This is a genomic window from Pseudomonas sp. UBA6753, from assembly GCF_002453565.1.
Lineage (GTDB): Bacteria > Pseudomonadota > Gammaproteobacteria > Pseudomonadales > Pseudomonadaceae > Aquipseudomonas > Aquipseudomonas putida_Z.
On sequence record NZ_DKHD01000024.1, the window covers coordinates 1 to 43863 of the forward strand.

The window sequence follows — 43863 nt, forward strand, 5'->3', positions numbered from 1 at the left end:
AGTCGCAATCGGCGGCGCCTGAGCTACCGTGCGCTTAGAAGCAAAAGCAAAAGCAACGGCAACGGCAACGGCAACGGCGACGGCAACGCCGATTCCAATCAGCGGTCCTTGAACTGCGCCTCGCGCTTGGCAATGAACGCAGCCATCCCCTCTTTCTGGTCTTCGGTAGCAAACGCCGCATGGAACACCCGCCGCTCGAAGCGTACACCCTCGCTTAGGGTGACTTCGAACGCTCGGTTGACGCTCTCCTTGACCATCATGCTCACCGGAATCGACTTGCTGGCAATGGTCGCGGCCACCTTCAGCGCCTCTTCCACCAGCTCCGCCTGCGGCACGATACGCGCCACCAGGCCAGCACGCTCAGCTTCCTCAGCCCCCATCAGGCGACCGGTCAGGCACAGTTCCATGGCCTTGGCCTTGCCCACCGCACGGGTCAGACGCTGGGTGCCGCCCATGCCCGGCAGCACGCCAAGGTTGATTTCCGGCTGGCCGAACCTGGCATTGTCCGCCGCCAGGATGAAGTCACACATCATCGCCAGCTCGCAGCCGCCGCCCAGGGCAAAACCGGACACCGCGGCAATGATCGGCTTGCGCCGGTTGGCAATGCGGTCGGAATCGCTGAACAGGTCGTCAACGTAGATTTGCGGGTATTGCAGCTCGGCCATTTCCTTGATGTCGGCACCAGCGGCAAAGGCCTTGGCGGAACCGGTCAGCACCACGCAGCCGATGTTCGGATCTCGCTCGAGCTGGTCCAGGGCCTGGTTGATCTCGCCGACGATCTGCGCGTTCAGCGCGTTCAGCGCCTGCGGGCGGTTGAGGGTGATCAGGCCGACCTTGCCGTGGATGTCCAACAGGATGGTTTCGAATGCCATGCAGTCTGCTCCTTCAAAGATTGCGCGCAATGACCATGCGCTGAATGTCGCTGGTGCCTTCGTAGATCTGGCAAACCCGAACGTCGCGGTAGATCCGCTCCAGCGGGAAGTCACTCAGATAGCCATAACCGCCCAGGGTCTGCAAGGCATCCGAACAGACCTTTTCGGCCATTTCCGAGGCAAACAGCTTGGCCATCGACGCTTCCACCAGCGCCGGGCGCCCGGCATCGCGCAGCGCGGCGGCGTGCAGCACCATCTGCCGGGCCACGGCAATCTTCGTCGCCATGTCGGCCAGGCGGAAGGCCACCGCCTGGTGCTCGATCAGCGCCTTGCCGAAGCTCTGCCGCTCGTTGGCGTAGTCGCGCGCCACTTCGAACGCCGCGCGGGCCATGCCCACCGCCTGCGAGGCGATGCCGATGCGGCCGCCTTCGAGGTTGGCCAGGGCGATCTTGTAGCCCTCACCTTCGGCGCCCAGGCGGTTGGCTACCGGCACACGCACATTATCGAAAACGATCTGGCAGGTATCGGAGGCGTGCTGGCCGAGCTTGTCCTCGACCCGCGCCACATGGTAGCCCGGCGAATCGGTGGGCACGATGAAGGCACTGATGCCGCGCTTGCCGGCGTCCGGGTCGGTCACGGCAAACACGATCACCACCCCGGCGTTCTGCCCGGAGGTGATGAACTGCTTGCTGCCATTGAGCACGTAGTGGTCGCCGTCCAGACGTGCACGGGTCTTCAGGCTGCTGGCGTCGGAGCCTGCCTGCGGTTCGGTCAGGGCGAAGGCGCCGAGCATCGCACCGCTGGCCAACGGGGTGAGGAACTGCTCCTTCTGCTGCTCGCTGCCAAAACGCAGGATCGGCACACAGCCCACCGAGTTGTGCACGCTCATGATGGTCGAGCAGGCGCCGTCACCGGCGGCGATTTCCTCCAAGGCCATGGCATAGGCCACGTAGCCGGTGTCGCTGCCGCCCCACTGCTCCGGCACCAGCATGCCGAACAGGCCCAGCTCGGCCATCTCCTCGATGGCCTCCTTGGGGAAGCGGTGTTCCTTGTCCCATTGCTCGGCAAACGGCTTCAGGCGCTCCTGGGCAAAGGCGCGTACCGCGTCGGCGATCTGTTGTTGCTCGTCAGTTACCAGCATGGTTCACCTCAGTACAGGCATTCGACAGCCATGGCCGTGGCCTCGCCACCGCCGATGCAGATGGCCGCCACGCCACGGCGCAGGTTGTTCTGGCGCAGGGCCGACAGCAGGGTCACCAGGATGCGCGCGCCGGAAGCGCCGATCGGGTGGCCGAGGGCACAGGCGCCGCCATGGATATTGACCTTGTCGTGCGGCAGGTCGAGGTGCTTCATCGCCGCCAGGGTGACCACGGCGAAGGCCTCGTTGATCTCGAACAGGTCGACCTCGGCCAGGTTCCAGCCGGTGCGTTTCATCAGCTTGTCGATGGCACCGATCGGCGCGGTCGGGAACAGTGCCGGGGTGTCGGCAAAGGCGGCGTGGCCGTGGATCACCGCCAGCGGCTTGAGGCCGCGCTTGTCGGCTTCGGAGCGGCGCATCAGCACCAGCGCCGCAGCACCGTCGGAAATCGAGCTGGAGTTGGCGGCGGTCACCGTGCCGCCTTCGCGGAAGGCCGGCTTGAGCTGCGGGATCTTGTCCAGGCGCGCCTTGGGCGGTTGTTCGTCGTCCTTGATGACGCGCTTCTCCTTGCCCTCGGTAACCTCGACCGGCACGATCTCGGCAGCAAAGCGACCACTCTTGATAGCGTCCTGGGCGCGGGTCAGCGAGGCGATGGCGAACTGGTCCTGGGCTTCGCGGCTGAAGGCATTGGCCTGGGCGCAGTCTTCGGCAAAGGTGCCCATCAGGCGGCCCTTGTCGTAGGCGTCTTCCAGGCCGTCCATGAACATGTGGTCGATGATCCTGCCGTGGCCCATGCGGTAGCCGCCCCGGGCTTTGTCCAGCAGGTACGGTGCGTTGGTCATGCTTTCCATGCCACCGGCCACCACCACATCGGCGGTGCCGGCCAGCAGCAGGTCATGGGCCATGATCGCCGCCTGCATGCCCGAACCGCACATCTTGTTCAGGGTGGTGCAGGTGGTGTGCTTGTCCAGCCCGGCGCCCAGCGCGGCCTGGCGTGCCGGTGCCTGGCCCTGGCCAGCCGGCAGCACGCAGCCGAACAGCACCTGCTCGACACTGGCAGCATCGATGCCGGCGCGCTCCACGGCACCACGGATGGCGGCGCTGCCCAGCTGCGGCGCGGTCAGGCTCTTGAGGTCGCCCTGCAGGCCGCCCATGGGCGTGCGCACGGCACTGACGATAACGATCGGGTCATTGGCGAGGGTCATGTTCGCTCTCCTTACTTGGCAGCCATGCGCAGTGCACCGTCGAGGCGGATCACCTCGCCGTTGAGCATGCTGTTCTCGATGATGTGGCGGGCCAGCGCGGCGTACTCCTGCGGGCGACCCAGACGCGGTGGGAATGGCACGCCGGCGGCCAGCGAGGCGCGTACTTCCTCGGTCATGCCGGCCATCATCGGCGTTTCGAAGATGCCCGGGGCGATGGTCATCACACGGATGCCGAAGCGCGCCAGTTCGCGGGCAGTCGGCAGGGTCAGGCTGGCGATGGCGCCCTTGGAAGCAGCGTAGGCTGCCTGGCCGATCTGGCCGTCATAGGCGGCGATGGAGGCGGTGTTGATGATCACCCCGCGCTCACCCCCCTCATCGGCAGCCCCTTCGGCCATGGCCGCGGCGGCCAGGCGCAGCAGGTTGAAGCTGCCGATCAGGTTGACGTTGATGACCTTGGCAAAGCTGGCAAGGCCATGCGGGCCCTGCTTGCCCAGCACTTTCTCGGCACCGACGATGCCGGCGCAGTTGACCAGCCCGTGCAGGCTGCCAAAGGCGCTGACGGCCGCATCGACCGCCGCCTGGGCGGCCTGCTCGTCGCTGATGTCGGCCACCGCGAAACGGGCGTTTTCGCCCAGTTCGCGGGCCTTGGCTTCGACGGCCTGGGCATTGAGGTCGACCAGCATGACCTTGGCGCCGGCCTCGACCAGCATCTGCGCGGTGGCAGCACCCAGCCCGGAGGCGGCGCCGCTGACGATGAAGTGTTTGTTGGCTATTTGCATGATCGGTTCCTTTCAGGCGCTGGCAGGGGTGGCCTGTTGCGCTTGTTGTTTGGCGACTTCCTGGTTGCGCAGGATGAAGCGTTGCAGCTTGCCGCTCGGGGTCTTGGGCAGCTCGCTGACGAATTCGATTTCCCTTGGGTAGGCATGGGCGTACAGGCGCTGACGCACGTGCTGGCGCAAAGCCTCTTCAAGCTCGGCGCTGCCCTGGTAACCGCTGGCCAATACCACGAAGGCCTTGATCAGCTCGGTGCGCTCCGGGTCCGGTTTGCCGATCACCGCCGCTTCGATCACCGCCGGGTGCTCGATCAGTGCGCTTTCCACGTCGAACGGGCCGACCCGGTAGCCGGAGGTGGTGATCACATCGTCGCTGCGGCCGACGAAGCTGATGCTGCCGTCCTGGTTCAGCTCGACGGTGTCGCCGCTGAGGTAGTACTTGCCGACGAAGGCTTTGGTCGGCAGGCCGTGGTAGCCCGCGAACCAGCACAGCGGCGACTGCTCGCGGTCGACCGCGAGGATGCCCGGCTGGCCGGCGGGCAGTTCGTTGCCCTGCTCGTCCAGCACCACAATGCGGTGGCCGGGGATGGCAAAGCCGGCCGAGCCGAGGTGTACCGGGTGCTGCAGGCCATGGTGGTTGCACAGCACCATGCCCAGCTCGGTCTGCCCGTAGTGGTCGTGGATGGTCACGCCCAGTTCGTCGGCGAACCAGCGGATCACTTCCGGGTTGAGCGGTTCGCCGGCACTGCTGACCACCCGCAGGCGGCCCTTGATCGGTGCCGAGAAGTCATCCCCGGCGGCAATCAGCAGGCGGTACGCGGTGGGCGAGCCGGCCAGGTTGGTGATGCCCAGCTTGTCGATCACCCGTGCGCAACTTTCAACACTGAACGGGCCATCGTAGAAGGTGGTGGCATGGCCCAGTGACAGCGGGCCGGTGACCGCGTAATACAGGCCATAGGCCCAGCCCGGGTCGGCCAGGTTCCAGAAGTTGTCCTCGGGGCGCAGGTCGATGGCATCGCGCATGTAGCCCTGGAACGCGACGATGGCACGCAGCGGCACTTCCAGCGGTTTGGCCGGGCCGGTGGTGCCGGAGGTGAACATCAGCAGGAACGGGTCGTTGCCCGAGCGCATGACCGGCTCGCATTCGTCTGCGGCATTGTCCAGGCACTGCTGGAAGTCCAGCTCGCCACTGCGGGCATTGACGGTGATGATGGTCGGGCAGGCGTGCACATCGTCCAGCTTGGCGCGGTTGTGGCTGTCGGTGACGACCACGCGGGCGTGGGACTGCTCCAGGCGATGTTCGATCGCCTTGGGGCCGAACGCGGTGAACAGTGGCTGGTACACCGCCCCGAGGCGCCAGGTGGCGAGGATGGTGACCAGCAGTTCGGGGGTGCGCGGCATCAGCCCGGCGACCCGATCACCCGCACCCACGCCTTGCGCTTGGAGCACATTGGCGAAACGGGCAGCCAGTGTTTGCAACTGATCGAAGCTCAACCGCGCACTCTTGCCCTCGCGGTCTTCCCAGACCAGTGCGGTCTTGCCCTCACCGGCATGGCGGTCGCAACATTCGACACAGGCATTGAGGGCTTCGAGGTTGCCATGCAGCGCCGCAGCAGCAGCCTGGCCATGGTCGAACGCACGAGCGGCCTCGGTGTAATCGCGCATCGTCGGACTCCTGGTTTCTTGTTTTTGGAGTTGAACCATCGGTCCGACGATGTTCGCGCCGCGCTGGCGTCGCGGCAATGGCCTAAGTTGTCAAACTGGATGACCGGTTTGGCCGGTGGCCATCAGCCCGGTGCGCGCTCCAGGCTGATCACGTAGTGCTCGGTCAGTTGCAGTTGCAACTCCAGCCGATCGGCCTGCAGCTGCGCATCCAGAGCCTGTTCCTGGTTCAGATACTGTGCTTCACCCAGTTCATCGCGCCTTACCGCCAGTGCCGCCCGCTGCTCCGCAGCGAGTTGCTCAAGGTCATTGAACGGCCGGGCGAAGCGCTGTTGCAAAAAGCGCTGCCAGAATGCGCGCGTGCACAGGTTTGCGACTACATCAACGAGAACGTTCGCCCTTTCCACGGCCGCCTCTGCCGCCTGCAGCCGATGCTCGCTCAACCCTACGGCGGCGGCCCTGAGGCGCATTCTGGCAGGCTGGAACGGCAAACTGAGCCTGGTGCGCAAGCGCACCCTGTAGCGCATTGCCAACGTCGCCAGTACTGCCGGTTCGGCGAAGCCTTCAAGATTTTGCCGCTCGGCCTCGACATACTCGTCAAGGCGGTCCAGACGGTGCAAGGCGCGCCCCAACGCCAGCGACTTCGGACCATGGATCTGAACACCATCGCCTGCCGCGTCGCGCTCGGCATGCAGACGCAGCAGTCGGCTGAACAGTTCGATGGCACCGTTGTCATCCATTACCACATCGTCGGCCGCCAGTTGCACCTGGCGAGCGAATTCGGCGTCTGTCTCCATCATCGACAGGCACTTCCAGCACATGCGCAACAGATAGGCCCTGGGCCAGCTGAAGTCCGCCAGGCCTTGCAGAAGCTCCAGCAGATCGAACAGGCGGGCATTTTCGTCCCGGGTGCTCAGCCGGTCCCAAAGCTCGCCACGCCCTTGGCTGGCGGAGTCGGAACCGACCCACCAGGCGCGGCCGATCTCTTCCTCTGGGTCCTCCAGCAGCGGCTCCAAGGCATAGAGCTTGCCGTAATCGGCCATGCTCAGGCGGTTGCCATCGACCAGGATGCGCTGGCGAAACTCCAGCGGCATGGCCAGCACGCCGTCAGGCACACCCCGCAGGAAATTGTCACGCAGGTCGGCTCGTTGCAGGAAGCCACACAGCTCGAGCCCTCTGGGCCACTCGCTGAGCCCGCAGCGGCGCAAATTCAGCTCGATCAGATGAGGCAGGTGATGGAAGCGCATTTCGTACACCCCCAGCGGGCTGTTGTAGCTCAGGTCGAGGTGGCTGAGCAGCGGCAACCCGTTCAGTGCTTCGATGGCATGGGCATCCAGGCGAATGCGGTTATGCCCCAGGCGCAACCGGCGCAGGTTGGTCAGGTAGCCAAGCCCGCGCGGGCAGCGCAACAGCTGGTTGTGGCTCAGGTCCAGCTCCTGCAGGTAGGTGAATGCCCGCAGAAACTCCTCGTTCACCACCCCGATGGACGTCTCGCTCAGTACCAGGGTGGTGACGTGATAGAAATCGATAGGCGCGGGCATGACCGGCAACGAATCCGTTGGCAGATCATTCAGCACCAGGCGCAGCCCCTGGCGCCTGCCGTCACGGTCGACCACCACATCGTCACCAAGCGCCTGCCAGGCACGCCGTAATCGGTCGGCGAACAGCTGGCGTCGCGCCCGCAAAGTGTCACTCAGCGCAGCCGACACCCAACCATTGAGCGCGCGGTCCAACTGCTCAAAATCGTCCTGCAGCGCCAGGAGCGCATCGGCGACCGACACATTCTGCAGCAGCCAGCGGTCAACTTGCGTTTCCAGCGAATCGCCCAGCCCCGGGAAGAACTGCCTCAGGCCGGCCCGCAGCTGCTCCCTGGGTGTGGTGGGCGGTGATGCGCGCCCACTGAGCAGGTAGCCGACACGGCCATCGGCGAGGCGCTGCCCGGGGTTGAACCAGCGCTCTGTCGATGCCCAGCCCAGCATGCGGGCTATTTCCTCATGGGTACCCAGGTGCGCCATGAGCTTCTCGCGCAAGCCTTCGGCATTGGCGTTCTCGGCCAGGCCCAACCGGCCCAGCAGGTTGCGCGATTCGAGCGCGGCCAGCACAGCCTGGAAGATGCACGAGGAAGCAGGTGGCTGCATCGCGAGTTTTCTGCCCTGCCCGTCATACAGGGCAAAGACCCCTTGCTCACGCACCAGCACCCGCTGCTCGGCCACATCGCCAACCGAACCGATGCGTTGCAACGCCACGGCATCCGCAGCAGCATTGCTCAACGCCAGGCTGAACGCATCAATGGCCTCGACATTCAGCAATGCCAGCACCAACATGCCCGTTTCGTCGCTATATGCACTCGGCAGATAAAACCCTGCCAGCGCCCTGCTCACCTTCGCCTGCGAGCACAACGACCTGGCCTGGGTGGCCAGGCTTTGCGGCAACTTTCCACCACTGACGAACAGCTGGCGAGCCTCGTGACTTGCTCGGTCAGCCAGATCGCGCGCATAGGGCTCAGGCAGCCCCAGCGCCATCAGCGGCTTGAGCAAAGGCTCCGCCGATTCGGGCAGGCGTGTCAGCCGTGCGAACAGCAGGTCGCTCGACCTTGGCCGGTCCGCCAGCACTGCGGCACGCCCTTTTACGCCGCCCGGTCGGGCCTCGCACCAGGCCAGCAGCTGCAAGTCCTCATCGGAGACAATGTCGCGTTCCAGGTTGCGGAAGAACGTGTCGATCCGGGCATCGGCATCGAATGCCCTGAGGGTTTCCCGCAAGGTGGCAGGCGTTCGCCGGTTTTCCACCAGCAGGCCGCGCAGTTCGTCCTCATCGATGCCGGCCATGCGCAAGATCCGCTGCGCCTGCTGGCCATCGAAAGGTTGATCGCGCGGCCAAAGGGTATCGAGCATTTTCGCAGGGTCGCGCCAACACTGCGGCTCATCATGCATCAGGCGCCAGCTGCGTTCGCCATTGTGCAGCACGACCGGGCCGTACGCCTCTTCGCGACCGGGGTGGCGCAGACGCCAGGGGCCATCGGGGTCAGGCCGATGAACTTCGTAGAAGACCCCGTCGGCCTTCATCCAGCGGCGCTCGCCATCGGCATAGGCCCCGTCCGCACCCAAGGTGATCGTTTCAGGGGTCGAGGCAAAGGCTGCCAGATCTCGGGACCACAAACGCCCCGCCCCATTGGCGAGCCTTACCGGCTCCAGCGCCGCGACAAACGCGCTGCGCACGAAGGTGACGCCCACCACCGTCGCGGCGGTACCCGCCAGTATCTCGGCAACCCCCAGCATGTGCTCCAGCGCCTCGTGCTGATGGCCTCGCAACCAGTCCTGCGTGCCCTCGAAAACCTCCGAGAGGGTCTGGGCCACCAGTTGCCCGAGCAGCAAGCCGCCCACCACCGGAATGAACAGCCCAGCGAGGTTGAGCACATCGAGACCGGCGGCCTTCCACGCCTCATGCCGCTCACGCGATGCGGCTTCATCGGCATCGGCAGTTGCCACCAGCAACAGGCGGCCATCCTGCTTCACCCGGTTGGTCTGCTGTGCAGCCAGCGCCTGGAAAATGTCATGCTGTGGCACGCTGCCATCGAGTTCCAGGTCCGGCTGATCATCCTTCAGGCGGGCCTGCAGCTTGTGCATGAACCCGGCACGCTGATCCAGGCCGATCAACTGGCTGAACGCCTGGCGATAGGGTTCATGGCGCAGCTCGGCCACCAGCGCGCTGTTGATCGAGGCATGGCTGTCGAAGTGTCGCAACGCCTGTACCGGGTCGCTGGGCAGGTAGAGCACGCCGCCCTGCGTTTGCCCATGCGTGTCGCGAAGTTGAATCCACACACCATCCGCCACTGGGCAACCGAGGGCTTCGAGCAGGCCCGGGTGGCCCGTGAGGCTGGCGGATCGCCGATCCGCGGGTTTATCCACCAGGGCTTGCAATGCCTCCTTGACCGGCTCGGTGATCTCGCCTTTCAGCGCGGCAACCTCCACGGCCAGACGCAGCCCGGAGCGCTTGTCTTCACACAAGATGCGCTGTGCCGCGGCATCGAATGTGCGGTCCAGCTCCTGCTGGTACAGGCGCCCGGCATCGAGCTTGCGGCACGCCTCGACCAGTTCATCGGTGCCTCGCGAAAGTACCCGTTCCTGCCCCGGCGCGACCAACCCGGTTCCCAGGTAGAAATCGTTGCTGGCGGCAAAGTTGCGCATCAGGCGGAGCAAGCCGTTTTCACGCCGTTGCCCGTAAGTGGGAAATTGCGGCTCTGCGCCGGGCGTGGACGAGAAACGATGGGAAACCTCCAGCCACTCCAGCTGCCAGAACGCTACGTCGCCCGGCAGCGGCTCGCGCAACAAACTGGCGAATTGCCGTTCGGCGAACTGCTGCGGTGACGGCAGCGCCAGGGTGATCCCGCGCAACCGGGCCTGGGTGGCATGATGGGCTTCCAGGCTTTCGCGCAAGGTGCGTATCTGGCTTTGCGTGGCCTGTTTGAGCCAGGCAGGCAACCGGTCACCGATGAAACCGTCGTGCAAGTGGCTGGAAGACGCAGAGGCGGGCTGTGGTGCGTGTGGTTCGCGGGTCATGGCAGGTCCCTGGATGGCTGTCGAAAGCCACGCATGGTGTGCAACCTGCCAGCGCTTGCGCAGAGGGAACCCCTGCGGTAGAAGCAGGGCGGCACACTGCGTGCCGCCCTTGAAGCGCCGTCACTTTGCCTCTGGCACCATGAACGCTTCGTGCGTAAGGCGCTGGGCAAGTCTGGCCAGGGCCTGCTCGCGTTCATCGCGCAGGGCGTCGCCCAGTTTCCGGTACTCGTCACTGGTCAAGGCCTCCCTTTGCTCGTACAGAGTTTCCATCCGCAGGGAGAATTGCGCTTCCAGGGTTTCGAAGTCGTCCGGATGCTCTGCTCGCAGTACCGGCAACCAGAAATCACGCTCGCTGATGAACACGATCCGTTGCTCACCCGCCTCCACCTCCAGCACTTCCTTGAAGGCCTCCTCCAGTTGCAGCGGCGACACGTTGGCCAGCCTGCCAAACTGCATATGACGAGGTTGGCCCAACAGGTCCAGGCGCTGGGCCAAGCCGCTGAGGTAGGCAAGATTGACCTCCACCTCCTCTTCATCATGATTTCCCCGGCTCCAGCGTCCATCCTGGTAGCGGGCGTCCATTTCGCGCCGGGCGATTTTCTCTACCCAGTGCACGCGAAACAGCCGCTTGGCCAACTGCAGGCGTGCCGAGCGGGTCGAGATCGGGTCACCGCCGCGGGTGGCCTGCTCGACATGCATGCGCACCTCGAGGCGGCTGAACACGATGGCAACGCTGTCCACACAGGTGATGGGCTCCGCTGCCAGGTCAAACAGCGCCATGCGCGTGGCGGTATCGGCATGGGCGACATCCAGCATTGCCCATACCCTGAATCCGAGTTCGGCCGGCGCCTTGCTGAATTCGGCCGTGCTCGTCAGTTGTCTGAGCAGCTCGAAGAAAGCCAGGCTGCCGGGCTCGGCATTCAGCGCATCCCATTTTTCTTGCTGCTCCTGCCGCGCTGCTGGGTCCAAGGTCTGCAACCATTGTTCCCGGGCCGGGGCGTTCCGTTGCGGGCGGGGCGTGTCCAGCAGGCGTTCGACGGAATAAAGGCGATCGAGATCCTGCACTGACAGCGCATTGCCCTCCAGGTGCATGGCACGGCGCAACTGCAACGGGGCCTGAAACAAGGCTGCCGGCAACTCGGCTATCTGGTTGTTGCGAAGGTCGGCGAAGACCAACAGGCCACACCACTCCAGGCCCCGGGGCAGCGCCGTCATCTGCACCCGGTTCAAACGCAGGATCCGCAGGCTGGGCAACCGCTCGAACTGTAGCCTGATGTCGCCGAGCGGGTTGTCACTCAGGTCCAGCGAACGCAAGAGCGCCAGGCCGGTCAGCACATTGGCCTGCGGCTCCGAGACACGAATACGGTTGCGCGGCATCAGCAACTGGCGCAAGGCGGTCAACCGCTCCAGCCCCGCAGGTAGCGCGCGCAGGGCATTGTCACTCATGTCCAGGCACAGCAGATCGGGGAAGCAGGCGAGGAACCCCGACGGGATGGCATCCAGACCGAGCGCCGACAGGGTCAATTCCGAAACGTGCGAGAAGTCCGTCCCGACCGGCAACACGGGCAGGCTGCCCACCGGTACGGCGACGATGCTCAGGCTGAGCATTGCATCGTTGCCGATAGCCCCGGCGGCGCGGTCGCTGCGCATCTGCCAGGCACGCCGCAACGAATCTGCGACGCGTCGGCGTGCACGGCTGGCGCTGCCTGCTACCTCTTCAACCCAGGCCAGCAAGCTGTCATCCAGGCGGCGGTATTCCTGCTCGACGCGCAGCAGGTTCTCGAACAGGCCCCCGCGCATGTCCAACAGGCTCTGGACATAGCGATCGACGCCGGCATCCCCGATACCGGGATACAACGCGCGCACCCGCTGCCGCACCACGCGCTCCGGCGAGCCGATGCACGACTGGCAGCCGCCTAATGGATAGCCCGCTCGGCCATCGGCCAAACGCTGCATGGGCGATGCCATGGGCCTTGCCTCCCGCCAACCGAGCAGGCGCAGCAGGGCCTGCCGGTCACCGGGAAGCCAGGCCTGCATCTGCTCGCGGATTCTGGTCGGCGCATCGGCGCCATTCCACCCCTGTCGCACCCGGTATTCCACCGGCAGGCAAGCGGCCAGCACCTCGAACAGCCCCTCGGGGGCGGCGACCTCGGGCTCATCCGGCAAGCCTCTGTCGTTGTAGAGCTGGAAGTGCCCCTCCCGCCTGACCAGCACCACGGCCTGCTCAAGGTCGGTCTCGGCGAACAGCCGCTCCATCGCTGCCCCGGCATACGGGTCACGGCGCAATACCAGGTTGAACCCGGCAGCGCCGGGGCCATGCCGACGCAGCAGGGCAAAGACCAGCGCCACCACTTCCGGCCGATAACTGCCCTGCAGGTACAACGCTTCGCGCATGCGGGTCAGGCGCGCCAGCTGCAGGGCCACCCGCGCCTGTTCAGCCAACGCCAGCGGCAGGCGAGACTCTGCCTGCATGCGCAAGCGCACAGCCTCGGTGGCCTGCTCGAGCACATCGAGGGCATAGGCGTCTGGCAGCGTCGGGAAGTCGCGCTGGATCAAGCCCAGCAGCGGGTCGTCGGCCAGGTAAAGCCTGGAGAAATGCTCGAGCATCGCCTCACGCAACTCGCTTGCCGCGTCACGGATCGACAGCACCTGTTCTTCGACGGTTTCACCCTGCAGTTGCAACCGTTCGATGCACCATTGCCACAGCTCGGTAGCGGTATCAGCCTCCCCCGCTTCCAGCCGGCTGAAAAAGGCCTGCGCGCGTGCGTCCACGGCAAAGCGCTGCAAGGTATCGCGCAGCTGCACCGGCAACCCGCGCCGTTCCACCAGCAGGCCACGCAGGTAGGCCTCGTCGACATCCGCGACCTTCAGCACCTGTTCCACCCGCACGGCGTCCATCGCGGTCGCCGCCGGCCAAAGCCGCCCGAGCAACAGTGCGGCGCCCTGCCATTCCAGTGGCCGCTCGTAAGCCAGCCGCCAGCCACGCGCAGAGCAACGTTCCAGCACCGGCCCGAACGCCGTGTCACCTTCGGCATGCAGCAAGCGCCAAGCGCCATTGGCGGTTTGCCTTACCCGATACAAGGCACCATTCGACCGCCACCAATGGCGCTCACCCTCGGCGAGCAAACCGTTGTCGAGCTCCGTCAGCTGAACGGGTGGAGTAGTGTCCTGGTAAGGCGCCAGCTCATTGCGCCACAGCCGTTGCCGGCCATCTTCGGTGATGACCGGCTCCAGGGTTTCGACGAATGCGCTGCGGGCCAGGTGGGCACCGACAACCACCGCACCGGTGGTTGCCACGCTGAAGGCCACCTGAAGCATATGCATCAAGGCCTCATGCTGATGGCCCAGCTGCCAGTCACGCACGCCCTCGAAAGTTTCGGTCAACAGTTGCCTGGCCAGGTCCGCCACCAGCAAAGCCCCGATGACCGGCACGAACAAGCCCGCCAGGTTGAGCAAGACCAGGCCAGCGCCTTTGAGCTCGTCCAGGCGCTGCTCCGCAGCCGCGTCATCGGCCTGGGCGGTGGGCACCGCAAGGAAACGTGCATCGGCTTTGATTCGCTGCATGTGCCAGGCGGCCATCGACGCAAAACCGTCCCCCGCTTCCAACACCCTGCGGGGTTCCAGGTCAGGTTGTGCATCCTGCAAGCGGGTGGCCAGGGCCTGCTCGCAAGTGGCGCGATCACCCAAGGCAATGCGCCGCACGAATGCCTGCCGATAGTCCTGGTTGCCCATCGCCGTGGCCAGGACGCGGTTCGCCTCATCCCAGTTGGTGAACGCGCGCAGGGGTTGCGCCTGATCGTCAGGGGTATACAGGATCACTCTTTTCAAGCGCCCAGGCACCCCGAAGGGAAACGTGGACTGGTGGCGGGGCTGCTCGATCAACTCAACGGCCAGCGCGCCATCCACCCGGCAGCCAAGGACCTGCAGTGCACCGATCTCCAGCTGCACCGGCCCCTTGATCACGGCGGGTTCAACCTTGCACGCGATACGCAGCACCAGCAGGTCTTCCGGATCCAGCTGCTGCTTGATGGCCGCGATCTCGACCGCCACGGCCAGTTCCAGGCGCCGGTCGGTGGTCAGGGCTTTTTCAAAGTCAGGGGTCAATACCTGCGCCAGGTGCCGCTGGTAGGCGCTGCCGACATCCACCTGGCGGCACAGGCTGACAATCCGCTCGATGTCTTCGCTCACCACCTGCTCGTCCTGATGGGCTCCCGGAAGGGTCAAGGCGGTGCCGAGGAAGAAGGACTCGCTGGCCTTGAAGTTCTGCAACAGCTTTTGCAAGGCCGGCATGCGCACGAAGTACGGTTGATAATCAGGGATCAAGCCGGTTCTCACATCCAGCCGTGCGCGTGTTTCGCGCCACACCAGTTTGTCCAGGTCGACCTGCAGCTTCAGCTGGCTGTCCTGGCGCAAGGCAGGCTCGAACAGTTGCTTGGCGAAACGGTCCAGAGGCTGCAGGCGGTCGGCGAACCCTGCCATCTGCCGCTGGCTCGCCAGATAGGCGTTGAAACGCAATTGCAGCCTCGCAAGCTGCTTGGGCTTGGCCGCCTTCAACCAGGCGGGCAAGCTTTGCGCGATGAAATCTTCGGCGGGGTGAAGCAACTTGGGGTGCAAGGCAGGTTGAGACATCGTCGATTTCCTGGTCAGTGATCGACTTGTCACGATGCTTGTCAGCGGCGCCAGCCGGCAGCGGGAAGGCGTGGTTCCCTAGCTGCCACTGCCGCGCTTGAGGATCAGCGCACGGTAATGCCCAGGGTTGCAGCCGAACCACTTGCGAAATGCCTTGTAGAACGAACTGCTGTCGGCAAAGCCCAGGCGATCGGCGATTTCGCCCATGGCCGCGTCTTCCTGGCTCAGCCAGGCAATTGCAAGCTCACGACGCACGCTGTCCTTCAACCCTTGGTAGTTCTGCCCCTCTTCGGCCAACCGCCGGCGCAGGGTAGAAGGCGACAGGCACAACTGGCGCGCCAGGCTGTCGCCATCGGGCCACTGCCCCGGGTCCAGGCGCAACAGGTCGGTGCGAATGCGCCGCCCGAGGCTGGCCGGGTCACGGTACTTGACCAGGATGTTGCCCGGCGCCTCGGCCAGAAAGCGCTGCAGTTCTTCTTCGCTGCGCCGCAGCGGCAGCTCGAGGCATTCGGCAGCGATGATCATGCGCGTGCGCGGGCGCTCGAACTGCAGGTTTTCCGAAAACATCACCCGGTAGTCATCGCAGAACGGCGGCTCGACACAGCGCAGATCGATGGCCAGGATCGGGATACGCCGCCCGGCCAACCAGCAGGTCACACCGTGCACGATCATCCAGAAGGTGAAATAGGTGAAAGCGCGGCGCGGAGTGTCACGCGGTTCGTTGATGACGATTTCGGCCAGGCCTTGCTGGCGCACCAGGCTTGGCTGCAGGTCTTCAAGCATCAGTGACAGGAACGCCAGCGCGGTTTCCAGGCCGGCGCCCAGGGTTGGCTGGCCCATGCTGGCACGGCACATGAACGCCAGGCTGCCGCTGCGCAGGCCGCGCGGGTCCATGGCGAAGAACTCATCGTTGCAGCGCCGCGCCAGCAGACGCCAGAGCCGGGCATAGGACTCGGCACTGACCCGTGCCGCTGGCAGGTGCAGTTGTTCGACGGCGATACCCGCCCGGGCCAGCAAGCCGGTATCGGGCTCGCCGGCGGGGCAAGTCTGCAACAGCGCTTCGCGCACCAGCTGCATGGAAATGGTGTCTTTCTCGCTCATCGACGGTCCTGTCGGCTCAATGCCGGCCATCTTAGGCCGCCCCGTTGAAAACAGCCATCACAGCCCCGCCGCCAGGCCGAGGAACGCCTGGATCAGGCGCAGCTCACGGCGGCGCTCCAGGCAGCCGATCAGGTGCTGGTTGACCAAGCCGTCACCGGCCAGCGGGCGCGCCACTACCCGCGGGTCATTGGCGACTTCGGTGGACGACACCACGCCAATGCCCAGCTCCGAGGCCACCGCTTCGGTCACCGCCTCGCGGCTATCCAGCTCCAGCAGCACCCGAGGTTGCACGGCGGCCTTGCTGCAGGCCTTGTCGAAGGTGCGCCGGGTGGTGGAGCTGGGTTCGCGCAACACCATGATCTGCTGGTGCAGCTCAGCCAGCGGCAAATCACCCTCGCCGCTGGCCCAGGCATGCCCCGCCGGCAGCAAGGCGCACAACCGCGACTCGCACAGGTTCTGCAAATGCAGGCCTTTGCGCGGCTCGATCTCGGTCAGCACAGCTACGTCGGCATGTTCGCTGAGCAATGCCGCCAGGGTTTCCTGGGCATTGCCCAGGCGCAGGTTGACGGTAATGCCCGGGTAGCGCTCGCGCAGCAGCGCCAGCATCGGCATGACCCGGTGCGGGCCATCGGCCGCCACCTCCAGGCGCCCGGTCAGCAATTGCCGGTTGGCCTCGAGCATGGCCTGCGCCTCTTCGGCCAGGCCGAACATGGCGCGGGTGATGGCCGCCAGGCGGGTGCCCTCTTCGGTCAACTCCACCCGCCGCGCAGTACGCCGCAGCAAGGTGATCTGGTAGTGCTCCTCCAGCGCCTTCACGTGCCCGGTCACCGCCGGCTGGCTGATGAACAGGCGTGCGGCGGCACGGGTGAAGCTGCCCTCACGGGCCACGGCATCGAAGGCACGCAACTGGAACAGGTTCATATTTATCGGCCTGACTTATAGCTCGGATAACAACAAACAATTTGATTGATGACAGCGCCAATTGCAACCTAGGCCCCGTAGTTTCAGCCCACCGCTTGTGAGGAATAACGGAATGAGCAACGCCCCGATTCTGCTGACCCCCGGTCCCCTGACCACATCAATCCGCACCCGCCAAGCCATGCTGGTGGACTGGGGCTCCTGGGACCGCGACTTCAACCAACTGACTGCCAGTGTCTGCGAGCAACTGCTGGCCATCATCGACGGCAGCGCCAGCCACCACTGCGTACCCCTGCAAGGCAGCGGCACCTTCGCCGTGGAAGCGGCCATCGGCACCCTGGTGCCGCGTGACGGCAAGGTCCTGGTGCTGATCAATGGCGCCTATGGCCAGCGCCTGGCGAAGATCTGCAAAGTGCTGGGCCGTGCCTACAGCACCTCCGAAACCGCCGAAGACCAGCCGACCACCGCCGCCGACGTCGACCGCCTGCTGGCCGCCGACCCGGCCATCACCCACGTCGCGCTGATCCACTGCGAAACAAGTACCGGCATCCTCAACCCGCTGCCCGAGATCGCCCAGGTGATCAAAGGCCACGGCAAGCGCCTGATCATCGACGCCATGAGCTCGTTCGGCGCACTGCCGATCGATGCCCGCGCCATCCCCTTCGAGGCACTGATCGCCGCCTCCGGCAAATGCCTGGAAGGCGTACCCGGCATGGGCTTCGTGTTCGCCGAGAAAACCGCCCTGGCCGCTGCCGAAGGCAACGCCCACTCGCTGGCCATGGACCTGCACGACCAGCACACCTACATGGCCAAGACCGGCCAATGGCGCTTCACCCCGCCGACCCACGTGGTCGCTGCCCTGCACGAAGCGCTGCAGCAATACAACGAGGAAGGTGGCCTGCCAGCGCGCCACCAGCGCTACGCCGACAACTGCAAGACCTTGCTCGACGGCATGGCCGCCATCGGCCTGCGCAGCTTCCTGCCTGCCGAGATCCAGGCGCCGATCATTGTCACCTTCCACGCACCGAACGATCCCCGCTACCAGTTCAAGGACTTCTACGAGCGGGTCAAGGCCAAGGGCTTCATCCTCTACCCGGGCAAGCTGACCCAGGTGGAAACCTTCCGTGTCGGCTGCATCGGCGTGGTCGGAGCGGATGGCATGCAGGCCGCCGTGAATGCCGTGGCCGAGGTGCTGCGGGAAATGGAAGTGCTGGACATCTGACCCTTTGCCCACCCAATTTCAGGAACAAGCGCACATGAACTACAGCAACCCTACCCAGCTGCAAGCCGCCATCCTTGACTGGGCCGGCACCGTGGTCGACTTCGGCTCCTTCGCCCCGACCCAGATCTTTGTCGAAGCCTTTGCCGAATTCGATGTGCAGGTGTCCATCGAAGAAGCCCGCGGCCCGATGGGCATGGGCAAGTGGGACCACATCCGTACCCTGTGCGATGTGCCGGAAATTGCCGAGCGCTACCGCAAGGTGTTCGGCCGTACCCCGACCGACGATGATGTCACCGCCATCTACAACCGCTTCATGCCACTGCAGATCGAGAAGATCGCCGTGCACTCGGCGCTGATCCCCGGCGCCCTGGACACCCTCACCGGGCTGCGCCAGGACGGTCTGAAGATCGGCTCTTGCTCGGGCTACCCGAAGGTGGTGATGGACAAGGTGGTGGAGCTGGCCGCGCAGAACGGCTACGTGGCCGACCATGTGGTGGCTACCGACGAAACCCCGAACGGCCGCCCATGGCCGGCCCAGGCCCTGGCCAACGTGATCGCGCTGGGTATCGACGATGTGGCGGCGTGCGTGAAGGTTGACGATACCGTGCCGGGCATTCTCGAAGGCCGCCGTGCCGGCATGTGGACCGTGGCCCTGGTGTGCTCGGGCAATGCCCTGGGGCTGACCTGGGAAGGCTACCGCACGCTGAGCGCCGAGAAGCTGGAAAGCGAGCGCCAGCGCATCCACGCTCTGTTCGCCGGTTCCCGCCCGCACTACCTGATCGACACCATCAACGAACTGCCCGAAGTGATCGCCGACATCAACCGGCGCCTGGCCAAGGGTGAGATGCCGCAAACATCCTGACCCGGCCATGGGGGCCGCGTTGCGGCCCATCGCAGGCAAGCCAGCTCCCACAGGTCCAGCGACAATCTTGAGAGCAACGCTGTACCTGTGGGAGCTGGCTTGCCGGCGATGGGCTGCAAAGCAGCCCTGTCAAAACCTTACTCCGGCAACTGCACCCGGGGTTTGGTTGCCGCGAAGATCGCCCAGCTCGACACGAACAGCGCCGCGATCAATGGCCCGATCACGAAGCCGTTGAGCCCGAACACCGCCAGCCCGCCCAGCGTCGACACCAGAATCAGGTAGTCCGGCATGCGCGTGTCCTTGCCCACCAGGATCGGCCGCAACAAGTTGTCCACCAGGCCGATCACCAGCACGCCGAACGCGGTCAGGATCACCCCCGACAAAATCGCACCGGTCAGCAGGAAATACGCCGCCACCGGCGCCCACACGATCCCCGCCCCCACAGCCGGCAGCAGCGACAGAAACGCCATCAGCACCGCCCACACCAGCGCACTCGGGATATCCAGCACCCAGAAGATGAAACCGCCCAGCGCGCCCTGGGTAATGGCCACCAGCACGTTGCCTTTTACCGTCGCCCGCACCACACGGTTGAACTTCAGCTGCAAACGGCGCTTCTGGTGTTCGGGCAGCGGCACTGCCAGACGCACTTGGCGGGCGACTTCCGCGCCTTCGCGCAGGAAGAAGAACAACAGGTACATCATGATGCCGAAGCTGATCACGAACTCGAACGTGCCCTGCCCAAAGTTGAACGCCTGGCTGGCCAGCACCTGGCTGCCCTGGGTGGCCCACTTGCTGATCTTGTCGCGTAGCCCGTCGAGGTTGCCCATGCCCATGCTGTCCAGGCCCTGCTGGGCAAACGCCGGAAGCATGTCCTTGCCGCGCTCGACATAACCGGCAATATCCAGCTCCCCGTGCTCGATGCGCTGGTACAGGGCGGCTCCCTCCTGCACCAGCAGCGCGCTGGTGATGATCACCGGCAGGATCGCCACCAGCAGGCACACCAGCAAGGTGGCCGCCGCAGCCAGATTGCGCCTTCGGCCGAAACGCAGCAGCAGGTGGCGCTGCAGCGGGGCGAACAGGATGCCGAGTATCACCGCCCAGAAGATCGCACCGTAGTACGGCAGCAGGATCCAGATGAAGGCAATGGTCACCAGCGCCAGCAGTACTGCCAGGGCTTTGTTCTGCAGGGCGGTCTGGTTCATCGCGGGTCCTCGCATGGCTTATGCGTTATTAGTGCGCCGCACCTTGGCAAAAGTGCCGCCATTCCCTTGATGCAAATCAATACGGGCCGTATCTGCCAGCCCTAGCATCCGCGCCTTTTGCTCCGGTGCGCACATGAACCCTATCGCCAAGCCCGAACTGCTGGCCCCCGCCGGCACCCTCAAGACCATGCGCTACGCCTTCGCCTATGGCGCCGACGCGGTCTACGCCGGCCAGCCACGCTACAGCTTGCGGGTGCGCAACAACGAGTTCGACCATGCCAACCTGGCCCTGGGCATCCAGGAGGCGCATGCCCTGGGCAAGCGCTTCTACGTGGTGGTCAACATTGCCCCGCACAATGCCAAGCTCAAGACCTTCCTCAAGGACCTGGCGCCGGTGATCGAGATGGCACCGGACGCGCTGATCATGTCCGACCCAGGCCTGATCATGCTGGTACGCCAGCACTTCCCGCAGATGCCGGTGCACCTGTCGGTGCAGGCCAACACGGTCAACTGGGCCAGCGTGCAGTTCTGGCAGCAACTGGGCCTGAGCCGGGTGATCCTGTCGCGCGAGCTGTCGCTCGAAGAGATCGAGGAAATCCGCCAGCAGGTGCCGGAAATGGAGCTGGAGGTGTTCGTCCACGGTGCCCTGTGCATGGCCTACTCCGGCCGTTGCCTGCTGTCGGGCTACCTCAACAAGCGCGATGCCAACCAGGGCAGCTGCACCAACGCTTGCCGCTGGAAGTACGACGCCACCCCGGCCACCGAAAACGCCACCGGCGACATCGTGCGCGAAGTGCAGCCGACGCTGGGCCTGGGTGCACCGACCGAGCAGGTATTCCTGCTGCAGGAAAGCAACCGCCCCGGCACCGAAATGCCGGCGTTCGAAGACGAGCACGGCACCTACATCATGAATGCCAAGGACCTGCGCGCCATCCAGCATGTCGGGCGCCTGGCCGCCATGGGCGTGCACTCGCTGAAGATCGAAGGCCGCACCAAGTCGCACTTCTACTGCGCCCGCGCCGTGCAGTCGTACCGCCAGGCGATCGACGACGCGGTGGCCGGGCGGCCATTCGACCGTTCCCTGATGGACAACCTCGAATCCCTGGCCCAGCGTGGTTACACCGAAGGCTTCCTGCGCCGCCACGTGCACGACGAGTACCAGAACTACCAGCGCGGCAACTCGGTGTCCGAGCGCCAGCAGTTCGTTGGCGAACTGACCGGGGTGCGCGTCGACGGCCTGGCCGAGGTCAAGGTGAAGAACCGCTTCGCCGTGGGCGACCATCTGGAACTGATGACCCCACGCGGCAACTACCACTTCGATCTCGAGCACATGAGCAATGGCCAGCAGCAACCGCTGCAGGTCGCCCCGGGCGATGGCCACACCATCTACCTTCCTGTTCCCGAGCAGGTGCCATTGGCATACGGCCTGCTGATGCGTGACCTGCCAGCTTGAGCGAGGTGGCTAGAGTTCGATCCTGGTGATGGCGCCAAGCCGCCGGTCGCCCAATTCCTTACGAATCTGCTGGCGAAAAGCGGCGAAACGTTCCAGGTCAAAACGGTAAACAGTGCCGGTGTTCCACACGACGATGTCACGCTGGGCCTCGCTCCAGAATCCGAAGTCGCGCATTTCCACCGTGGCATTGAAGCGAAACGAGTAGACCGCCAGATGGATCTGGCCCTCCTCGTCCTTCTGGCAGGGTGTTATCAGAAACGATGAGGCGACGTCGTTCTGCCAACCCGACTTCAGGAACTTGCTGGCGTGAGCACTGATGCGCAGTTCCTGCATGGATGCGCGCGCCAGTTGGGCCAACAGCGTTGGTGTGCTGCCTGTGCCGATGGGCTCGAGCCCGGTATCGAAATCGTCATGGTCTCTGATGACCTGCGGCGGCAACTCCAGGGCGGCCATCCTTACGCAGCCATGTTTCTCCAGGCGATTGCGGAAGCGGTCGAACCAGCTTTTCCATAGCTCGTCCCGGTCGAGGAAACGGCTTGCGAACTCATCGGCATGGTCCAGCAACGTTTGCACGTCCTGGCGTTCCTCGTCGGACAGGTTTGGTCCGATGCCGATCAGATTGGTCTTGGAGTACAACAGGCAGTCCAGTGGTAGGGTCATGATCCAGCAGGCTCTCAGATAGGTGTGCCGCACGTTAGCCAGCGTGATGACAGGCCGGCATCCGGAACCACTACCTGGCAGGTAGACTGCTTGCCCAACAAGGCTGGTGAACGGCAACAGGCCGCGCTGCGCCTGAAGGCCGCTTACGCTATGCTGCTGGCCAACCGCTGGATACCGGACCGCCCCTGGGGCCGCAACGACACCGGGCGCGTGCAAGGCACAGGCCTGGTCGCCGGTATCCGCCCACGTTTTTGAAGGAGTGCTTCATGAAGCTGCGTAAACACCTGCTGCCCCTGGGCCTGCTGGCCATCACCGGCCTGGCCCAGGCTGCCGAGACCATCGACGTCTACCGCGACCCCAACTGTGGCTGTTGCAAGGCCTGGATCAGCCACCTGCGCGACAACGGCTTCACCGTCAACGACCATGTCGAGCCGAACATGAGCGAGGTGAAGCAACGCCTGGGCGTGGCGCCACGCCTGGCGTCGTGTCATACCGGTGTGATCGACGGCAAGTTCGTCGAAGGCCACGTACCGGCCGAGCAGGTGCGCCTGCTGGCCAAGCGCAACGACCTCAAGGGCCTGGCCGTGCCGGGCATGCCCATGGGCTCGCCCGGCATGGAAATGGGTGACCACAAGGATGCCTACCAGGTCATCGGCGTAACCCAGGACGGCAAGGACACCGTGGTCGCCAACTACTGATGCTCAGCCTGTGGGCGCTGTTCCTCAGCGCCTTCGGCGCCGCTACCCTGCTACCGCTGCAATCGGAGGCCGTGCTGGTCGGCCTTTTGCTGCGCCAGCCCGAGGCCTGGGCCACCCTGCTGCTGGTGGCGACCCTGGGCAATGTGCTGGGCTCGGTGGTCAACTGGGTGCTGGGCCGGGCCATCGAGCACCTGCGTGACAAGCGCTGGTTCCCGTTCAGCCCTGCCCAGCTGGAACGCGCGCAACAGCGCTACCAGCGCTGGGGGCAATGGTCGCTGCTGCTCAGCTGGATGCCGGTGATCGGCGACCCGCTGACGCTGATCGCGGGCATCATGCGTGAGCCGTTCTGGCGCTTCCTGCTGCTGGTGACCCTGGCCAAGGCCGGCCGCTATGGGGTGCTGGCGATGATTACCCTGGGCTGGTTTCACGCCTGGTAACACCTTTCACGTTCCGCGTGGTCCACTGGCTGCTACAGTCGCCCCTTCCTACATGGCCCTACACGGAGTGCCCCCATGCTGCGCGCAACCGCCCTGGCCCTGGCCTGCCTCGCCGGCAGTTCGGCCATCGCCGCCGAATCGCCCACCTATGGCCCCCAGCTGGAGGGCTTCAGCTACCCGCATCCGCTCAAGCATTTCGACTTCAAGTCCCAGGGCCAGGCCCTGCAGATGGGCTACATGGACGTGCCCGCCCAGGGCCAGGCCAACGGCCACAGCGTGGTGCTGATGCATGGCAAGAACTTCTGCGCCGCCACCTGGGAAACCACCATCGATGCCCTGAGCAAGGCTGGCTACCGGGTCATCGCCCCCGACCAGGTCGGCTTCTGCAGCTCCAGCAAGCCGGCACATTACCAGTACAGCTTCCAGCAGCTGGCGAGCAACACCCATGCCCTGCTCGAACAGCTGGGGGTGAAGCAAAGCATCGTGCTCGGCCACTCCACCGGCGGCATGCTTGCCACCCGCTATGCGTTGATGTACCCACAGCAGGTGGAGCGCCTGGCGATGGTCAACCCCATCGGCCTGGAAGACTGGAAAGCCCTGGGCGTGCCCTACCGCACGGTGGACCAGTGGTATGCGCGCGAGCTCAAGCTGGATGCCGAAGGCGTGCGCGAGTATGAGCGCAAGACCTACTACGCCGGGCGCTGGAAGCCGGAGTACGAGCGCTGGGTGCAGATGCTGGTGGGCCTGAACAAGGGGCCGGGGCATGAAGCGGTGGCGTGGAACTCGGCGCTGATCTACGACATGATCTTCACCCAGCCGGTGTACCACGAGTTCAAGGACCTGCAGATGCCCACCCTGCTGCTGATCGGTGACCAGGACACCACAGCCATCGGCAGTGATATCGCGCCGCCGGAGGTGAAAGCGAAGTTGGGCAAGTATGCAGTGCTGGGGCCGCAGGTGGCCAAGCTGATTCCCAAGGGTGAGCTGATTACCTTTGAAGGCATGGGGCATGCGCCGCAGATCGAGGAGCCGGTGCGGTTCAACCGTACGCTGGTGGAGTGGCTGGGCAAGTGAGCCAATAGTCGAGGGGCCGCTTTGCGGCCCTTCGCGGGCTCGCCCGCTCCCACAGGTACTGCACAGGTTTGGGAAGCTGTGCACTACCCGTGGGAGCGGGCAAGCCCGCGAAGGGCTGCAAAGCAGCCCCCTACACTTTCCAGACCTGCTCCTCGGTCCAGCCCAGCTCGGCAAAGTCCGCCGCCCGCAACCCCGCCTCTTCCTCGCAGAAAAACTCATCCAGCTGCGGCGGCCTAACTGCCGTGTCACTGAGCATCGCATGCACCTGCCCACGGTGATGTACCTGGTGCTCGAACAGTTGCGCCAGCAGCCGCAGCCGTTGCTCGCGCTGTACCCGCTCGGGGCGCACGATGCTCACATAGCGCCCCAGCTCACCATCGCGCAGGCCCCGGCAATAGGCGATCAGCCGGTGATCGGCCTGGGCCTGTTCGGCATGCAGGTCGGTGCAGGTGGCAAACGGCTGTTCGGGGTCGAAGAAGCGCTCGCCGTCGGCGTCGGGCTGCTCGCCACGCTGCTCGCACTCGAGCATGTGCAGGTAGAACCAGTCCACCGTCAGCAGGTGGTTGAGGGTGGCCTTGATCGACGGGAAAAAGCTGCAGCGCGGGGCGACGAATTCGTCCTGGGTCAGTTGCAGGCAGGCCTTGTACAGACGGTGGTTGGCCCAGCCATTGTTGTAGGCCTGGGTCAGCAGATGATGCGACAGCGGCTCCATGGTTCGGCTCCTTTTCAGGCGAAGCGTTGCAGTTGCATCTCCCGTAGCCGGCTCAGGGTCCGTTGGTACGGGAACGCCAGATACCCTTGAGTGTAGAGGGCATCCAGCGGCACCTGTGCCTCCAGGTACAACGCCACCCGGCGGTCGTAGCATTCGTCGACCAGGGCAATGAAGCGGCGCACTGCATCGTCCTTGGGCGACAGGGCCGGCAGCTCGCGGTCACCCGCCACCACCCGCGCCGCAGCATCCTCGGTGCCCCGGGCAATGCGCCCGGCCCGCTGTTCACCCCCCAGCGCCGGAATGCCCGACACCAGGATGGCCGGGAACCGGTCGCACAGGGCCATGAACTCCATGGCCGCCAGCGGCTGTTCGCACAGGTCGGTGAAGCGGCACCAGATGGCCTGCGCGCTGCGCCGCACCACCTGCACCTGCCGGGAGCCGATCGCCAAGGGCTGATCGTGGCCTGCGTCGCCGGGGCTGAGCTGGCGGAACACCTCGCCCAGCTGGCTGGCCTGCCCCGCTTGCGCCACCCAGTAACGCTGGCGCTCGGCGCCGGGGTGCAGGCGGTGGTCCTGCTCGCCGGCTACCGGCAGAACCTGCATGTGCCGCTGGATGGCGGCGATGGCCGGCAGGAAACGCTCGCGGTTGAAACCGTCGCGGTAGAGCTGCTCGGGTGGCTGGTTGGAGGTGGCGACGATCACCACGCCCTGGTCGAACAGTACCTGGAACAGGCGGCCGAGGATGATCGCGTCACCGATGTCGTTGACGAACAGCTCGTCGAAGCACAGCACGCGTATCTGCCCTGCCAGCTCCCCGGCCAGCGCCAGCAGCGGGTCGGCGGTGCCGTTGAGCTGGAACAGGCGCTGGTGGACCCAGGCCATGAAGTGGTGGAAGTGCTGGCGCCGGCTGGATACCCGCAGGCAGTGGTGGAACTGGTCCATCAGCCAGGTCTTGCCGCGGCCGACCGGGCCCCAGAGGTAGATACCCTGGGTGGGGCGGCCCTGTTCGACGGCCTGGAAACAGGCCTGCAAGGCTTCGACGGCGCGGGCCTGGGCGGGGTCGGCGACATAGCCCTGGGTGGTCAGGGCCTGCTGGTAGAGGGAATGGGGATCGATAGCCATGCGGCATTATCTGCACCGGCCTCATCGCCGGCAAGCCAGCTCCCACCTCGACCGCATTGGCCCCAAGCCATGCGCTATCCCTGTGGGAGCTGGCTTGCCGGCGATGAGGCCGGTGCAAGTGACTTTGGCTCAGCTGTCTCCCAATCCAACTTTCAGCAACGCGCCGTCCTTGTCATCGGTCAGCACATACAGGTAGCCATCCGGCCCCACCCGCACATCGCGGATACGCGCCTTCAGCTCACCCAGCAAACGCTCTTCATGCACAACCTTGTCGCCATTCAGTTGCAGGCGGATCAGCTCCTGGGTAGCCAGCGCGCCAATGAACAGGTTGTGGTCCCAGGCCTTGAACGTAGGGCTGTCGTAGAACGCCATGCCGCTGATACCCGGCGACTTCTCCCATACATGGTGCGGGTCGACCATGCCCTGCACATGCTTGCCCTTGGCCTCAGGGATCGGCAGCAGCGAGTAGTTGATGCCGTGGGTCGCAATCGGCCAGCCATAGTTCTTGCCGGGCTCGGGAATGTTGATCTCGTCGCCGCCGCGCGGGCCGTGTTCGTGGGTCCACAGCTTGCCCGTCCAGGGGTTGAGTGCGGCGCCTTGCTGGTTACGGTGGCCGAACGACCAGATCTCCGGCCGCACGTTGTCCTTGCCGACGAAGGGGTTGTCCCTGGGCACTTCGCCGTCCGGCAAGATACGCACGATCTTGCCTTGCAGCTTGTCCAGGTCCTGGGCGGTCGGGCGCTGGTTGTTCTCGCCGAGGGCGATGAACAGGTAGCCGTCGCGGTCGAACACCAGGCGCGAACCGAAGTGGTTGCCCTCCGACAGCTTGGGCTGCTGGCGGAAGATGACGTTGAAGTTTTCCAGCCGGGCGCGGTCCAGGGACAACTGGCCACGGCCGACCGCCGTACCGGCCTTGCCGTCACTGCCCTCTTCGGCGTAGGACAGGTAGACGGTACGGTCCTTGGCAAACTCTGGCGACAGCACCACATCCAGCAGGCCGCCCTGGCCCTCGGCCCAGACCTTGGGCACACCGCTGATCGGCGGGCCGACCTTGCCTTCGGCATTGACCACCCGCAAGTTGCCGGCGCGCTCGGTAACCAGCATGTCCTTGCCGCCCGGCAGGAACGCCAGGGCCCAAGGGTTGCGCAGACCATCGGCCAGGGTGCTGACGGTCAAGGTGCCTTCTTCACTGCGAAACTGCTGTTCGGCCGCCGCCTGCGCCAGCAGGGGCAGGAGTGCGGCGGCGGTCAGGGTGACAAGCCAGGGTGCTCGAAGCATGCAGGATTCCTTTCGTAGGGCGCTCATGGCGCGCGCGGGTTGCCGCGCGGTGGTCGGGTGGGCTCCAGGTTCGGGGTTTGTTGCTGGCGGCGCAGGTTGTCGCCATTGCCGATGCCGCGGTTGTCCAGGGTGGGCGTGCGCTGGTACGGGTCGGTGGACGGGCCGCGCACGGGAGGCGTGGCCGGCATGCTGCCCTGGCGGCTGTTGGGGTTGGCGCGCTGGATCGGGCTGTTGTAGGGGTTGTTGTTGCCGGCGGCGAGTTGCAAGGGCGGCTCGGTGGCCGCTTGCGCGGGCAGGCACAGCACCAGGCCGAGGGCCAGGATGGGCAAGGTCGGGGTCATGCTTCACCTCCTGTACGAAAATGCCGCGCCTGGTGGGTTTGATAGCCTAAGGCGCGAAGGGTTCGCGGCAAAAGTGTGAATGCGGGTGGAGATGATTCCTGATGTTTCAGTATGGGCCCTGGGGGCTGCTACGCAGCCCTTTCGCGACACAAGGCCGCTCCCACAAAGACCCTACGGACGCCGAATTACTGGCCCTTGTCCACCTTGTGCCGCGCCGCATACAGGCACAGCATTTCCATCGCCAGGGTCGCCCCGGCCAGCGCGGTGATGTCGGCATGGTCATAGGCTGGCGCCACCTCCACCAGGTCCATGCCCACCAGGTTGATACCGCGCAGCCCGCCGATGATCTCCAGCGCCTGCACCGTGCTCAGCCCGCCGCACACCGGCGTGCCGGTACCGGGCGCATAGGCCGGGTCGAGGCAGTCGATATCGAAGGTCAGGTACACTGGCCGCTCGCCCACCCGCTGGCGAATCGCCGCGATCACCGCCTCGGTGCCCTGCCGGTGCACCTGGCGGGCGTCGAGGATGGCAAAGCCCTGGCTGTCATCATTGGTGGTGCGCAGGCCGATCTGCACCGAGCTGGCCGGGTCCACCAGGCCTTCGCGGGCGGCATGCCAGAACATGGTGCCGTGGTCGATGCGTTTGCCCTCCTCGTCCGGCCAGGTGTCGCTGTGCGCATCGAAGTGGATCAGCGCCAGCGGGCCATGCCGGCGGGCATGGGCCTTGAGCAGCGGGTAGCTGATGAAGTGGTCGCCACCCAGGGTGAGCATGGCGCAGCCTGCTTCCAGAATATGCGTGGCATGGGCCTCGATGCTGTCCGGTACCGACTGTGGGGTGCCGCTGTCGAAGGCGCAATCGCCATAGTCGATCACCGCCAGGTGGTCGAACGGGTCGAACGCCCACGGCCAGTGCCGGGCCCAGGCCTGCTGCACCGAAGCGGCGCGGATCGCCCGCGGGCCGAAGCGCGCACCGGGGCGGTTGCTGGTGGCAGTATCGAACGGCACACCACTGACCACCACATCGACGCCACGCAGGTCGCGGCTGTAGCGGCGGCGAGAGAAACTGGTAATGCCGGCGTAGGTACTTTCCGCAGCGGTGCCATACAGGCTGTCGCGGGTCATGGCCTGGTCGTTGTTTGCGGCTTGCTCCACGGTCGGGCTCCTTTGTCGTTATTGGTTACTGGCGGCTGCGGAACGCGGTCCACAGGCGGTTGCGCTGGCGCAGGTCGGCCAGGGCCATGCTGCGGTCGGCATACAGGCGCTGGCGCACCGCGGCCGACGGGTAGATGTCCGGGTCGTTGCGCACCGCTTCGTCCACCAGCGGCGTAGCCGCCTGGTTGGCGTTGGCGAAGAACAGCGTGTTGGTCAGCGCGGCCACCGACTCGGGCTTGAGCATGAAGGCGATGAACGCCCGCGCGGCCTCGGGGTGCGGGGCGTCCTTGGGAATGACCAGGTTGTCCTGCCATACCAACGTGCCTTCGCGGGGGATGCGGTAGATCAGCTCGAACGGCTTGCCGGCGCGGCGCGCCTGGTCGGCGGCCATCGCCGCATCGCCGTTGTAGGTCAGCGCCAGGCACACGCTGCCATTGGCCAGGTCGCTGATCTGCCGGCCATTGGCGACGTAGCTGATCGACGGCTGCAACTGGCTCAGCAGGCTCAGCGCGGCGGCCAGGTCGTCCTTGTCCTGGCTGTAAGGGTCCTTGCCCAGGTAGTTCAGGGCCACGCCGATCACCTCCTGGGGCGAGTCGGGCATGGCGATGCCGCAGTCCTTCAGCCGGCTGGCGTACTCGGGCTTGAACAGCAGGTCGAGGCTGTCCAGCGGCACATCCCCCAGGCGTTGGCGCACCGCTTCCACATTCACCCCCAGGCCCAGGGTGCCCCAGGTGTAGGGCACGGCATGGCGGTTGCCAGGGTCGGCCTCGGCGAGCTTGGCCAGAAGGTCCTTGTCGAGGTTGGCATAGCCAGGCATGGCCTGGGGGTCGAGCGGCTGCAGGGCGTTGGCCTTGAGCGCCCGGGCCAGCACGGCCGACGACGGCACCACCACGTCATAGCCGCTGCCACCGGTCAGCAGCTTGGTTTCCAGCACTTCGGTGGTGTCGAAGGTGTCGTAGCGCACCTTGTAGCCGGTTTCCTGCTCGAAGCGCTGGAGGGTTTGCGGGGCGACATAGTCGGCCCAGCTGTAGAGGTTGACGACTTTTTCTTCAGCCTGCAGCGGCAAGGCCAGGACCAGGGACAGCAGGCACAACGATCGACGCATGGCGGACACCTCGGCAAATGGGTGGATGCCGCGAGCATGCCAGCCGGGTTACATTGCAGGAATGGCAAGTTTGCAAAGCTGACATTCACCAGAGGCAATGTAATGCTCGGACAAGTGCACGACCCCGACCTGCACCTGCTGCGGCTGTTCGTCACTGTAGTCGAGGCCGGTGGCTTCAGCGCCGCGCAAGGCGTGCTGGGCCTGAGCCAGCCCACCATCAGCCAGCGCATGGCGCAGCTGGAAGCGCGGCTGGGCTACCGCCTGTGCAGTCGCGGCAAGGGTGGTTTTCACCTGACGGAAAAAGGCGCGTTGTTGCTGGACGCCGCCCGTGGGTTATTGCTGAACATCGAACAGTTTCGCCAGCAGGCCAATGGCGTTGCCGAGCGGCTGCTGGGGACCGTGCGCATAGGCATGGCGGAGAACCAGGACAGGGCGGTGAGCCTGAAGCTGGCGGCGGCCATTGCGGCGTTTCGCAGGCGCGAGGAAGCGGTGCAGCTGGAGCTGATCAGTGCGCCACCGGCAGAGCTGGAGCGCTTGTTGCTGGAGCAGCGGCTGGATTACGCCATCAGCTACTTTTCCGGCAACCAGGCAGCCTTCGATTACCAGCCGCTGTTCGAGGAGCGGCAACGGCTGTATTGCGGCAAGGGCCATGAGCTGTTCGGTGAGGCTGGCGTTGGGCGGGAGCGGTTGCTGGCGATGGACCAGGTGCGCCATCCGTACCGGTTTCTCAAGGGCGGCGAGCCGTTCCAGAGCGAGCGCAGCATGGCGGTGGCGGAGCAGATCGAGAGCGTGCTGACGTTCATTCTGTCGGGGCGGCATATTGGCTATCTGCCGTGCCATTGCGCGCAAGCCTGGGAGGCTGAGGGGCTGTTGTGGGCGCTGGACCCGGGGTTGGACTTCGTGGTGCCGTTTACCCTGGCCAGGCACCGGGCGCAGGCGGTCGGCGAGGCACAGCAGGCGTTTGCGCAGGATTTGCTGGCGGCGTTTGCCTGACCGGGCCTCTTCGCGGGCTCGCCCGCTCCCACAGGGGCCTCACAATGCCTGCGGGCGGCGCCGTACCTGTGGAAGCGGGCAAGCCCGCGAAGAGGCAAGTTCAGACAACATCAATCAGTAAGCCATGCTCCAGGTCAGGGTGTAGGTACGCCCGCGCCCTTGGTAGTCATACAGGTAAGCCGGCCCGTACGTAGGCGAGTAGAACAGCGTCGCACGCTGCCCCCAGACCGTGCTGTACTGCTTGTCCAGCAGGTTCTGGATGCCGGCGCTGAAGGTGCCAAAGCCGGTGTCCTGGCTGCCCAGCAGGTCGAAGGTGGTATAGCCGTCGATCTCGTGGTCGGCATCGTCCTTCAGGCTGAAGGCATGGTTGGCCTGCAGCCGTGCACTGCGGCCATCGCCCTTCCAGCCGATGAACGCTGTAGCCTTGGACAACGAGGCATAGCGGGCATCGCGCTTGATCCAACCACCATCGACATCCTCCTCCTCGGAGCGGGTCAGGTGCAGGGTACCACCCGCTTCCCAGCCGGTCTGGAAGTGCCGGGTCAGAGCGCCTTCGAAACCGAAGTCGCGGCTTTTCTGCTCTTCCACGTTGATGGTCAGCGTCTGCGAATCGACGTTGATGATCTTGTCCGACCAGATGTAATACAGCGCCGCCTGGGCATCCCAGTCCAGGTCGGCATAGCGCCAGCCCAGCTCCACCTGGCGGCTCTTGATGCCGGCCAGCGGGTTGTCGGCCACGCTCAGGCCGGGCTTGCCGTAGTACTTGGCCGGGTCGGGCAGGTCGAAGCCTTCGCCGTAGTTGGTCCATACCTGGTGGCCATTCTTGAAATCGTAGATGGCACCGACGTTGAACAGGTTGACCTGGTAATCGTTGCTGCCGCCCGGCACACCCTTGAAGTCGCTGACGTCCACGTCCATCTGCTGGCGCCGGGCGCCGCCGGACAGGGTCAGGTTATCGGTGACATGCCAGTCCAGCTGGGCGTACACCGACACGCCATCGACCCGGTAGCTGGGGTAGCGTGCGGCCTTGCTTTCCTTTTCCAGCTCCAGGCCACCCGACTCGGACGACGTCTGGGCGTTGAAGGTGGTCTGTTCGGCATTGAAGCGCTCGCGGTCCAGGTCGACGCCGTAGGTCAGCTTCAGCGCGTCCCACTGCTTGGCGAACAGGCCCTTGAGGCTGGTGACTTCGAAGTTCTGCTGCGAGGCGGCGAAGTACACCCCGCGCGAGCCGGTGGGCGTGGCGCGGTTGTAGTACGGGAACGGGTAGAAGTTGTCGTCTTCCTTGCGGTACGAGGCCTGCAGGTAGAAGTCCTGGCCCAGCACATCGGTGTGGTGGTAGTTGGCGTTCAGCAGCAGGCGCCGGGTGCGCGGCTCCAGGTCCGACGAGTAGCCGCTGCGCAGCTCGGCGTCTTCAAGGTCGGATGGGGCGTTGTGGTTCAGGTTGGGGAAGTAGATGCCGGTGCTGCGGTGGTTGCCCGAGTCATAGTACTGGGCCAACAGGTCGAGGCTCTGCTGGTCGTTCAGTTGCACCCCCAAGGTGCCGAGCACGTCGATGGTGCGGTTGTACTGCAGGTCGGTCTGGGTGTTGTCGATGAAGATCTGGTCGCCGGCGCCATCGTAGAAGGCTTCGTTCTGCTCGCCGGAAACCCCCAGGCGGGCATTGAACCGCTCGTTGCCGCCACTGATCGACTGGGCAAAGCGGGTGGCCAGGTCGTCACTGTTGTTGAAACCGCTGCTGGCGCCGAGCTGGGTCTCGAAGCGCGCCGGGCCGGGTTCGCCCTTCTTGGTCACGATGTTGATGATACCGCCGGTGGCGCCGCCGCCGTAGATGGCACTGGCGCCAGACAGCACTTCGACGCGCTCGACGTTGAACGGCGAGATGCTGTCGAACTGGCGTGACAGGCCGCGCGAGCTGTTCTGGCTGACCCCGTCGATCATCACCAGCACGTTGCGCCCGCGCATGTTCTGGCCGTAGTTGGTGCGGCCTTCCGGCGCCAGGTCGAGGCCTGGCACCAGCTTGCCGATGGCTTCCTTCAGGCTGACGCCGCTGTCGATCTGCTCGCGCAACTGCTGCTGGTCGACCACCCACACGGTGCCGGGGATTTCGCTGATCGCGGTGCTGGTGCGCGAGGCCACGCTGACCTCGATCGGCTTGAGGTTGACCGCCTGCGGCGCGGCGTCGGCCTTGCGCAGGGTCACCGTGCGGGCATCGCTGAAGTGCCAGCTCATGCCGCTGCCGGCCAGCAACTGCTGCAGGGCCTGCTCGATGCTGTAGCTGCCCTGCAAGGCCGGGCTGGCTTGGCCGGCGACATCGCCAGTGGTGTACAGCAGGTGCAGGCCGGCCTGGTCGGCGAAGGTGGTCAGGGCCTGGTCCAGCGGCTGGGCCGGCAGGTCGAGCTGGACCTGGCGGGCCTGGGTCTGGGCCTGTTCGGTGGCGGTCGAGGCAAACGCCTGCAGCGGGCCGACCAGCATGGCCAGGGCACTGCAGGACATCAGGGCATGGTGAAGCGGACCGCGGCGGCGGTGCAAGGGCTTGAGCATCAGAGGCACGAATGAGCTTCCTGACAAGTCGTAAATGAGAATTGGTTGCTGATCAGTCCCACTACGACGATCTGGCTGGCAGGAACTTGCAGTGCCGAATGGAAAATATTTTTATTTCTGTGCTGGCCTCTTCGCGGGCTTGCCCGCTCCCACAGGTGTTCCACAGATCTTGAGTCCTGTGGTGTACCTGTGGGAGCGGGCAAGCCCGCGAAGAGGCCGGCACAGGCGAATCAATGAACCACGGCCAACCACGGCAGGTAGGTCACCTTCAACCCATAGCGCTGCTCAAGGGTCCGCAACAGGGCCTCCGGCTCATCGAGGTCGAACACCCCGCTGACCTCCATCGCCGCCAGCTTGCTATCGGACAACACGATCCGCCCATGCCGGTAACGCTCGAGCTCCGCCAGCACCTGCCCCAGCGGTTTGCCGTTGAAGATCAGCTTGCCGCGCTGCCAGGCCATCTGCGTGCCGGCATCGGCCGCTACTGCCAGTTCATGCTCGCCAACCTTGGCTTCGCCGTGTGCCAATACCACGCGGCCATCGCGACGCACGCTGAAGGTAGCCGCACTCCCCTGCACCCGCTCACCGGCCGTATCGACCACAAAGGGTCGTGAATCATCGGTGGTCTCGAACAAGGCTTCACCAGACTCCAGCACCACCCGCCGCTCACGGTCGCTGAACACCACGCTCAGGGCAGTGGCGCTGTTCAGCGTCACCCGCGTGCCATCGGCCAGGGTAATCACCTGTCGCTCACCCACCCCGGTGTGGTAATCCGCCAGCAGCACCGGCGCCTGCTGCCAACCCGCCACAGCAACGGCCAACACCAGGGCCGCAGCCACGCCCGCCTGTTTGAGCCAGTTGCGGCAATGGCGCAGGGCCTGGTCGATGTACTTCGCCACCATGCTTTCGGAAACCCCCAGGCGTTGCGCGATCTGCGCCTGGGTCAGGCCATCGACGCGGTTGAGCAACAGCGCCTGGCGGGCATTGTCGGACAGCTGCAGCAGCGCCTGGTCGAGGATCTGCAGGCGTTCCCGGGCCAGCAAGGCCGCTTCGGGTGCCGGGGCCGGGCAGGCCACCTCACCTGCCCGCTCGCTGTCGTCGTGGCTGGCGGCAATGCGCTGTTCACGGCGCAAGGCATCGATCGCCAGGTTGCCGGCCACGCGGAAGATGAAACTGCGCGCATGCAGCACCGGCACCGCCTGCTGGTCGATGTTCACCAGCCTCAGGTAGGTTTCCTGCGCGACGTCGGCAGCGCGCTGGCGGTCGCTCATGCGCCGGGTCAGGAACTGCAGCAGGTCGTCGTAGTGCTCCTGGAAGCTTGCCAGCAGGCCCGGCGCGGGAGAGGTCAGCATGGGTTTGGGAACGGCCAGTAGGAGAAGTTATCGGGCGTTAATGAGAAACAGTATCTTTCATCTGGGCAGAGACTTTCAACGCCGACGCGTATTTGCCACACTGCCCATTCGCCCACTCTGGCAAGGTCGCACCCCATGGCTGCCCGTCTGCACCGCTACGCCCGCCTGTTCCTGGTCCTGCTGCTGGCCTGCGGCCTGGGGGCCTGTGCGCTGTTCCAGGCACGCGACCCGGTCAATATCAGCGTGATCGGTATCGAGCCGCTGCCCGGGCAGGAGCTGGAACTGCGCATGGCGGTGAAGATGCGGGTACAAAACCCCAACGAGGCGCCGATCGACTACAACGGCATCGCCATCAACCTGGAAGTGAACGGCCAACCGCTGGCTGCCGGGGTCAGCGACCAGCAGGGGCACATCGGCCGTTATGGCGAAGCGGTGGTCGTGGTGCCGGTGAGCATCACGGCGTTTTCCTTCCTGCGCCAGGCCTATGGGCTGGGCCGGGTGGACTCGTTGCAGGGCCTGCCCTATGTGCTGCGCGGCAAGCTGGCCGGCGGGCTGCTGGGGACCGTGCGCTTTATCGACGAGGGCAAGCTGGACCTGCCCAAGGGCGCCTACTGGTAGGCGCCTGGCGGGGTGTGATCAGCGGTTGGCGCTGGCTGCGGCCATCAGTTTGTTGACTTCGCTGCGCACCATGTTGGCGTATTCGGGCGGCGACATGCCATCCAGCTCGGCGCGCACCCACTCGGCCCATTTGCCTTTGCGCCGTGGTTTTTCGGCGATCAGCCGCGCCGCTTCGCCCTTGGCCTTGCCCAGGTTGTTCTGCCACAGCTCGAACAGCCGGGCCTTCTCTGCCTCGATCTGCGCCCGTTCCTCGAAGCTCATGTTGGCCAGATTGAAACTCATGAAGGTACCTGCAGGTTTGAAAATGGCCGCTATCTTACACCCAGGTACTGCAACAGCCCAAAGCCGCCGCAACTTTCCCGACGCGTCGGCATCCATTGTTCAAACCACACCATCGACGAGGACGAGTTAATGGCCCGGAAAAACGCCGCGCTGGCCGACAGCGATCAGATCAAGGACCAGGTATTCAGCGAACTGCAGGCGCTGATCGAAGAATCGGAAAGGCTGCTGAACGACAGCGCCGCCCTGGTGGGTGAAGAGGCGGAAACCCTGCGCGCGCAGGTAAGCCTCAAGCTACGCCAGGCGCGCCATGCCGCCGACAAGGTGCGTAGCAAGGCGCAACCGGTGGTGGAGGCTACCCAGGACTACATCGGCGGCCACCCCTGGCAGACCGTGGCCATTTCCGCAGGCCTCGGGCTGGTGGTCGGCCTGCTGCTGGGCCGCCGTCACTGACGCCTGGGCCGCCTGGTGCGAATCAGGCGGCCTGCGCCATCGGGATACCGCTGTGGAAACGCAGCTCCTGGTCCGGTGACTGGATCAGCTCCACCTCCGCTGCACGCACCAGTTCCACCCGGCGGGCGATGTCTGCCTCATCGCCGTAGTTGTGCGCCAGTTTCAGGTACCCCTGGTAGTGGCGCGCTTCGCTCTTCAGCAGGCCGTGGTAGAAGCGGCCCAGCTCCTCGTCCAGGTGCGGTACCAGCGCGGCAAAGCGCTCGCAGCTGCGCGCCTCGATGAACGCCCCCACCACCAGCGTATCCACCAGCTTGACCGGCTCGTGGGCGCGCACCAGGCGCCGCAGCCCCGACGCATAACGCCCCGCCGACACCGGGCGCAGCGGCACGCCGCGGCGCTTCATCAGGCGCAGCACCTGCTCGTGGTGCACCAGCTCCTCGCGGGCCAGGCGCGACATCATGTTGATCAGGTCGAGGTGGGTGTTGTACTTGGCGATCAGGCTCAGGGCGGTGCTGGCAGCCTTGAATTCGCAGTTCTTGTGGTCGATCAGCAGGGTTTCCTGGTCGGCGAGCGCCGCTTCGATCCAGGCGTCTGGTGTCGGGCAACCAAGAAAGGCGTCGATTTCGGGGATCAGGGACATGAGCGTGCAACCACAAAGAACAGGCAGGGCCGGCGATTATACCGGCGGCGGCGGGCGGCGCCAGTGACTATGCTTGATGTACATCAAGCGCCAGCGGGGGAAGCGCCGACTATAGTCAGGCATTGGTCGCCACCTTTGAAGGGAGTTAACGCCCATGCAAGCCGTCCGCAGCATCCTCGTCGTCCTCGACCCCGAGCACGCCCACAGCCGGGCGCTGACCCGGGCCAAGCTGATCGCCGGTGTCACCGGCGCGCGCCTGCACCTGCTGATGTGCGACAAAAGGCATGACCACAGCGCGCTGCTGAGCCTGCTGAGCAGCCAGTTGCATGATGACGGGTACGACAACGTCACCCATGAAGAGGCCTGGCGCGACAACTTGCACGACACCATCATCTACGTGCAGCAGGCCGAGGGCTGCGAGCTGGTGATCAAGGAACACCGCCCGGACAACCCGCTGAAAAAGGCCCTGCTCACCCCCAGCGACTGGAAGCTGCTGCGCCAGTGCCCGTGCGCCGTGCTGATGGTCAAGAGCGAGCGGCCGTGGACCGGCGGCAAGGTCCTGGCCGCGGTGGATGTGGGCAACCAGGACGAGGACCACCGCCGCCTGCATGCCAGCATCATCGACCATGGCTATGACATTGCTGCGCTGGCCAAGGGTGAGTTGCACGTCATCAGCGCCCATCCGTCGCCGATGCTGTCGGCGTCGGACCCGGTGTACCAGTTGAGCGAGACCATCGAAAAGCGCTACCGCGAGGCGTGCAAGGCATTCCAGGCAGAGTACGACATCAGCGAAGACCGCTTGCATGTGGCCGAAGGGCCGGCGGATGTGCTGATACCGCATACCGAGAAGAAGCTGGATGCCGTGGTGACGGTGATCGGCACGGTGTGCCGCACGGGGATTTCCGGGGCGTTGATTGGTAATACCTCGGAGGTGGTGCTGGATGCGCTGGAGGGGGATGTGCTGGTGCTCAAGAGCGAGGAGGCAATTGCCCATCAGGCGGAACTGGCCCGCGGCTGAGTTCAATCTGTCAGGGCCCTATCACCGGCAAGCCAGCTCCCACATCGACCGCATTGACCTCAAGTCATGTGCAGTACCTGTGGGAGCTGGCTTGCCGGCGATGGGCTGCGCAGCAGCCCCATTCAACACCAAACGCTAGGCCAACGCTTCCTGCACCTTCGGGTCTAGCCCCTCCCCTGCATTGGCCTCGATCCATTGCGCCAGCTGCCGGCGCATCGCCGGTGTCCAGAAGCTCTGCAGATGCTGCCGTACCCCTTGCACCGCCAGCGCCCGGTCTGGCTCGCTGTCGAAGTAATGGGCAATCTGGTTGGCCATCTTGACCAGGTTTTCACTGCTCATCGGCGCACCTCGGCTTTTTCCGCAATACGGCGCTCCTTCAGCAAGCGTCGCTGCTCGTCACTGAAGTCCTGGTAGCGCTTCTGCCACTGCGACGGCTGGAACACTTTCACCACCTCCACCGCCGTCACCTTGTACTCAGGGCAGTTGGTGGCCCAGTCGGAGTTGTCGGTGGTAATCACGTTGGCCCCCGACTCGGGGAAGTGGAACGTGGTGTACACCACCCCCGGCGCCACCCGTGCACTGACCTTGGCGCGCAGCACCGTCTGCCCGGCGCGGCTGCCGATGCCGACCCAGTCACCGTCCTGGATGCCACGGCTTTCGGCGTCGGTCGGGTGGATTTCCAGGCGGTCGGCGTCATGCCAGGCAACGTTGCCGGTACGCCGGGTCTGGGCGCCGACGTTGTACTGGCTGAGAATGCGCCCGGTGGTCAGCAGCAGCGGGTAGCGGTTGTTGACCTTCTCCTCGGTGGGCACGTAGCCGGTAAGCATGAAGCGCCCCTTGCCACGTACGAACTGGTCGATGTGCATGGTCGGCGTGCCATCGGGCGCTGCGTCGTTGCACGGCCACTGCAGGCTGCCGTGGCGGTCGATCTCGGCGTAGCTGACGCGGTGGAAGGTGGGCGTCAGGCGGGCGATCTCATCCATGATCTCGGATGGATGGCGGTAGTTCATCGGGTAGCCCAGGGCATTGGCCAGGGCCACGGTCGCTTCCCAGTCGGCCTTGCCGGCCAGCGGCTCCATGACCTTGCGCACCCGCGAAATGCGCCGCTCGGCGTTGGTGAAGGTGCCGTCCTTCTCCAGGAACGAGCTGCCCGGCAGGAACACATGGGCGAACTTGGCTGTTTCGTTGAGGAAGATGTCCTGCACCACCACGCATTCCATGGCCAGCAGGGCCGCGGTGACGTGCTGGGTGTTGGGGTCGCTCTGGGCAATGTCCTCGCCCTGGCAGTACAAGGCCTTGAAGCTGCCGTCCAGCGCCGCTTCGAACATGTTGGGGATGCGCAGGCCCGGGTCCGGCTGCAGGGTCACGCCCCAGGCACGCTCGAACTCGGCACGCACGCCCTCGTTGGAAATGTGCCGGTAGCCGGGCAATTCGTGAGGGAACGAACCCATGTCGCACGAGCCCTGCACGTTGTTCTGCCCGCGCAGCGGGTTCACCCCTACCCCTTCGCGGCCGATGTTGCCGGTGGCCATGGCCAGGTTGGCGATGCCCATCACCGCGGTGCTGCCTTGGCTGTGCTCGGTCACGCCCAGGCCGTAGTAGATCGCCGCATTGCCGCCGGTGGCGTACAGCCGGGCGGCGGCGCGGATCTGCTCGGCAGGCACGCCGCAGACCGGGCCAAGCACTTCGGGGGCGTTTTCCGCCAGGCTGACGAAATCGCGCCAGCGAGCGAAATCTTCGGTTTCGCAGCGGGCATCGATGAAGCGCTGGGCCAGCAGGCCTTCGGTGACGATCACGTGGGCCAGGGCGTTGAGCATTGCCACGTTGGTACCGGGGCGCAGTTGCAGGTGCAGCTCGGCGCGGGCGTGCGGCGAATCGACCAGGTCGATGCGCCGCGGGTCGATCACGATCAGCCGCGCGCCCTGGCGCAGGCGGCGCTTGAGCTGCGAGCCGAATACCGGGTGGGCGTCGGTGGGGTTGGCGCCGATCACCAGCACCACGTCGGCCTGCATCACCGAGTCGAAGCTTTGTGTACCAGCCGACTCACCCAGGGTCTGCTTCAGGCCATAGCCGGTGGGCGAATGGCAAACCCGCGCGCAGGTGTCGACGTTGTTGTTGCCGAACGCCGTGCGCACCAGTTTCTGCACCAGGTAGGCTTCTTCGTTGGTGCAGCGGCTGGAGGTGATGCCGCCGATGGAATCGCGACCGTACTTCAGCTGGATGCGGCGGAACTCGCTGGCGGCGTAGGTCACCGCCTCGTCCCAGCTGACTTCCTGCCAGGGGTCTTCCAGGCGCTTGCGGATCATCGGCTTGGTGATGCGGTCCGGGTGGGTGGCGTAGCCCCAGGCGAAGCGGCCCTTGACGCAGGCGTGGCCGTGGTTGGCGCCGCCGTTCTTGTCCGGGACCATGCGCACCAGCTGGTCGCCCTTCATTTCGGCGCGGAACGAGCAGCCGACGCCGCAATAGGCGCAGGTGGTGATGACCGCACGCTCGGGCTGGCCCAGCTGTACCAGGCTCTTTTCGGTCAGGGTCGCGGTCGGGCAGGCCTGCACGCAGGCGCCACACGACACGCACTCGGAGGCGAGGAAGTTCTCACCACCCGCCGCCGCCACCCGCGATTCGAAGCCACGCCCGGTGATGGTCAGGGCGAAGGTGCCCTGGATATCCTCGCAGGCGCGCACACAGCGGCTGCAGACGATGCACTTGCTCGGCTCGTAGTCGAAATACGGGTTGGATACGTCCTTTTTCTCGGCCAGGTGGTTGGCGCCGTCGTAGCCGTAGCGCACCTCGCGCAGGCCCACCTGGCCGGCCACGGTCTGCAGCTCGCAGTTGCCGTTGGCCGAACAGGTCAGGCAGTCCAGCGGGTGGTCGGAGATGTACAGCTCCATCACGTTGCGGCGCAGGCCGGCCAGGCGTGGGGTTTCGGTGTGCACCACCATGCCTTCGCTGACCGGGGTGGTGCAGGAGGCCGGGTAGCCGCGCATGCCTTCGATTTCCACCATGCACATGCGGCACGAGCCGAAGGCTTCGAGGCTGTCGGTGGCGCACAGTTTGGGAATGCTGGTGCCGAGCATGGCCGCGGCACGCATCACCGAAGTACCGGCGGGCACAGTGATGGCACGGCCATCGATGCTCAGGCTGACCTGTACCTCGCTGTCACGGGCCGGGGTGCCGAGGTCGCTGCTTTTATCAGAAGCGGGGTCGAAGAAATTGATCACTGCGCGGCCTCCGTGTGGGTCAGCCCGAAATCGGCGGGGAAGTACTTCAGCGCGCTGGCCACCGGATAGGCGGTCATGCCGCCCATGGCACACAGCGAGCCGTATTGCATGGTGTCGCACAGGTCACGCAGCAACAGGGCCTGGTCATGCCGTTCGGTCATGTCGCTGGTGGCGATCAGCCGGTCGACCACTTCCATGCCGCGGGTCGAGCCGATGCGGCACGGGGTGCACTTGCCACAGGATTCCTCGGCACAGAACTGCAAGGCGAAGCGCGCCATGCTGGCCATGTTCAGGGTGTCGTCGGCCACTACCACACCACCGTGGCCGAGCATCGCGCCCATGGCGGCGAAGGCTTCATAGTCCAGCGGCGTGTCGAAGTGGCTGGGCGGTACCCAGGCACCGAGCGGGCCACCCACCTGCGCGGCCTTCAGCGGCCGGCCGCTGGCCGTGCCGCCGCCATAGCCTTCCACCAGCTCGCGCAGGGTCAGGCCGAAGGCGCGCTCCACCAGGCCGCCCTGGCGGATGTTGCCGGCCAGCTGGAACGGCATGGTGCCCAGCGAGCGGCCCATGCCGAAGTCGCGGTAGTACGCCGCTCCCTTGGCCATGATGATGGGTACCGAGGCCAGGGTGAGCACGTTGTGCACCAGCGTCGGCAGGCCGAACAGGCCCTGCAGCGCGGGTAGCGGAGGCTTGGCGCGGACGATGCCGCGCTTTCCTTCGATGGATTCGAGCAGCGCGGTTTCTTCGCCGCAGATATAGGCGCCGGCGCCAACCCGCACTTCCAGGTCGAAGGCCTGGCCGCTGCCGGCCACGTCGCTGCCGAGATAGCCGGCGTCACGGGCGATGGCGAAGGCCTGGTCGAGCACGCGGATGGCGTCGGGGTATTCCGAGCGCACATAGATGTAGCCCTTGTCGGCACCCACGGCGAGGCCGGCAATGATCATGCCTTCGATCAGCAGGAACGGGTCGCCTTCCATCAGCATGCGGTCGGCGAAGGTACCGGAGTCACCCTCGTCGGCGTTGCACACCACGTACTTCTGCCCGGCCCCGGCGTCACGCACGGTGCGCCACTTGATGCCGGCCGGGAACGCCGCACCGCCGCGGCCGCGCAGGCCGGAATCGAGCACGGCGGCGACCACCTCGGCACCATCCAGTGCCACGGCCGCTTCAAGGCCGGCGAAACCGCCATGGGCACGGTAGTCGTCCAGCGACAGTGGGCGGGTGATGCCGGCGCGGGCGAACAGCAGGCGCTGCTGAGTCTTGAGGTAGGGGATGTCCTCGACCGGCCCCAGGGCCAGCGAGTGGCCACCAGGTTCACCGGGCTCACCGGTAAAAGCGTCGAGCAAGGACGGCACGTCTTCCGGGGTGACCGGGCCGAAACCCAGGCGGCCTTGGGCGCTGTCGCACTCCAGCAGCGGTTCCAGCCAGTACAGCCCGCGGGAACTGGTGCGCTGGATGTCCAGCGGCAGCTGGCGGCGCTCGGCCTCACGCTGCAATGCATCGGCAACCTGGTCGGCGCCCACGGCACGGGCTACCGAATCGCAGGGGATGTACAGCTTCAGCATGCTGCGTCCTCCTGGCAAGCGTTGACCAGCGCGCGCAGGCGCTCAGGGGTAAGGCGCGCATGCACCTGGCCGTCCAGTTCCAGCGCTGGCGAGCAGGCACAGGCGCCCAGGCAGTACACCGGGCGCAGGCTGATGGCGCCGTCGGCGCTGGTGCCATGGTCGTCCAGCGCCAGCTGTTCGCGCAGTTGCGCGGCCAGCGCCTCGGCGCCCCGGCTTTGGCACGACTCGGCGCGGCACAGGCGCAGGGTGTGGCGCGCCGGTGGCGTGGTGCGGAAATCGTGGTAGAAGCTGATCACCCCACGCACCTCGGCCAGGCTGAGGTTCAGGGCATGGGCAATTTCGGCGACAGCGGCATCGGGGATGTAGCCGATGTCGTGCTGGATGGCATGCAGGATCGGCAACAGCGCGCCGGGGGTATCCTTGTCACGGGCCAGAATGCGGTGGATCACAGGCAGGTGGAGCAATTCATCAGGCATACAGCGGACCTCGGCATCACGGACCCTGCCTGAATTGTTGTGGGGGCAGGTATCCGGCGTGTTCTGCTGCGGCACGCCGGCCACGTCACGGTTGCGTGGTGCCAGCGGCCTCCTTGCCTGCGGCCGCACGTCTGCGCGCACTGGTCCGAGGCATCCTGCAAGCATGGCACTTGTGGCGCCGGGGGGTTGCGTGCGAACGACCAGGCGCATCCTGAAACCGACGCGGGTTGTTTTTGGCCTTATACAGTCTGCTGCGCTGTCGCTTGGAGAACTGAATTCGCAAGCGGTCCGCGTACCCTGTGGGAGCGGCTTTAGCCGCGAAGAATCCAACGCGGTGCATGGCACCGGCTACGCCGGTGTTCGCGGGCATGCCCGCTCCCACAGGGTGCATCGGTAGCCCAAGGAATGCGCCATACCTGTGGGAGCGGGCTCGCCCGCGAAGAATCCGACGCGGTGCATGGCACCGGCTACGCCGGTGTTCGCGGGCATGCCCGCTCCCACAAGGTGCTCCGGTAGCCCAAGGAATGCGCCATACCTGTG

36 protein-coding genes are annotated in these 43863 nt (G+C 65.4%); 11 read left to right on the plus strand and 25 right to left on the minus strand.

Annotated features, from left to right (window positions below; all coding sequences use genetic code 11):
- Positions 1-98: 98 nt before the first annotated feature.
- From B2790_RS09335 to B2790_RS09375, 9 genes are all read right to left on the minus strand, one after another.
- Positions 99-872: an enoyl-CoA hydratase gene (locus tag B2790_RS09335; protein ID WP_013971834.1), complete on the minus strand. Its 774-nt coding sequence runs from the start codon at positions 870-872 to the stop codon at positions 99-101.
- A gap of 13 nt (positions 873-885) precedes the next feature.
- Positions 886-2013 (minus strand): acyl-CoA dehydrogenase, encoded by a 1128-nt coding sequence (locus B2790_RS09340; protein WP_274079638.1) that lies wholly within the window; start codon positions 2011-2013, stop codon positions 886-888.
- Between the two features lie 8 nt (positions 2014-2021).
- On the minus strand, positions 2022-3215 hold the full coding sequence (locus tag B2790_RS09345; protein WP_024086601.1) for an acetyl-CoA C-acyltransferase: 1194 nt from the start codon (positions 3213-3215) through the stop codon (positions 2022-2024).
- Between the two features lie 11 nt (positions 3216-3226).
- Positions 3227-3994 (minus strand): SDR family NAD(P)-dependent oxidoreductase, encoded by a 768-nt coding sequence (locus tag B2790_RS09350; protein WP_013971831.1) that lies wholly within the window; start codon positions 3992-3994, stop codon positions 3227-3229.
- A gap of 12 nt (positions 3995-4006) precedes the next feature.
- Entirely contained in the window at positions 4007-5653 is a 1647-nt protein-coding gene (locus tag B2790_RS09355) for an acyl-CoA synthetase (protein WP_137163433.1), read from the minus strand.
- A gap of 122 nt (positions 5654-5775) precedes the next feature.
- Positions 5776-10206, minus strand: a complete 4431-nt coding sequence (locus tag B2790_RS09360) for a dermonecrotic toxin domain-containing protein (protein WP_286918687.1) — start codon at positions 10204-10206, stop codon at positions 5776-5778.
- 120 nt (positions 10207-10326) lie between these two features.
- The gene (locus tag B2790_RS09365; RefSeq protein ID WP_286918688.1) at positions 10327-14835 is read right to left on the minus strand and encodes an NEL-type E3 ubiquitin ligase domain-containing protein; all 4509 of its coding nucleotides are present in this window, start codon (positions 14833-14835) and stop codon (positions 10327-10329) included.
- Positions 14836-14913: 78 nt separating this feature from the next.
- Positions 14914-15936 carry an AraC family transcriptional regulator gene (locus tag B2790_RS09370; RefSeq protein ID WP_286918689.1) on the minus strand — a complete coding sequence of 341 codons (1023 nt, stop codon included), beginning with the start codon at positions 15934-15936 and terminating at the stop codon, positions 14914-14916.
- A gap of 57 nt (positions 15937-15993) precedes the next feature.
- On the minus strand, positions 15994-16857 hold the full coding sequence (locus tag B2790_RS09375; RefSeq protein WP_015269648.1) for a LysR substrate-binding domain-containing protein: 864 nt from the start codon (positions 16855-16857) through the stop codon (positions 15994-15996).
- Between the two features lie 112 nt (positions 16858-16969).
- On the opposite strand from B2790_RS09375, the gene B2790_RS09380 reads away from it, so the two are divergent.
- Both B2790_RS09380 and phnX read left to right on the plus strand, forming a co-directional pair.
- The gene (locus B2790_RS09380; protein ID WP_286918690.1) at positions 16970-18076 is read left to right on the plus strand and encodes a 2-aminoethylphosphonate--pyruvate transaminase; all 1107 of its coding nucleotides are present in this window, start codon (positions 16970-16972) and stop codon (positions 18074-18076) included.
- A 34-nt stretch (positions 18077-18110) separates the two neighbouring features.
- Complete coding sequence (gene phnX / locus B2790_RS09385) at positions 18111-18938, plus strand: phosphonoacetaldehyde hydrolase (RefSeq protein ID WP_286918691.1); 828 nt, start codon at positions 18111-18113, stop codon at positions 18936-18938.
- A gap of 137 nt (positions 18939-19075) precedes the next feature.
- Here phnX and B2790_RS09390 read toward each other — a convergent pair whose 3' ends face one another.
- Entirely contained in the window at positions 19076-20140 is a 1065-nt protein-coding gene (locus B2790_RS09390) for an AI-2E family transporter (protein ID WP_013971823.1), read from the minus strand.
- A gap of 133 nt (positions 20141-20273) precedes the next feature.
- On the opposite strand from B2790_RS09390, the gene yegQ reads away from it, so the two are divergent.
- Positions 20274-21593, plus strand: a complete 1320-nt coding sequence (gene yegQ / locus B2790_RS09395) for a tRNA 5-hydroxyuridine modification protein YegQ (protein ID WP_286918692.1) — start codon at positions 20274-20276, stop codon at positions 21591-21593.
- Positions 21594-21602: 9 nt separating this feature from the next.
- Here yegQ and B2790_RS09400 read toward each other — a convergent pair whose 3' ends face one another.
- Positions 21603-22253, minus strand: coding sequence for a hypothetical protein (locus tag B2790_RS09400; protein ID WP_137163427.1), 651 nt, complete (start codon positions 22251-22253; stop codon positions 21603-21605).
- Between the two features lie 90 nt (positions 22254-22343).
- Between B2790_RS09400 and B2790_RS09405 the strand changes: the two genes are divergently transcribed.
- From B2790_RS09405 to B2790_RS09420, 4 genes are all read left to right on the plus strand, one after another.
- The gene (locus tag B2790_RS09405) at positions 22344-22508 is read left to right on the plus strand and encodes a hypothetical protein (protein WP_414708579.1); all 165 of its coding nucleotides are present in this window, start codon (positions 22344-22346) and stop codon (positions 22506-22508) included.
- Positions 22509-22519: 11 nt separating this feature from the next.
- The gene (locus B2790_RS09410) at positions 22520-22951 is read left to right on the plus strand and encodes a DUF411 domain-containing protein (protein ID WP_039614165.1); all 432 of its coding nucleotides are present in this window, start codon (positions 22520-22522) and stop codon (positions 22949-22951) included.
- Complete coding sequence (locus tag B2790_RS09415) at positions 22951-23388, plus strand: YqaA family protein (RefSeq protein WP_013971818.1); 438 nt, start codon at positions 22951-22953, stop codon at positions 23386-23388. Before B2790_RS09410 ends, B2790_RS09415 begins: the two co-directional genes overlap by 1 nt.
- Before the next feature lie 75 nt (positions 23389-23463).
- Complete coding sequence (locus tag B2790_RS09420; RefSeq protein ID WP_013971817.1) at positions 23464-24462, plus strand: alpha/beta fold hydrolase; 999 nt, start codon at positions 23464-23466, stop codon at positions 24460-24462.
- Between the two features lie 130 nt (positions 24463-24592).
- On the opposite strand, the gene B2790_RS09425 is transcribed toward B2790_RS09420, so the two are convergent.
- The 6 genes from B2790_RS09425 to B2790_RS09450 all read right to left on the minus strand — a co-directional run bounded on the left by B2790_RS09425 (position 24593) and on the right by B2790_RS09450 (position 30170).
- On the minus strand, positions 24593-25174 hold the full coding sequence (locus B2790_RS09425) for a DinB family protein (RefSeq protein ID WP_286918693.1): 582 nt from the start codon (positions 25172-25174) through the stop codon (positions 24593-24595).
- Between the two features lie 14 nt (positions 25175-25188).
- On the minus strand, positions 25189-26295 hold the full coding sequence (gene zapE / locus B2790_RS09430) for a cell division protein ZapE (protein WP_025338364.1): 1107 nt from the start codon (positions 26293-26295) through the stop codon (positions 25189-25191).
- 129 nt (positions 26296-26424) lie between these two features.
- Positions 26425-27573, minus strand: a complete 1149-nt coding sequence (locus B2790_RS09435; protein WP_286918694.1) for a PQQ-dependent sugar dehydrogenase — start codon at positions 27571-27573, stop codon at positions 26425-26427.
- A 23-nt stretch (positions 27574-27596) separates the two neighbouring features.
- Complete coding sequence (locus tag B2790_RS09440) at positions 27597-27914, minus strand: hypothetical protein (RefSeq protein ID WP_286918695.1); 318 nt, start codon at positions 27912-27914, stop codon at positions 27597-27599.
- A gap of 185 nt (positions 27915-28099) precedes the next feature.
- On the minus strand, positions 28100-29065 hold the full coding sequence (gene speB / locus B2790_RS09445; RefSeq protein ID WP_085593236.1) for an agmatinase: 966 nt from the start codon (positions 29063-29065) through the stop codon (positions 28100-28102).
- A gap of 25 nt (positions 29066-29090) precedes the next feature.
- Complete coding sequence (locus B2790_RS09450) at positions 29091-30170, minus strand: polyamine ABC transporter substrate-binding protein (RefSeq protein WP_286918697.1); 1080 nt, start codon at positions 30168-30170, stop codon at positions 29091-29093.
- A gap of 102 nt (positions 30171-30272) precedes the next feature.
- Between B2790_RS09450 and B2790_RS09455 the strand changes: the two genes are divergently transcribed.
- Positions 30273-31163, plus strand: coding sequence for a LysR family transcriptional regulator (locus tag B2790_RS09455; RefSeq protein ID WP_286918698.1), 891 nt, complete (start codon positions 30273-30275; stop codon positions 31161-31163).
- 114 nt (positions 31164-31277) lie between these two features.
- Here B2790_RS09455 and B2790_RS09460 read toward each other — a convergent pair whose 3' ends face one another.
- Together B2790_RS09460 and B2790_RS09465 are read right to left on the minus strand one after the other, a co-directional pair.
- Complete coding sequence (locus tag B2790_RS09460) at positions 31278-33704, minus strand: TonB-dependent receptor (protein WP_286918703.1); 2427 nt, start codon at positions 33702-33704, stop codon at positions 31278-31280.
- A 230-nt stretch (positions 33705-33934) separates the two neighbouring features.
- On the minus strand, positions 33935-35056 hold the full coding sequence (locus B2790_RS09465) for a sigma-70 family RNA polymerase sigma factor (protein ID WP_286918699.1): 1122 nt from the start codon (positions 35054-35056) through the stop codon (positions 33935-33937).
- Positions 35057-35191: 135 nt separating this feature from the next.
- Here B2790_RS09465 and B2790_RS09470 point away from each other — a divergent pair, with 135 nt between their 5' ends.
- Positions 35192-35674 carry an LEA type 2 family protein gene (locus B2790_RS09470; RefSeq protein WP_286918700.1) on the plus strand — a complete coding sequence of 161 codons (483 nt, stop codon included), beginning with the start codon at positions 35192-35194 and terminating at the stop codon, positions 35672-35674.
- Between the two features lie 18 nt (positions 35675-35692).
- On the opposite strand, the gene B2790_RS09475 is transcribed toward B2790_RS09470, so the two are convergent.
- Positions 35693-35956 (minus strand): hypothetical protein, encoded by a 264-nt coding sequence (locus B2790_RS09475; protein WP_025338356.1) that lies wholly within the window; start codon positions 35954-35956, stop codon positions 35693-35695.
- A gap of 129 nt (positions 35957-36085) precedes the next feature.
- On the opposite strand from B2790_RS09475, the gene B2790_RS09480 reads away from it, so the two are divergent.
- Positions 36086-36406 (plus strand): DUF883 family protein, encoded by a 321-nt coding sequence (locus B2790_RS09480; protein ID WP_286918701.1) that lies wholly within the window; start codon positions 36086-36088, stop codon positions 36404-36406.
- Between the two features lie 22 nt (positions 36407-36428).
- Here the strand turns inward: B2790_RS09480 and B2790_RS09485 are convergent, their stop codons facing one another.
- Positions 36429-37046, minus strand: coding sequence for a tRNA-(ms[2]io[6]A)-hydroxylase (locus B2790_RS09485; RefSeq protein ID WP_085665501.1), 618 nt, complete (start codon positions 37044-37046; stop codon positions 36429-36431).
- A gap of 154 nt (positions 37047-37200) precedes the next feature.
- Between B2790_RS09485 and B2790_RS09490 the strand changes: the two genes are divergently transcribed.
- Complete coding sequence (locus B2790_RS09490; protein ID WP_075044239.1) at positions 37201-38064, plus strand: universal stress protein; 864 nt, start codon at positions 37201-37203, stop codon at positions 38062-38064.
- 135 nt (positions 38065-38199) lie between these two features.
- Here B2790_RS09490 and B2790_RS09495 read toward each other — a convergent pair whose 3' ends face one another.
- From B2790_RS09495 to B2790_RS09510, 4 genes are read right to left on the minus strand one after another with little or no spacing between them, the layout of a single operon-like run.
- Entirely contained in the window at positions 38200-38403 is a 204-nt protein-coding gene (locus tag B2790_RS09495) for a formate dehydrogenase subunit delta (protein ID WP_015269628.1), read from the minus strand.
- Positions 38400-41282: a formate dehydrogenase subunit alpha gene (gene fdhF, locus B2790_RS09500; RefSeq protein ID WP_025338352.1), complete on the minus strand. Its 2883-nt coding sequence runs from the start codon at positions 41280-41282 to the stop codon at positions 38400-38402. The genes B2790_RS09495 and fdhF overlap by 4 nt, the downstream gene beginning before the upstream one ends.
- Entirely contained in the window at positions 41279-42847 is a 1569-nt protein-coding gene (locus B2790_RS09505) for a formate dehydrogenase beta subunit (protein WP_286918702.1), read from the minus strand. Before B2790_RS09505 ends, fdhF begins: the two co-directional genes overlap by 4 nt.
- Positions 42841-43323 (minus strand): formate dehydrogenase subunit gamma, encoded by a 483-nt coding sequence (locus B2790_RS09510; RefSeq protein ID WP_054572333.1) that lies wholly within the window; start codon positions 43321-43323, stop codon positions 42841-42843. Before B2790_RS09510 ends, B2790_RS09505 begins: the two co-directional genes overlap by 7 nt.
- Between the last annotated feature and the right edge of the window lie 540 nt (positions 43324-43863).

Bases quoted from the DNA above. Each gene is read 5' to 3' on its own strand.
- B2790_RS09440 (WP_286918695.1), bottom strand. From the start codon at position 27,914: ATGACCCCGACCTTGCCCATCCTGGCCCTCGGCCTGGTGCTGTGCCTG.
- B2790_RS09415 (WP_013971818.1), top strand. From the start codon at position 22,951: ATGCTCAGCCTGTGGGCGCTGTTCCTCAGCGCCTTCGGCGCCGCTACC.
- B2790_RS09390 (WP_013971823.1), bottom strand. From the start codon at position 20,140: ATGAACCAGACCGCCCTGCAGAACAAAGCCCTGGCAGTACTGCTGGCG.
- B2790_RS09470 (WP_286918700.1), top strand. From the start codon at position 35,192: ATGGCTGCCCGTCTGCACCGCTACGCCCGCCTGTTCCTGGTCCTGCTG.
- B2790_RS09495 (WP_015269628.1), bottom strand. From the start codon at position 38,403: ATGAGCAGTGAAAACCTGGTCAAGATGGCCAACCAGATTGCCCATTAC.
- B2790_RS09375 (WP_015269648.1), bottom strand. From the start codon at position 16,857: ATGAACCTGTTCCAGTTGCGTGCCTTCGATGCCGTGGCCCGTGAGGGC.
- B2790_RS09400 (WP_137163427.1), bottom strand. From the start codon at position 22,253: ATGACCCTACCACTGGACTGCCTGTTGTACTCCAAGACCAATCTGATC.
- phnX (WP_286918691.1), top strand. From the start codon at position 18,111: ATGAACTACAGCAACCCTACCCAGCTGCAAGCCGCCATCCTTGACTGG.
- B2790_RS09490 (WP_075044239.1), top strand. From the start codon at position 37,201: ATGCAAGCCGTCCGCAGCATCCTCGTCGTCCTCGACCCCGAGCACGCC.
- B2790_RS09365 (WP_286918688.1), bottom strand. From the start codon at position 14,835: ATGTCTCAACCTGCCTTGCACCCCAAGTTGCTTCACCCCGCCGAAGAT.
- B2790_RS09460 (WP_286918703.1), bottom strand. From the start codon at position 33,704: ATGCTCAAGCCCTTGCACCGCCGCCGCGGTCCGCTTCACCATGCCCTG.
- B2790_RS09420 (WP_013971817.1), top strand. From the start codon at position 23,464: ATGCTGCGCGCAACCGCCCTGGCCCTGGCCTGCCTCGCCGGCAGTTCG.
- B2790_RS09380 (WP_286918690.1), top strand. From the start codon at position 16,970: ATGAGCAACGCCCCGATTCTGCTGACCCCCGGTCCCCTGACCACATCA.
- B2790_RS09355 (WP_137163433.1), bottom strand. From the start codon at position 5,653: ATGCGCGATTACACCGAGGCCGCTCGTGCGTTCGACCATGGCCAGGCT.
- B2790_RS09505 (WP_286918702.1), bottom strand. From the start codon at position 42,847: ATGCTGAAGCTGTACATCCCCTGCGATTCGGTAGCCCGTGCCGTGGGC.
- B2790_RS09335 (WP_013971834.1), bottom strand. From the start codon at position 872: ATGGCATTCGAAACCATCCTGTTGGACATCCACGGCAAGGTCGGCCTG.
- B2790_RS09485 (WP_085665501.1), bottom strand. From the start codon at position 37,046: ATGTCCCTGATCCCCGAAATCGACGCCTTTCTTGGTTGCCCGACACCA.
- B2790_RS09435 (WP_286918694.1), bottom strand. From the start codon at position 27,573: ATGCTTCGAGCACCCTGGCTTGTCACCCTGACCGCCGCCGCACTCCTG.
- B2790_RS09410 (WP_039614165.1), top strand. From the start codon at position 22,520: ATGAAGCTGCGTAAACACCTGCTGCCCCTGGGCCTGCTGGCCATCACC.
- B2790_RS09345 (WP_024086601.1), bottom strand. From the start codon at position 3,215: ATGACCCTCGCCAATGACCCGATCGTTATCGTCAGTGCCGTGCGCACG.
- zapE (WP_025338364.1), bottom strand. From the start codon at position 26,295: ATGGCTATCGATCCCCATTCCCTCTACCAGCAGGCCCTGACCACCCAG.
- B2790_RS09360 (WP_286918687.1), bottom strand. From the start codon at position 10,206: ATGACCCGCGAACCACACGCACCACAGCCCGCCTCTGCGTCTTCCAGC.
- B2790_RS09350 (WP_013971831.1), bottom strand. From the start codon at position 3,994: ATGCAAATAGCCAACAAACACTTCATCGTCAGCGGCGCCGCCTCCGGG.
- B2790_RS09480 (WP_286918701.1), top strand. From the start codon at position 36,086: ATGGCCCGGAAAAACGCCGCGCTGGCCGACAGCGATCAGATCAAGGAC.
- B2790_RS09425 (WP_286918693.1), bottom strand. From the start codon at position 25,174: ATGGAGCCGCTGTCGCATCATCTGCTGACCCAGGCCTACAACAATGGC.
- B2790_RS09455 (WP_286918698.1), top strand. From the start codon at position 30,273: ATGCTCGGACAAGTGCACGACCCCGACCTGCACCTGCTGCGGCTGTTC.
- B2790_RS09510 (WP_054572333.1), bottom strand. From the start codon at position 43,323: ATGCCTGATGAATTGCTCCACCTGCCTGTGATCCACCGCATTCTGGCC.
- B2790_RS09340 (WP_274079638.1), bottom strand. From the start codon at position 2,013: ATGCTGGTAACTGACGAGCAACAACAGATCGCCGACGCGGTACGCGCC.
- B2790_RS09370 (WP_286918689.1), bottom strand. From the start codon at position 15,936: ATGAGCGAGAAAGACACCATTTCCATGCAGCTGGTGCGCGAAGCGCTG.
- B2790_RS09475 (WP_025338356.1), bottom strand. From the start codon at position 35,956: ATGAGTTTCAATCTGGCCAACATGAGCTTCGAGGAACGGGCGCAGATC.
- B2790_RS09450 (WP_286918697.1), bottom strand. From the start codon at position 30,170: ATGCGTCGATCGTTGTGCCTGCTGTCCCTGGTCCTGGCCTTGCCGCTG.
- yegQ (WP_286918692.1), top strand. From the start codon at position 20,274: ATGAACCCTATCGCCAAGCCCGAACTGCTGGCCCCCGCCGGCACCCTC.
- B2790_RS09465 (WP_286918699.1), bottom strand. From the start codon at position 35,056: ATGCTGACCTCTCCCGCGCCGGGCCTGCTGGCAAGCTTCCAGGAGCAC.